This window comes from Arthrobacter sp. AG258, from assembly GCF_004364695.1.
Classification (GTDB): domain Bacteria; phylum Actinomycetota; class Actinomycetes; order Actinomycetales; family Micrococcaceae; genus Arthrobacter.
On the sequence record NZ_SOBI01000002.1, the window covers coordinates 166,282 to 223,952 of the forward strand.

50 protein-coding genes and 1 pseudogene (2 of these 51 only partly in view) are annotated in these 57,671 nt (G+C 61.3%); 15 read left to right on the forward strand and 36 right to left on the reverse strand.

From position 1 onward, the window contains the following. Positions 1 to 344: the 5' end (the start) of a UvrD-helicase domain-containing protein gene (locus DFO47_RS04070; protein WP_133830804.1), read on the reverse strand. The gene continues 2,320 nt to the left of window position 1, outside the view; the window shows 344 of its 2,664 coding nt (coding positions 1-344); it begins with the start codon at positions 342 to 344; the stop codon falls past the left edge of the window. Between the two features lie 220 nt (positions 345 to 564). Here DFO47_RS04070 and DFO47_RS04075 point away from each other — a divergent pair, with 220 nt between their 5' ends. Continuing rightward, positions 565 to 1,380, forward strand: a complete 816-nt coding sequence (locus DFO47_RS04075; protein WP_243835338.1) for a hypothetical protein — start codon at positions 565 to 567, stop codon at positions 1,378 to 1,380. Positions 1,381 to 1,470: 90 nt separating this feature from the next. Here DFO47_RS04075 and DFO47_RS04080 read toward each other — a convergent pair whose 3' ends face one another. Together DFO47_RS04080 and DFO47_RS04085 are read right to left on the reverse strand one after the other, a co-directional pair. Beyond that, positions 1,471 to 2,172: a DUF6308 family protein gene (locus DFO47_RS04080; protein ID WP_133830805.1), complete on the reverse strand. Its 702-nt coding sequence runs from the start codon at positions 2,170 to 2,172 to the stop codon at positions 1,471 to 1,473. Positions 2,173 to 2,237: 65 nt separating this feature from the next. Continuing rightward, complete coding sequence (locus tag DFO47_RS04085; protein ID WP_243835340.1) at positions 2,238 to 3,029, reverse strand: hypothetical protein; 792 nt, start codon at positions 3,027 to 3,029, stop codon at positions 2,238 to 2,240. 258 nt (positions 3,030 to 3,287) lie between these two features. Between DFO47_RS04085 and DFO47_RS04090 the strand changes: the two genes are divergently transcribed. Next, a complete protein-coding gene (locus DFO47_RS04090; protein ID WP_133830806.1) occupies positions 3,288 to 3,587 on the forward strand; it encodes a DUF4193 domain-containing protein in 300 nt (99 codons plus the stop codon). Then, entirely contained in the window at positions 3,559 to 3,975 is a 417-nt protein-coding gene (locus DFO47_RS04095; RefSeq protein ID WP_133830807.1) for a hypothetical protein, read from the forward strand. Before DFO47_RS04090 ends, DFO47_RS04095 begins: the two co-directional genes overlap by 29 nt. Before the next feature lie 75 nt (positions 3,976 to 4,050). On the opposite strand, the gene DFO47_RS04100 is transcribed toward DFO47_RS04095, so the two are convergent. Both DFO47_RS04100 and DFO47_RS04110 read right to left on the reverse strand, forming a co-directional pair. Continuing rightward, positions 4,051 to 4,707 carry a uracil-DNA glycosylase gene (locus DFO47_RS04100; RefSeq protein ID WP_133830808.1) on the reverse strand — a complete coding sequence of 219 codons (657 nt, stop codon included), beginning with the start codon at positions 4,705 to 4,707 and terminating at the stop codon, positions 4,051 to 4,053. An 836-nt stretch (positions 4,708 to 5,543) separates the two neighbouring features. After that, complete coding sequence (locus DFO47_RS04110) at positions 5,544 to 6,029, reverse strand: hypothetical protein (protein ID WP_133830809.1); 486 nt, start codon at positions 6,027 to 6,029, stop codon at positions 5,544 to 5,546. Between the two features lie 161 nt (positions 6,030 to 6,190). Here DFO47_RS04110 and DFO47_RS04115 point away from each other — a divergent pair, with 161 nt between their 5' ends. After that, a complete protein-coding gene (locus tag DFO47_RS04115; protein ID WP_133830810.1) occupies positions 6,191 to 9,463 on the forward strand; it encodes a hypothetical protein in 3,273 nt (1,090 codons plus the stop codon). 53 nt (positions 9,464 to 9,516) lie between these two features. Here the strand turns inward: DFO47_RS04115 and DFO47_RS04120 are convergent, their stop codons facing one another. From DFO47_RS04120 to DFO47_RS04145, 5 genes are all read right to left on the reverse strand, one after another. After that, a complete protein-coding gene (locus tag DFO47_RS04120; protein ID WP_133830811.1) occupies positions 9,517 to 12,591 on the reverse strand; it encodes a hypothetical protein in 3,075 nt (1,024 codons plus the stop codon). An 88-nt stretch (positions 12,592 to 12,679) separates the two neighbouring features. Next, positions 12,680 to 13,222: a hypothetical protein gene (locus tag DFO47_RS04125; RefSeq protein ID WP_208294369.1), complete on the reverse strand. Its 543-nt coding sequence runs from the start codon at positions 13,220 to 13,222 to the stop codon at positions 12,680 to 12,682. Between the two features lie 292 nt (positions 13,223 to 13,514). Next, on the reverse strand, positions 13,515 to 14,333 hold the full coding sequence (locus tag DFO47_RS04130) for a nuclease-related domain-containing protein (protein WP_243835341.1): 819 nt from the start codon (positions 14,331 to 14,333) through the stop codon (positions 13,515 to 13,517). Between the two features lie 875 nt (positions 14,334 to 15,208). Next, the gene (locus DFO47_RS21475; RefSeq protein ID WP_347876396.1) at positions 15,209 to 15,610 is read right to left on the reverse strand and encodes an SHOCT domain-containing protein; all 402 of its coding nucleotides are present in this window, start codon (positions 15,608 to 15,610) and stop codon (positions 15,209 to 15,211) included. A 172-nt stretch (positions 15,611 to 15,782) separates the two neighbouring features. Then, on the reverse strand, positions 15,783 to 16,694 hold the full coding sequence (locus DFO47_RS04145; RefSeq protein WP_133830813.1) for a hypothetical protein: 912 nt from the start codon (positions 16,692 to 16,694) through the stop codon (positions 15,783 to 15,785). Positions 16,695 to 16,876: 182 nt separating this feature from the next. Here DFO47_RS04145 and DFO47_RS04150 point away from each other — a divergent pair, with 182 nt between their 5' ends. Beyond that, complete coding sequence (locus DFO47_RS04150; RefSeq protein ID WP_133830814.1) at positions 16,877 to 17,824, forward strand: hypothetical protein; 948 nt, start codon at positions 16,877 to 16,879, stop codon at positions 17,822 to 17,824. 320 nt (positions 17,825 to 18,144) lie between these two features. Here DFO47_RS04150 and DFO47_RS21285 read toward each other — a convergent pair whose 3' ends face one another. From DFO47_RS21285 to DFO47_RS21435, 3 genes are all read right to left on the reverse strand, one after another. Then, on the reverse strand, positions 18,145 to 19,104 hold the full coding sequence (locus DFO47_RS21285) for a hypothetical protein (protein ID WP_243835343.1): 960 nt from the start codon (positions 19,102 to 19,104) through the stop codon (positions 18,145 to 18,147). After that, positions 19,101 to 20,084 (reverse strand): ATP-binding protein, encoded by a 984-nt coding sequence (locus tag DFO47_RS21290; RefSeq protein WP_243835345.1) that lies wholly within the window; start codon positions 20,082 to 20,084, stop codon positions 19,101 to 19,103. The genes DFO47_RS21285 and DFO47_RS21290 overlap by 4 nt, the downstream gene beginning before the upstream one ends. A 216-nt stretch (positions 20,085 to 20,300) precedes the next feature. Continuing rightward, the gene (locus tag DFO47_RS21435; protein WP_133831054.1) at positions 20,301 to 20,558 is read right to left on the reverse strand and encodes a zinc finger domain-containing protein; all 258 of its coding nucleotides are present in this window, start codon (positions 20,556 to 20,558) and stop codon (positions 20,301 to 20,303) included. Positions 20,559 to 20,939: 381 nt separating this feature from the next. Here DFO47_RS21435 and DFO47_RS04165 point away from each other — a divergent pair, with 381 nt between their 5' ends. The 3 genes from DFO47_RS04165 to DFO47_RS04175 all read left to right on the forward strand — a co-directional run bounded on the left by DFO47_RS04165 (position 20,940) and on the right by DFO47_RS04175 (position 23,019). Further along, positions 20,940 to 21,656, forward strand: coding sequence for an adenylate/guanylate cyclase domain-containing protein (locus DFO47_RS04165; protein WP_133830815.1), 717 nt, complete (start codon positions 20,940 to 20,942; stop codon positions 21,654 to 21,656). Between the two features lie 89 nt (positions 21,657 to 21,745). Further along, entirely contained in the window at positions 21,746 to 22,468 is a 723-nt protein-coding gene (locus DFO47_RS04170) for an adenylate/guanylate cyclase domain-containing protein (RefSeq protein WP_133830816.1), read from the forward strand. Continuing rightward, entirely contained in the window at positions 22,468 to 23,019 is a 552-nt protein-coding gene (locus DFO47_RS04175; protein ID WP_133830817.1) for a Pycsar system effector family protein, read from the forward strand. Before DFO47_RS04170 ends, DFO47_RS04175 begins: the two co-directional genes overlap by 1 nt. A gap of 668 nt (positions 23,020 to 23,687) precedes the next feature. On the opposite strand, the gene DFO47_RS04180 is transcribed toward DFO47_RS04175, so the two are convergent. From DFO47_RS04180 to DFO47_RS21295, 7 genes and pseudogenes are all read right to left on the reverse strand, one after another. Next, positions 23,688 to 24,563, reverse strand: a complete 876-nt coding sequence (locus DFO47_RS04180) for a DUF5677 domain-containing protein (RefSeq protein ID WP_133830818.1) — start codon at positions 24,561 to 24,563, stop codon at positions 23,688 to 23,690. 127 nt (positions 24,564 to 24,690) lie between these two features. Continuing rightward, a complete protein-coding gene (locus tag DFO47_RS04185) occupies positions 24,691 to 26,478 on the reverse strand; it encodes a S1 RNA-binding domain-containing protein (RefSeq protein WP_133830819.1) in 1,788 nt (595 codons plus the stop codon). Beyond that, complete coding sequence (locus tag DFO47_RS04190; protein ID WP_166651675.1) at positions 26,475 to 29,858, reverse strand: serine/threonine-protein kinase; 3,384 nt, start codon at positions 29,856 to 29,858, stop codon at positions 26,475 to 26,477. Before DFO47_RS04190 ends, DFO47_RS04185 begins: the two co-directional genes overlap by 4 nt. Positions 29,859 to 30,431: 573 nt before the next feature. After that, the gene (locus tag DFO47_RS04195; protein ID WP_133830821.1) at positions 30,432 to 30,749 is read right to left on the reverse strand and encodes a hypothetical protein; all 318 of its coding nucleotides are present in this window, start codon (positions 30,747 to 30,749) and stop codon (positions 30,432 to 30,434) included. A gap of 656 nt (positions 30,750 to 31,405) precedes the next feature. Then, entirely contained in the window at positions 31,406 to 32,386 is a 981-nt protein-coding gene (locus DFO47_RS04200; protein WP_279586691.1) for an MFS transporter, read from the reverse strand. Beyond that, positions 32,359 to 32,838, reverse strand: a complete 480-nt coding sequence (locus DFO47_RS21440) for an MFS transporter (RefSeq protein ID WP_279586692.1) — start codon at positions 32,836 to 32,838, stop codon at positions 32,359 to 32,361. Before DFO47_RS21440 ends, DFO47_RS04200 begins: the two co-directional genes overlap by 28 nt. A 368-nt stretch (positions 32,839 to 33,206) precedes the next feature. Further along, a pseudogene (locus DFO47_RS21295) lies at positions 33,207 to 33,446 on the reverse strand (hypothetical protein); the annotation flags it as partial. Positions 33,447 to 33,647: 201 nt separating this feature from the next. Here DFO47_RS21295 and DFO47_RS04210 point away from each other — a divergent pair. Then, a complete protein-coding gene (locus tag DFO47_RS04210) occupies positions 33,648 to 34,043 on the forward strand; it encodes a hypothetical protein (protein WP_133830823.1) in 396 nt (131 codons plus the stop codon). A gap of 198 nt (positions 34,044 to 34,241) precedes the next feature. On the opposite strand, the gene DFO47_RS04215 is transcribed toward DFO47_RS04210, so the two are convergent. The 5 genes from DFO47_RS04215 to DFO47_RS04235 form a co-directional block, all read right to left on the reverse strand. Next, on the reverse strand, positions 34,242 to 36,398 hold the full coding sequence (locus tag DFO47_RS04215; RefSeq protein ID WP_133830824.1) for a glycogen debranching N-terminal domain-containing protein: 2,157 nt from the start codon (positions 36,396 to 36,398) through the stop codon (positions 34,242 to 34,244). Between the two features lie 232 nt (positions 36,399 to 36,630). Then, positions 36,631 to 37,356, reverse strand: coding sequence for a helix-turn-helix domain-containing protein (locus DFO47_RS04220; RefSeq protein ID WP_133830825.1), 726 nt, complete (start codon positions 37,354 to 37,356; stop codon positions 36,631 to 36,633). A gap of 191 nt (positions 37,357 to 37,547) precedes the next feature. Then, entirely contained in the window at positions 37,548 to 38,327 is a 780-nt protein-coding gene (locus DFO47_RS04225) for an MBL fold metallo-hydrolase (protein ID WP_133830826.1), read from the reverse strand. Between the two features lie 37 nt (positions 38,328 to 38,364). Further along, a complete protein-coding gene (locus DFO47_RS04230; RefSeq protein ID WP_205679365.1) occupies positions 38,365 to 38,787 on the reverse strand; it encodes a PAS domain S-box protein in 423 nt (140 codons plus the stop codon). Positions 38,788 to 38,988: 201 nt separating this feature from the next. Continuing rightward, positions 38,989 to 39,471, reverse strand: coding sequence for an Lrp/AsnC family transcriptional regulator (locus DFO47_RS04235; RefSeq protein ID WP_056387789.1), 483 nt, complete (start codon positions 39,469 to 39,471; stop codon positions 38,989 to 38,991). Positions 39,472 to 39,608: 137 nt separating this feature from the next. Between DFO47_RS04235 and ald the strand changes: the two genes are divergently transcribed. From ald to DFO47_RS04250, 3 genes are all read left to right on the forward strand, one after another. After that, complete coding sequence (gene ald, locus DFO47_RS04240; RefSeq protein ID WP_133830828.1) at positions 39,609 to 40,724, forward strand: alanine dehydrogenase; 1,116 nt, start codon at positions 39,609 to 39,611, stop codon at positions 40,722 to 40,724. A 66-nt stretch (positions 40,725 to 40,790) separates the two neighbouring features. Continuing rightward, entirely contained in the window at positions 40,791 to 41,048 is a 258-nt protein-coding gene (locus DFO47_RS04245; protein WP_133830829.1) for a hypothetical protein, read from the forward strand. 488 nt (positions 41,049 to 41,536) lie between these two features. Further along, positions 41,537 to 42,031: an HtaA domain-containing protein gene (locus DFO47_RS04250; protein WP_243835347.1), complete on the forward strand. Its 495-nt coding sequence runs from the start codon at positions 41,537 to 41,539 to the stop codon at positions 42,029 to 42,031. Between the two features lie 132 nt (positions 42,032 to 42,163). On the opposite strand, the gene DFO47_RS04255 is transcribed toward DFO47_RS04250, so the two are convergent. After that, positions 42,164 to 43,177, reverse strand: coding sequence for an ISL3 family transposase (locus DFO47_RS04255; RefSeq protein ID WP_347876397.1), 1,014 nt, complete (start codon positions 43,175 to 43,177; stop codon positions 42,164 to 42,166). Positions 43,178 to 43,283: 106 nt separating this feature from the next. Here DFO47_RS04255 and DFO47_RS21300 point away from each other — a divergent pair, with 106 nt between their 5' ends. After that, the gene (locus tag DFO47_RS21300) at positions 43,284 to 43,478 is read left to right on the forward strand and encodes a hypothetical protein (protein WP_242703273.1); all 195 of its coding nucleotides are present in this window, start codon (positions 43,284 to 43,286) and stop codon (positions 43,476 to 43,478) included. Positions 43,479 to 43,781: 303 nt separating this feature from the next. Here the strand turns inward: DFO47_RS21300 and DFO47_RS04260 are convergent, their stop codons facing one another. The 10 genes from DFO47_RS04260 to DFO47_RS04305 all read right to left on the reverse strand — a co-directional run bounded on the left by DFO47_RS04260 (position 43,782) and on the right by DFO47_RS04305 (position 55,449). Continuing rightward, positions 43,782 to 44,546: a type 1 glutamine amidotransferase gene (locus DFO47_RS04260; RefSeq protein WP_133830830.1), complete on the reverse strand. Its 765-nt coding sequence runs from the start codon at positions 44,544 to 44,546 to the stop codon at positions 43,782 to 43,784. A gap of 207 nt (positions 44,547 to 44,753) precedes the next feature. Continuing rightward, the gene (locus DFO47_RS04265) at positions 44,754 to 46,538 is read right to left on the reverse strand and encodes a GAF domain-containing protein (RefSeq protein ID WP_133830831.1); all 1,785 of its coding nucleotides are present in this window, start codon (positions 46,536 to 46,538) and stop codon (positions 44,754 to 44,756) included. Positions 46,539 to 46,542: 4 nt separating this feature from the next. Then, entirely contained in the window at positions 46,543 to 47,703 is a 1,161-nt protein-coding gene (locus DFO47_RS04270) for an FAD-dependent oxidoreductase (RefSeq protein WP_242703047.1), read from the reverse strand. Continuing rightward, on the reverse strand, positions 47,700 to 47,936 hold the full coding sequence (locus DFO47_RS04275) for a ferredoxin (RefSeq protein WP_133830832.1): 237 nt from the start codon (positions 47,934 to 47,936) through the stop codon (positions 47,700 to 47,702). The genes DFO47_RS04270 and DFO47_RS04275 overlap by 4 nt, the downstream gene beginning before the upstream one ends. A 5-nt stretch (positions 47,937 to 47,941) precedes the next feature. Continuing rightward, on the reverse strand, positions 47,942 to 49,135 hold the full coding sequence (locus DFO47_RS04280; RefSeq protein WP_133830833.1) for a cytochrome P450: 1,194 nt from the start codon (positions 49,133 to 49,135) through the stop codon (positions 47,942 to 47,944). Further along, entirely contained in the window at positions 49,132 to 49,872 is a 741-nt protein-coding gene (locus DFO47_RS04285) for a gamma-glutamyl-gamma-aminobutyrate hydrolase family protein (RefSeq protein WP_133830834.1), read from the reverse strand. Before DFO47_RS04285 ends, DFO47_RS04280 begins: the two co-directional genes overlap by 4 nt. Position 49,873: 1 nt before the next feature. Continuing rightward, positions 49,874 to 50,647, reverse strand: coding sequence for an SDR family oxidoreductase (locus tag DFO47_RS04290; protein ID WP_133830835.1), 774 nt, complete (start codon positions 50,645 to 50,647; stop codon positions 49,874 to 49,876). Positions 50,648 to 50,713: 66 nt separating this feature from the next. Beyond that, positions 50,714 to 52,159, reverse strand: coding sequence for a glutamine synthetase family protein (locus tag DFO47_RS04295; protein WP_243835349.1), 1,446 nt, complete (start codon positions 52,157 to 52,159; stop codon positions 50,714 to 50,716). A gap of 220 nt (positions 52,160 to 52,379) precedes the next feature. After that, positions 52,380 to 54,086: a sulfite reductase flavoprotein subunit alpha gene (locus tag DFO47_RS04300; protein WP_133830836.1), complete on the reverse strand. Its 1,707-nt coding sequence runs from the start codon at positions 54,084 to 54,086 to the stop codon at positions 52,380 to 52,382. Next, positions 54,076 to 55,449 (reverse strand): aldehyde dehydrogenase family protein, encoded by a 1,374-nt coding sequence (locus tag DFO47_RS04305; protein WP_133830837.1) that lies wholly within the window; start codon positions 55,447 to 55,449, stop codon positions 54,076 to 54,078. The genes DFO47_RS04300 and DFO47_RS04305 overlap by 11 nt, the downstream gene beginning before the upstream one ends. 379 nt (positions 55,450 to 55,828) lie before the next feature. Between DFO47_RS04305 and DFO47_RS04310 the strand changes: the two genes are divergently transcribed. Together DFO47_RS04310 and DFO47_RS04315 are read left to right on the forward strand one after the other, a co-directional pair. Next, positions 55,829 to 57,352: an APC family permease gene (locus tag DFO47_RS04310; protein WP_133830838.1), complete on the forward strand. Its 1,524-nt coding sequence runs from the start codon at positions 55,829 to 55,831 to the stop codon at positions 57,350 to 57,352. A gap of 308 nt (positions 57,353 to 57,660) precedes the next feature. Next, on the forward strand, positions 57,661 to 57,671 hold the 5' end (the start) of the coding sequence (locus DFO47_RS04315) for an aminotransferase class III-fold pyridoxal phosphate-dependent enzyme (RefSeq protein WP_133831058.1). It continues 1,330 nt past the right edge of the window; 11 of the gene's 1,341 nt are visible here — the first part of the coding sequence; the start codon lies at positions 57,661 to 57,663; the stop codon falls past the right edge of the window.

The following is a 57,671-nucleotide window of genomic DNA, read 5'->3' on the forward strand; positions in this document are numbered from 1 at the left end:
CGGACCCGGGACCACCACAGGCCGGCCGCCTCGCCCTGCTCCTCAGCCTTTGAGAGCAGGGCGGCGAGATGCCGTCGCTCATCGAGCTCGGAGCGGTACGCAGCGGCAACCTCACGCACCGCGCGACGAGACAGCCCATTGAGCACCGTCTCCGTCCCGTGGACGAGAGTGACGATGAGCTGCCCTGAGCCTTCATCGACTGCGAGTCTGAGGACGTCGATGACATCAGCGTCCACCTCCCGGGGGATTCCGCAGACGCGCAGGCGGCCCTCACGGATCGACAGCACCCATGACCCGGCACCTCTGAACGCGCGTGCCCACCAACCCGGCTTCCACTCCGTCATGCTTCCCCCGACTCACACACGTCTTCAAAAGGAGACTATTTGCCCTCTTTCCACGGTATCAGCGAGGAATTGTGTGTCGTCGAGTGCGTTCACCGGGTTCGTGCTGATCCGCAGGTACTGGACTCGGCGGGCTTGCCCGTCAACCCTTCGATGGCATGGTGGAGGTGGACCTCCCCATCATGGAAGGATATGGCAGAGGTCTTGGGAGAAGGAACGGGTTGTGAGCACCACACACGAAGAAGTGAAAGCCGACCACGGGGCGAAAACGAAACGGCCGCTCGTCCGCGTTGAGCCGCAAAGCCACCGTGACGACGGGTCGCCCATCGCAGGTGAAGGTCAGGCGTATGTGACCCGGTCGGGCAAGCTGTTCCACACTCAATGGTGTGGGATCATGGACGGCCACTGGCGCGCCACCAATGGAGGCATCTACTTGACCATGCTTGCGGATGTGGGCCTGCGGGGACGTTGCCCGCAATGCGACCAGGACCCTGCAGAGAAGAAGCGCTCCAAATTGGAGCGTGCGGAGAAGCGGGCAGAGAGGCTGCGACTCAAAGAAGAAGCGAAAGCTGAGCACCGGGCAAAGGAACGGCCGCTCGTTCGCGTTGAGCCGCAAAGCCACCGTGACGACGGGTCACCTGTGGCAGGTTACGGACAGGTGTACGTCACACGAACCGGGAAACTGTTCCACACTCAGTGGTGCTCGATCATGGATGGTCAGTGGCGATCCGGCCAAAGAGGCATCTATGTGACCATGATGGCTGATGTGGGCCCGAGGGGACGCTGCACGCAATGCGACAGGCACCCTGAAGTGATGAAGCGCTCCAAATTCGAGCAGGCAGAATTGCGGCGACTCAACCAGGAACTGGATCAACTGGGCAGGACCATAGCGCGAACCCTCGTGGTGAAGGGACCGGAGGGGGTCAACACATTGGGCCCTCAAGTGATCCGGTTCAGGGAAACCGAGGCAGAGCTGACTGCATTGTCCGGTCGCGTCGGGGGCTCGTTTCCGTACTCATACGAAGCTCCGAACTCGTAGCTATTCCTTCATCGGACGACATCGGCCGGCTGCGAAGCTGGCGCGGGCGGTTTCGAGATTCGACCAAGTTTGTCGTGGCTTCGCTGTGCTTCAGCCGGCGATTCCGAGTTTGCCGGCTCGCCCGCCCTTGATGCCATGGTCCTTGCCGTAGCGCCACAGGATGGCGTCCATGATGCGCAGTTCGGAAATGGGTGTCTGGACCGTAGAAAGCTTGTGAATGCGCCCCAATCGTCCAGCAAGGTCGGGGTCTTTCATGAAGAGATTGTGCCAATTCAGCCATTGGCCTTCAGAGGTGTCTTTGCCCACGACTGCCCCAATTACTTTGTCCCAGATGGGGATGAGATGCGGTCGCTTCCTCGCCATGATCTTGCTGGCTGTGGTGGCCCCGACATCCCAGCGCGTTTTGGCTGTGCGTCTCAGCTCCTGCCAGAGCAGCCATGAGGGGCTGCCCTCCCCGAGAGTGGCTTCCGCTTCCGCGACCGTGAGGTCGCTCATCTTCACGTCGGTGGGTATATCAGCCAGGAGATCCTGTATTTTCCCCGCCAACAGCTCCTCCTGCAGTCCGATGATGGCCTGGGCCGGCACTTTGACGCTGAGCATGGACACGGCGACAGCGTCGCTGTCGGTGATCCTGTCCCTCACCTGCGGGTTGTCGCCGCGGTTCGCCCATTCATCAAAGTAACTGCCGGTACTGAGCAGCCCCGTCTTTCTGGACGGTTCAAGGTAGTAGCGCCGGAGCAGTTCGGCTGCGGCTTCGACGTTCTCTTCTTTCAGGATGGCTGGTAGTTCCATGAATCCCCCTATGGCTTCAATCCGCGGACTATGACCCTGACTGACCCTGCGACGTCGCTGGGTAGTCAGTCTGTATGGCGAACCTCAATCCCGGGGTGGTTCTCCATGACCCAAGCGGCCATCCGACGGTTCCGTGCCGCGATGAACTCCAGCGTGGCCTCCCGGTACGTTACGTACTCGTCTTTTGTGGCCGGCATCCCGGAACGCTTGAAGTTGTCGAAGGGAAGGTAGAACCGAACCTCTTCGTAGTCGGGCGTCACGAGGTCTTGAAAGTGGAAGAAGTCCACGAACTCCTTGAATCCGTCGAAGAACGCAAAGAAGTCCGCGTACGCGTTGATGACATTGGCCAGTGGGCTCTCCGGTTCTCCTGCGTAATGACGCCGGATGCACTCCAGGGTCAGATCCATCCGGTCGGCGACGAGCGACCTGAGCCCCCTCGCCTGGTTCATCGTGGGTCGGTCCTTCTTCCTGACGGGCCAGATCATCGCACTGCCGATGGTGTACGGCGGCTTCAGGTAGCGGGCCCGCTGCTCCTCATTCAGCGAGGCGATGGCGTTCGCCAGAGACGCCGTACGTGCCCGGCCGGTGTAGGAGTGGGTGATGGCGTCACTGCCGTACCAATGCATCGCTCTGGAGGGGTCGGTGAAGATGAGGTAGCCGTCCGTACGCTTCGGCGGCGCGGTCGGTTCGAACAGGACGCCGGAGTTCAGCGTCTTGGTCCACAGCAGCTCGTGGTCCGCCCGGAGATTCGGACTGCCACTGTCCGGGTCAGTCCCTGGAGGGGTGTCGGTCATGTAGTTGAACGAAGTATCGAAGACGCGCGGCTGTTGCTGCTGCGGGTATTCCGGATCACTCAAGGTTCCCCCAAAGACCAGAGTTATAAGACGAACGAACCGGTGGTTGGGTCCGCAAATGTCGCGGCCATCGGCTCTGTCCCAGACTAGGTGTCACTTCCTGATATTGAAACCCCACGTGTGCGACTGACTCTCGGCAATGCTCATGTTCCCTGGGGTTCTGATTGTGTGCCCATGCAGCCGCTTTTTTATGGAATTCTTCCCGTGTCCTGTACGTTGCAGGATCGGTAATCCCCATCAACAGAGAAGAGATGCACCTCCGTGGCAACCGATTACGATGAACTGCGCACCGACGTCAAGGAATCCCAGGAAAACTCCCTGGAGGCCCTGAAGTCCGCCAAAGCCCCGGATGCGAAATCCGTGGTTCAGGAGCTCGACGAGGCTGACGCCCTGGACGGCCTGACCCCTGGCGGGGAGTTCATTGCCGAAGAGCTGGTCGTCCAGGTCATCCCGCAGGCTGACGATGAGTTCACCTGCTGGTCCTGCTTCCTGGTCCGCCACCGTTCGCAGAAGGCCCGCGAGAAGGACGGCCATGCCTACTGCGTCGAATGCGAAGGCTGAGCGGTTTTGGCCGGCTGTTCCGGAGCATATCTGGAACAGCATCCGCGAAGAATTCACCCTGCCGACAGCGGCAGACCTGGAGACGCATTTCCAATCCCTCGGCGACCCGGAGGCCATGCGCCGGGCAGTTCGGGTATTCATCGGCGAGGGAACCTTCTGCCCGGGCTTCCAGCTCAAAGATGGGCTTTTCCACGAACCTGTGCTGCGTCTCTTTGATCAGGCGATGATCCTGAAGATTCCTCATAACGTGTTCGCCGCCTGGATGGTCAGCCCGCTGCCGGCAGAAACCCGTTCCCGGCCAGTGGACATACTGGGCAGCATGACGCTGCTCCAGAGCTCCTTGGTCGCCTTTGGTGACAGGTACCGGCCGGCCGAAAAGCGCAACTAGCGGCTTGGCTCTGCCGTATCCGAAGTCAGATGGCTTCGTGGAGGGCATGGATAAATGGCTGCACATGTACCCGACCTAGCGGGCATCCTGCCCGCGGTCCAGAATCTGACGAACCTCGCGAAAAGCTTCGAAACGGCGGTTGGCACGGGCTTCCCGAACTGTCGGATCAGGGTCTCTGAGTGCCGTCCTGCCGGGGTGGTAGGTTTCCACTGCTGCATATCGGGCAGCGACACGGGGGTGTTTGCGGGCGAACCGCTTCCACAGGGTCTGCGCTTCGCCGCCTTGGAGGAGTACAACTTCGAGCTTTGGCATCAAGTCGATCAACCGGGCCAAAGGGTTCAGCCCTTCCGTGATCTGCGGGCTCCTCAGACCGCTGGACTGATCGTGGCGGTACCACGGGTAGGCGTTCCAAGGGGTCAGGTCAGCAGGCGTCAGGTCCACCGAGGCGAGCAGTTGGCATTGGAGGGCTGCGGAATCGTCGTCGTTCTCCACGCACAGCATTCCGGAGCCCATGGTCTCGTGGGTCATCGGCCCGGGATCACGCAAAATGCTCAGGATCCGGGCCTCCGAGCCCCCATGAAGAGGCGCGACGTACGGCACCCACCCCCGGCCGGTCGAAGGCTCAGGCTCCCGGAGGGACTCGACCAGCTGGTTCACTGCAGTGACGTGTGGAAGGTGCACACCGGCGAACTGCTCAGCTTTGAAGGCCGCGTCCCTCATCTGTTTGACCATCCTTGGATACTAGCCGCCGTCCAGCCCCATCCCGGTCCGTGGCATTGTCGTGTTTCCGCCCTCACGGGACCGCTAGGACAAGCCACCCGGAACGGACGCTGCACCAGTGAGATACTTAGGGGCATCCAGGAAGCCGCCTACGAAGCGACAAGATCTTAGTGTTCCGGCTAGCCGCCAAATGTAGAAAGTCAGGCCTGCAAGGGTTCGTCGCAGGCTTTGCAGGCCTTCCGGCCGCCAACACCGGTCTCCTCGACGACCAGAAGCCGTTTCGGGTTTTCGTCCCAGACATTGCCCACTGAGTTACACCAGGCCGGGTGATAGACCTTTCCCGAGCTCACCGCGTAAACCTGGCCCGGGCCTACCCTGGGTGAACCATCGCTACGGCGCGACGCTGGTTCAACCGCGTGCAGCTCCCCCAATTCCTTGGACTCCTGCTTGGCTTTTGCTGCCGCCCGCCAGGCACGGCGTGGACGTGGTGTCATCTATTGATCAGTTTCTGTCGGGGCCGAATTGTCGTGTCATCAGCGCGTCCTTGTAGTGCGACTCCGCTGAATCCACTTTCGTGGAAGGTGTGCTGGGTCCGAAAACGCTCAAAGGTTGAAGACAAAGTGCCGGGCGTGGTCTGTCTTTGTAGTCTCTCCGGCTGCATTGTCGTAGGCAAGTTCGCGGAGAGCGACGTTTCCGCCGTGACCATCGCCAGCGTAGCTCGTCCACCGACCGAGGACACGCTCAGCCCCGTCCGCCTTCCCGATGTATTGCTTACCGTTGGTGGAGTCGGTGATGAGAGAGCAGCATCGGCCTGGTGCGGAGCAATCATGGAAGATCAACGGCACACCTCAACCCTTCATGCCAGCCAGTGCCTCGTAAGCCGACCGAAACTTCGCCGTCACGTCGATCCCACTGCGGCGCGCCCGAACCATCGGAAGTCTCGGACCACGGGCGTGAGGGCTGACGAGATTCCGGAGCTCTTCGCCCGTAAACTCCAGCGCCCAATCCAACGCGTTCGTTTCCCGGTCGAATCTAATGCACAGAGCCAGATCGATGTCGAGCGAGTCGAACTGGAACATGCGGTCCACTCCCCTCGGCAACGTACGCGTCTTCACCTGGATCTTGCGATCCAGCGCGTCAGTTAGGTCGTATCCCTTCGTCCCAGGGGGCGCAAGGACGCCACCGTAGACCGCCAGCGCCAGAGCTTCGCCGACCTCACCTTGAATACTGCCGGATGTGCGGGAGACACCGCGGCGAATAATCTCCTGTCCGATGCGCGATTGCAGTTGGAGCAGCTCAGAAAGAGTAAGTGCGCTCAAGTCAGGAATCGTCACGGGATCATCATAGATTCATGGGTAGATCAGCATCGCGGTGAATCGGCGAAGTCGGTGCTCGGACGACGCAAGACTTCGGCAGCCTGATCTTCTCGTGTCGTAGGGCCCACGTACGCTAAGGGCATGAACCAACGGCCAAGTTTCTTAGAGCGTGACCAGAGTTGAGCCTCACTGACTGTTTGAAGGATTCCGGCTCACCGGTGCGGGCCTACCTTGAGCGGGTCTCACCGCGCCTTGAAGCTTCGGCCGGCAACACCGCGGGCGCGCGGATTGCTGCCGGCGAACTCGGACTCACCGCGCTCGTTGACGCTGAAGTCGTTATCCCGCGGGCGGCCGGGGTTGATGGCACACTTTCAGGCACGGCTTTCGATTTCCGTGCACGGATCGAACTCGGTGGTTTCGATCCGCGGGCATCAGCCGCCGCGGCAGGCGTAGCCCGGGCAGCCGAATACACTGCCTGGGTCGAGAACGGTCACCATCGGGTGTCAGTTCTCGCTGAGTCATTCGACGTCGCGCAGGCATTGCTGCACCATCCGGCGAATGACACTGATCTTGATCGGGCCTCAGTCCTTCTTGCCCATTGCGAGCGTGTCCTGCGGTCCGGGGCACGGGCGCTGAGCGGCAGAACCGGGAAGCTGCTGGACAATGCCAGCGACGGACCCTCTTTCGCGGACCAGATCAGCCCGATGATGGTGGCCGACATCGGCTCTCTCGTCGAGGCCGGCCGGATGCAGCTCGAGGAATGGTGCGGCGAGATCGCAGACGGAACAGATTTTGCGTCGAACCCCGGGTTCGCGGGGTCGGAGCTCGTGGGCGGCGCGGACGCTGATTGGATCATCGGCGACACTCTGATCGACTGCAAGGTGTACAACCGGCTCAGCGTGTCCGAGCTACGCGGCTTCCTGTTGCAGCTCCTCGGGTACGTCATGCTCGACCTCGACGACCGTCTCGGCATCCGCCAGGTCGGGATCTGGCTTCCGCGCCAGGGTCTGATGCCGACGTGGAGCCTCACGCGGCTGCTTTCCGGGGACCCGGAGATGCTCCTCCCCTCCTTGCGGGAAGGCTTTGTGCGCACCACCGGAAACCAGCAGATCGCGCTCAAGGAGCCAGTGCCCGAGCGCCACAAACACCAGATCCTCGCCGAGAATCGGCACACGCACTTTGAGAAGCTGGACAAACTGGCCCTGAGCGAGGACCCAAGCATCCGGAGCCGCGTCGGGCGCAACACTGTCACACCAGAGGCAACGGTGCGTGCGCTTGCCGCGGATCGCGCATGGAGTGTCCGCAAAGGCGTCGCGATGAACGAAGCGGCACCTGATGACATCCTGCTGACTCTTGCGCGCGACAAGAGCGTCGCGGTCCGCCGCGCTGTCGCCGCGAATCCACGTGCGAAGCATGAAGTCATCAAAGCCCTGGCGTCGGATCCGGACGCCAGCGTGCAGTGGACGGCGCGCTCGAACGACGGAGCGGTCGTCCTGTTGTCTCAGCCAGGAGCGCGCCCTTCTGGGATGCCCGCTCCGGCGGGCACCATCATGAGCATCGACAGGGCCCCTGTCAGCCCGACGTCGGACGCAACGTGGCTCTGCAACTTCATCATGATGATCAACGGCGCGTCAGCGATATGGGCAACTAGACTGCCGATTCCGGACGCGAGCTGGCGCTGGGGTATGCAGGCGAAACGCCGGCTTGAGGTGCCTGCATGGCTCCGGGCAGGACTGCCGAATGACATCGCATCGGATCTGATGAGCGCCGACCGTCCGGCGCAGCTGCGGAGAGCGGCAGCATGGCAACGACCTGTCGATCATCACGGAATACGTGACGCCCTGCTGCAGGATCCTGACCCCGCCATCCGCTGGCGCGCGCTCTGCCGGACGGTGCACAAGGTCGACGACCACCTCGCTTCCTTGCTTACTGAGCTCGGAACATCACGCGCTGCACGGCTGCAGTTCCGCACGCACGGATCCAGCGATTTCAATAACATGGATCGTCAGGATCGGGCACGATACAACGACGAGGTGCTGTCGGTTCTGGCCTCGCATCGTTCCACTCCCCCTGACGTGCTGGAGCAGCTGCTTGCCAGCACGTCGCCGACAATCCGTGCGCGACTGGTGGCGAACCCGTCCGTCGGCGCGGAGGACCGAGGCATACTCATCGAGAAGATGCTCAAGAGCCGGGATGCAGGTTCACGGGTGTTCCTTGCGGAGCTTGATGACCTCCCGCTCGGCGTGCTCATGCGGCTGGCCGCCGATGATGACTTCGATGTCCGTTGCGCAGTCGCACGGCATGAACGGCTCCCCCAGAGCGCTATGGTTGCTCTTGCTTCTGACCCGGAGTGGGAGGTGCGCCTTGAGGTTCTTCAGAACCCGAGCACGCCCACGGAGCTCATCGCTGATACGGCGACCTCGGTTTTGCACGACGCGCCGGACTGGCGTCTTCCTGGTGTGCTCGCCGCGGTTATCGATCTGGCGTCTTCGGAGGTACCGGGGGGCGTGATCGAGGAGGCTCTGGTCCGTCTGTCCAAGAGCCGTCATCGGGACCCCGATGTCCGCGACGTTGCAGCGAGTCACGAGCGAACACCGCCCGCTGTGCTGACCAGGCTCGCCCGCGTTGCGGACCGCTACATCCAGGCGGCCGTCGCGGCAAACCCACGCACGCCGGTCGACGCTCTGGAGAAGCTCTCGATGGACCCGGACGAGTACGTCCGAACACGGGTTTCAGGAAACGAATCGACTCTGCCAGCGACGATCATTGCACTATCGCATGATGCGTCGCCAAGGGTGCGTCAAGGCGTAGCGGACCGGGCCAATCTCCCTCTCGACGTGCTGGAGCGCCTGCTGAATGACGAATCACAAGAGGTGCGGGAAATTGCATTAGCGAATCCTGGAGCACGAGAGGTGTTCCACCGCCGGGGTGAATCGTTCGATGATGCCGTTGCCGAATTCAACCAGAAACAAGCCCCGACACCGACGAACCGCGCCATGCTCCTTGAAATGGCTGCGAACAGCCGGGCCCAAGTGCGGCTGCTGGTGGCCTTTGACCCGAACGCAGACGCGGACATCCTCTCCTTCCTCGGCGGAGAACGACGAAGCACACACGTGCGACGAGCCGTGGCTGCGAATCCTCACTCGCCGGCAAACCTGCTCGCTTCCCTCGCCGAAGACAGCGACGAGCTTGTTCTTCAGGCAGTCGCCTTCAACGGCGCTACGCCTGCCGGCGTACTTCTTGATCTGGCGGCACGCAGCGTCGACCTGGCATTGCTCGTTGCACTGAATCCTGACACGCCCGATGAGGTTCTGGACGTGCTGACGAACGATGCCGAGCCGCTGGTCCGGTTCGTGGCGAACGGCATGAGCACAAGGCGGCACGCGTCGATTTCTGCAGGCACATCACGAGCGTCGCTCCCAACAGTCGGCCACCCGCACAGCTGTCAGTAGCTGACGGGCTGAACAGGGTCTGGCCGGAACAGGAGACGCATGCGACAGGAAGATCAGCGCGGCGTCGTGAAGATTGGCTCATGTTCAACGTCGTCGTCCCAGTAGTTGAAGCGGTCGCCCAGGAGTCCGAGGAACGATCGTGGGTCCACACGGTTGAGGCGCACCTCCAGTCCCCACCGACGTACGGTCGTGAGCGCGGCGTTCGAGAGGTGAAACCACATCCTGTCTTCGGTGAAAATCTTCAGCGGCGGCTCCGGGTCCTCCTCCCGTTCCTCCTCCTGCGTGAGCAAACTGACTCGTTCGACGTCGGCCTTGGTAATCGAGGTTGTCATGTTCAGGCCGCGCTGCGCTGCGCGTCCATTGACCACAATGTTGACGACCGCGAGGAGAAGGTGCCAGTCCTTCCACCCTTCGGCACGCAGCGATGTCACAAGTTTGATGAAGTCCGTGTCCCCAGCAAGCCGCGGGAGCGTCAGCCGCACCGGTGGCAGCATTTTCTCGTATCGTGCGGCGATCGCATCAATGGACGCGGCACGGTCGTAGGCCGATGCATGTTCCGGAAGCTTCCTGCGCAGTCCGGTGGCGGGCTTTGGCGACCGCGGCCTGTCGGCTCCGATGAGACCCCCTGACAATCCGCTGATCCCGTCGTAGAACGAATCTTTGTGAACGTCGACGAGGTCGTCGTAGGGACGCACGCAGGTCAGCATGTGCGGAAGCCCGCGTTCGAAGGTCCGCTCCATCACGGCGATGAATGCCGGCTGCCCGAGGAGCGACTGGGTGACGATCGCCTGGAGCACAGCGGAGGTGACCTCGAGCTGGTCCGCTTCGGGTGCCAAGGCTCCCGAACGGGAGAGGATCACCCGATGCCCGACTGTGCCACGGTCGCGCTCCGACTCCGCGGTGAACACCGATCCGGGCTCCACGGGCCGGTCCGAGACTTCGACCTCGACGCGGATCTCACCTGGCACGAGAAGGAGGTCCTCGCCGGCGAGGTCAGCGAGGGTGATCTGCACAGCCGCCACGAATCTCTCGGCCGCGAGTACGTGGGCCCGCTCGTTCGGGGCGGTCACGACCCATACATTGCCGAGCGCGGCCCAGCTGTACTCGCGCACCGGGCCTGCATCGGAGAAGGGCCGCCCAAGGCCCCCGCGGTCCGCCGCGTCTGCGGTCTCATCCTCTCCGGGGGGCTCAATGTGCGCGACCGAGGCCAGCATCGGAGCGACGAGCTCATCGAGCTCGGTGGACTGGACCACGCGTTCGATGGCAGGCAACAGCCCGGGGCGAAGCGAAGACGCGGCCCGCAGGACGTGGCACTGGTCGATCAGCATGTCCATGAAATACGGATAGCGCTCGAAGCTCCACGGATCACCCGCCAGTTGCGCCTGCGCCCAGATCCCGATTTTGAACGTTTCGGTGGCGGTTAGCCACTGGCCGGCCTGGTGCTCGTACGTCGCAGTCAGGATGATGCCCCGGGCCACGAGGACGGCGAGATCGGGGCCGCCGCTCATTCTTGCGACCGATACCGCGCTCATCGCGTACTGCTTCGCGGCCAGCGGAAGTCCGAGGTCGCTGTATACGGCCGACGCGAGCAGCATCATGATGGCCGCGCCCTCGGCAGCGTCGCCGTTGAGCCAGCTGAACTTCGCGGAATGAATCTCACGAAGGGCGTCTAGGGCCCGGCCTCCTTGGAGCAGAGCCATGGCGCGGCTTTGTGCCCGATCTCCTGCCGAAGCCCGCCCCGAGCGCTCGATCGTTACATCGTCCAGCGCTTGGCGCACCTTGAGATAGTCAGGGTGGTCGATCAGGGCAGGCGATGTGAAATCGAAGATCGACATGAGTTCATCCAGGGGTACCATCGGAGCCTCCGGCAGGGTCTCCACGAGGTCGACCAAATGCCTCATGCCTGCTTCGAGGTCGCGCAGCTCCGCGTCGGACGGCACACCCGGAAGCCCGCGTCCTTCCCGCTTGGCGGCGCTCAGTTTCTGGTGGATCTCCGACATCAACGGACCAGGTCCGGAGACTTCGTCGAGCTCCTCCGGCGTGAAGCCCCGGGGACCGAGAGCGAGGATCGCACCGGCTGCCAGCAGGCCCGCCTTCGCATTCATCCCGGGCGCTGCACGCAGCTTGGCTTCAAGCACCCTCTCCAAGTCCTCGGTCCATGCCTCCGCTTCATCCGATGTGATGGTGGTCCCGCCTCGCGGCAACGTCGCCTGCACGAGGCGCAGCAGGGTGATGGCGTCGACCAGCACGCCGGAGTCGGATGCTTGGGAGGTTAGCCGCCCGAAGTAGCCGCGGAGGATCCCGTCGACCGGCTTCAGTGTGTTGAGCCCGAACCCGGTTGCGAGGACGATTTCGTAGTCGATGCGGTTGAGCACATCGTCTCTTCTATGTGCCTCATCTCTCAGTGCCCGCGCCGAAGCGAGCCAGTCGGGCAGGTCGGCACGCGCCTCCGGATTCAGGCTGGAGAACCGAAGGCCTTCCCGCAGGTCGACGAACTCCCCCATCGAGCCTGAGCGGTCTGAAGGTGTTCGCCAGCGATTGCGTTCCTCGATATACCAGTCAGGGAGCTCATCACGGGACTCTTCGCGCGCGGGCGCGAGGGAGGATGGCAGATGGAGGAAGTCGACGGCGAGGTAGAACAGGTCCGCACTGGCGATCTCGTTCGCGATCGCCTGCGCATCCCAGATCTGCAGTGCAATCGAATGCAGTTCGCGCGCGTGTGCCTGGAGCTCATGCCTCTTCGCCGTGTCGACAGGCGCGACGGTGAAATAGATGACACGGTCGACCGGCTCCCCCTTGCCGCAGATCTTCGCAAGATCAGACCGGATCTTGGACGGAACGTTCTCGCGCTGCGCAGTTACTGCGAGAACGACTGCATCCTCAGTGGCAAGAGCGGTGAAGAGTGACGTGTCCGGCAGCTCCTTGGCCACCATGCTCCAGAAGCTCTCGGCGTCACGTCCTCCGTCGCCGCCGGCTGAGACCGGGCCCGTCGCAGGCAAGACGTTACTGACGATGCGACGGCGGGTCAGACCGAGACACAGCTGCTCGAACGGGTGATGCGCGTTGGTCTCGCCAAGGGTCTCGAGGTAGAAGCGGATCATCGTGGCGAGCTGGGCTGGCGAGGTCATGGTGGAGGGCTTCCGGATAGGTGAGGACTTCATCGTGGCATCTCATGATGGGAATTGATCGCCACTCCAAGGGCAGTCGTCTGGCCGCTCATGCTCGTCGGCGGCCGACCCATGCCAGATGCCGGTCTGCCACCACACTCCCACACAGTCGACGGCCGCGCAGGATGCCCACACGGGTGCGCCCTTCGACAAGCTGAAGACTGAAATCTCCCGGGTTGACTAGGTCCCGGTCCAGCACGATCGGCCACCGCTTCCAGGTGCCGTGGACTTCCCAACAGAGCCCCACACCCATGTGTACGCCGTACCTGCGAACGGCGACCCAGTGGTCCGGATTCTCTGCGAAATCCTCTATGGCTCCTCGGTCGGACGGTCCTGTCGGCATCACCATGAAATCGTCGACGGGCAATACTTCGACCTGCCAATCGATCTGGGCGAGATCGACCTCCCCGTAGTCATTCAGGAACGAGACATTCTCGGCGTGGTCAAATACCCATTGCTCCAGAACATCATCCGGCCAACCAAGCTGGTGGACCCTCTCCAGCTGCCGGAACTCGGCGAATCCGTACCCGCTCTCACGGCATTGCCGGGCGAGCTGAGAGAAATCACCTAGGCGCATGCGGCGATCGTTCATATGGCTCCGTGCACATCAGGAGTCCAGCTGTGAACATCACCGCTCAGGGCATTCGCAGTGCCTCGGCTCATTTGGTGCAGCGCGGAGCGTTGTCCGTCGCCGACTATCGTCGTCATGTGGAGGTTCTCCTGGATCTTGAGTGCACGCTTCGAATGTGGTCAGCAATTGCTATAAAGATACTGTCCGGCACCGACACAGCATGCGAACCTTGGTGCTACCGACTCGGAGACCGCAACGCATGGCGTAGAAGGCGACAGCGGAAGATGCTCCGACGGCGAGGCGGCCACCTGACTCAAGCAGGCTTGAACCGGGAGGCAACCGTCTCACGCATCCTCGCCACGTCAACGTCGCCGGCGGGCTCTTCTACAAGCACTTTGGCCAGCCGTTTCGGCCAGAGTACATGAATGCCATGGGTCGAGAATGCGCCCCCGATCAAGGGCCAGTCGGCTTCAACAAAGCACAGCGCCCCGGTGACCGGAACATCCCCAATAAGGTCTCGCACGACGTCGATCTGTTTGAGCACCCCATCGACCAGCTTCGTGCAATCCCGTCGGCCGACGAGGAGTTTCTCGACGCGGGGGCGAAAGATGCCACCCTCGACCTTCAGTTCAGGCCGTCCCTTGTACCGTTTGGCGTCAATGACCCAGATTCCACTGGGAGTGATGGCTATGTGGTCGATGTTGGCCTTCGATCCGGGGATGCGTCGGTCGTGAAGGACGGCCAGGCCATCAGCGGCCAGGGCATCCAGCCGAGCGCCGAGGCGTTCCTCGCCAATCGCGCCTCGATCCCAGGACTTGGTGCTTTGGCGTTCGTCAGAGAGGGTGACTGCGATGCCGCCGAATGGACCCCACTTCTCGCGGAGCTTTTCCTCGTCTTTCGCTTTGCGACGCTCATACTCGCGTCGGGCTGACGAGCCAGCTACTCCGGATACAGCCGACAACGACACATCACCAAGTCGTTCCAGGTCGGGGGTTGTTTCCGGGGTCTCGGTGGCACACTCCAAGCATCGGACGGTCTTCGTCTCGCTCTCGTAGATCGCTTCCGTCCCGGCCGGAAGAGATGCACCGCACAGCCGACACGCTCCGGCGTACCGGAGCCTCATCTTCTTCATGAGGACACAGGGTGGAGCATCGACACGGACTCAATCTGCTTGTAGATCACGGCGGTTAAACCGCGGATACGTTTACCATGGCTCAATCCTCGCCCACCGCATGTCAATTCCCTGCAACCGTCCCAGGAGCTGAGTGAAAATGTCGACCGCCGGCCTTCCGGTGAGCTGTAGTGACCTACGATCGAACGCCCGTAGGTCACTATGTCGTCTGCTGGCTGTCTGTATCCGGGAATTCACGGAGTGTGGCCGCTATGGCCCTGACTGCCGCCGGGTCCTCGGTCCAGTGCCGGGCCGTACGTGTACAGGCGTGGAAGTTTGTCACTTTCGATGCCTTGGCGGCCTCAGTTAGTTCTGCCCACGCTTCCCGCAGTTCCGCTTGGAGCTCAGGTGACATGGGCGCGCCTGGGACAGGTCCTGCGGCCACGACTGGACCTATGGGTGCCGCGGTTGCGGCTTTTCGTTGAAAAAGACTTCTAAGACCCATTTCCGTGTTCCCCCTTTTCCCCTCTGCCCAGAGTATCAATGTCCCCTCAAAGCGTCCGGGACACTACGACCGAGCGCCCAGCCCCATGGCCGGGCAGATAGCAGCAGCCGAACAGACGCGTTATTCCCGTGCGGCGGGCGGCGTTTCCAACGCCGGAAACAACCCCGATCCATGCCCCGGACAAAGAGAAGAACGACAACTTGGAACTCGTTTGTTTCACCTCTTAGTCCAGTCGATGTTCCATGCGCGCTGCTGTAGCGTGGCGTGCTGAAGGCCTGCCGGTCCCCCATCGGTGGGCCTTCTTTTCCCTCACTGCGGGGCACGATGGGCGAATTCTTGGCCGAAGTTGCCCCTGAAGTGGCTAAGAGACTGACGAAGCAGCCGCTGGATGTCAGTCCGCAAGGGTACGGAGCTTGGCGGCGCTGAATTCCTCGTCAGAGAGTGCACCCTTCGCATGGAGTTCTGCAAGGAGAGCCAGTTCTGCCGCTAAGGACCTTCTGCCCCGCATTTTGCCAAACAACCTCCGATGCCCGCCCGTGCGGGCTCGGGCTGCCGCTGGTTCCTGCGCCTGCCGTCGTGATGAACCTTTGATGGCAAGTGCGATGAGTAGGGTTATCGCGAGGACGCCTAGCGCGATTCCCAAGGGGGCTCGGAACGGCTCTGTTGCGTTTGCCACGACGGCCATAACCACCGCAGCAACTGCACACGTCCCAGCTATCCGAAGCCACCCTCGGCTGAGGCTGAACGCAAATATGTATTGACCTGGTTCGGTCGGTACTGCATGTTGGTTCATCTGCCGAGGATAGCCCTACGAATACTCATAGAACATCCCCTGATGTGAACGCGATGAACTGCCGAACGCTGAACTCGTCATAGGCGTCCTTGGTCCGCTTCCCGTTCCCATCGGGGGTGTAGTTCTTGCGACCCTTCCCAAAATACGAAGTCAAGATCGTGTCGTTGTGAATTCAAGCGTTGCCTGGGTTGTCGAGTTGCTTGCGCAGCCGCTGGACTTCAGCCTCCGCCGCGGCGAGTCGAGCCTCGATCTTCTCCCGATCGAGGTTCGTCGACGGACGCGGTGCCGGCGTCGTCCTCGTAACGAGCCAGCCGATCCGCTGATAGCCAGTGATCCGCCGCACCTGCGTACACGTGAAGCAGTCCCTCTCGGGCTCGGGGCGCGGCCAGCGCAGATCGATCATCTTCCGGATGTGGTCTCGCTCGACACCCTTTTCAGGCCATCCAGGGTTATCCGCTGCCGCCCAGCTTTCCTCGAAATCACGGCGGATTTCCACGATGCGCTCCTCGGACACCAGCTTGGGCCCGTCCTCGGGCTTCCAATCCACATCAGTGCAGACTTGCTCATAGTGCCCGCAGGAGAGCCTGACCCGCCAGAACGCCGACGTGTGTGGCTTGGGTTTCCGGATCTTCGCCCAGTCCTCGGCGTCCATCCAGTCGTATTCCGGCTCCACAGGGTCCGCCGGGAACTCCGTGACCTTGCGATCGACCCACTCGACGATGTCCCGATACGGCTTCTGAGCAGGTCCGTGGTCAGTCGTACACCAGAACTCCCCGGAGGGAAGCCTGCACTGACTGATGAGGTCGGGGAAGCGGCGATCGTCCGGATACTTGTCCTCTCCGTGCGTGTTGACCTCGTGCTTACATCCGCACTCCAACTCGACGCGCCAGCGAAACATGTTCTTGGCTTCCGGGACGAAGAGCGGCCAGAATACCGGGTCGTAATGCTGACGCAACTGGGCGACACCCTCCTCGAACTCCCGGAGGGCCTCCTTCTGAGGCCGCGCCCGCCCAGGTACTCGCTTCAGCAGTCTTGCGGATTCACGTGTCTGGTCATCGACCGGGGCAGTGTCGGCGGCGCTCACTATTCAATGCTCGTCCACAGCGTCACCCAAGTCTAGGAACAAGCCGGACATCATCCCGAAAACGTAGCTTTGAACAAAAGCCCGGTCCTGCGCAGTTCCAGCTGATGGTTTCTCGTTCGGCTAATTGTTGGCACCAATCTGCTAGGAGACAGCAGCCTGGTGTGGACGGATAATGAGCGGCTATGGAACCAAATGCTGAGGTTTCCCGTAGTCCCTGCCCGGGGGAAGAGTGGGCCTACAGGCAGCGTGACAATGCGCCGTCCGAGCGGGTGCACATCGTGGCGGTGCATCAGGAGGGTCGAAGATTCCGGGTCGACATCCGTCACATGCACGGCCATCCACCGGGCAGGGAGGAGAACGTCCCTCGCTCGCGGCTCAAGGTACCGTGGGAAGACGTAGTCCCGTACGATGCCGCAATGGATGGCTGGAGGCGGCTCAAGGCCGAGGCCATCGACGAACATGAGGCGTCGGCCCTTTGGGCGGCCCTTGAGCTGGTTGTACCTTCGGAGGTCGCCGAGCTGTCTGTCGCTTCAAGCGACGATTCGTTGACGGTCCACGATCACGTCGCCTTCGAAGCGCTCACCGGACAGACCGTGGCTGCCTTCCAAGCCCGATTTTCCTGGCTGGTTCACGACGGCGAGGTGTTCCTATCGCCGCGTGCGGCGCTGGCTGTCGTGGAGCTGGCCTGTCGCAGGAACCCGGCCCCGGTCCTGGACCTCGTCATGGCCCAGGAAGCGGTGGCTCGAGAAAAATCCAAACGGGGCGGAACAATTGAAAACTGGGAAACCCGGGAACCGTTAACGACTTCTGCCGAGTTTGAATACGACTATTACCTGCGCCGCCAAAAGCCCGTTCATGAGATCCTCCGCCAATGGTGCGGTTACGGCTCGGTGACGGCCCATGAACGGCTCTTGGCTGCAGAAGCGGAAGTCAATCGCCTCGACGTCCTCCTGACATGGGCTGTGGACCACATCCGCAGGACTGACAAGGGCACCGCAGAAATGATCGAGAGGGAGCACGAGGAGGACCGCATCACCCCTTACACCATCCGCCCGGTTCCCCAACGTCCGCTGAAACCGCACGAAATCCCGCGGATAGAAGTACCCACCCGCCGCGGCTGGTACCGCTGACACCTACCCACCGGCTCAAGACCTCAGGTCCAACGCCTCCGCGACATAAGCCACCTCTCGCACACTTTCACGCATACTCGGTTAAAGACATACCCCCGGCACTGGAGCGTTGTCTGGGAGAGCTTCTCCAGTTTCGCCGGATTGCGGAGCAGGATCTCCGCCGGACGCCAGGGGTCGAACTTGCCGTCCAACGCCTCCAGCCTGACGATCAGCCGATCGGGACCTCCATCACTTGACTAGCTCTGGCACACCTCCCCGAAGGTCCCACAACATCGGACATGCAGCCGTGCTACGCGGAGGAGCATGTCGCTGATCGTCGCCTAGCTCGACGGCAGGCCGAGCCTATCGAAGAACGCCCTGTTCCGCTCTGTGGCCGCATTGACGAGACCGTCGAAGCTGATGACTTCGACGTAGGCCTTGTAGGGCTCGATGTAGCCGAAGTACCCGAGCCCGTCATGTGTTTTGGTCAGGGTCGACAGCTTGCACATGCGCTCCATCGTCGGCGTCAGGTCGGCGATGACATAGCAGAAAGCCGGCGGCTCCTGCGCGCTCGACGGGATCGGTCGCCCAGTTGCAGTCGCCGCCTTGCCCTCACGGACGCGCGCGACGTAGTCGAGGCACTGTGCGATGGGGTTCTTATCCTCCGCCGTCGCATCATTGCGCATGGGACGCTTGAGCTCGACGACGACGATCGACTGCAGCGGCAGCTTCTGTCCTTCGGACGCGAGCACGGGCAAGTCCGGCTCGAGCACGCGGGTTGCCAGAATGTCTGGTCTGTTCGTCGAGGCATCGTCCGTGACGGGCATATTCTTGAACGTCTTGTCGGACGCGAGGTAGTCGTGGAAGACGAGCCGCTCGTCGAGGATCCACAAGTTTGACGCGTCGACCCCGACCTCGTTCGAGTCCTGCCGCATCGGGAAGAGCAGCTCATGGATACGGTCCTCGCGGGCGTACTTGCCGTTGCCGTCCGACTCGATGAGTTTCGCGAGGATGTCGAGGGTCGTTCGTCGTCGGGCGACGTAGTTCGCCAGGTCGGACTGGTTGAAATCCTTCACTGTCACGAGGTACTTGGCGAGGCGCTCGTCGTAATCTTCGGGCTTGTCTCCGCTCGAATCCGCGAATACGGCCTGGCCCTCTGCCAGTAAATCGGTTTCGATCCTCTGGGCATGCTTGTGCAGCTCCATTTCGAGGTCGGAGTCCTTCATCGACGGGTCCACGACGATCCCGGCTGATTCGATGCGCTTGATGAGCGGGCGGTACTTCGGCCCCTTGGTGCTCACGTATTGGTAGCGTCGCCCGCCATGCGCTCCGGCAGGTCGAAGTCCGTGCGGTCGGCCCTGACGTGGTCGTTGAGGTAGGTCGAGGACAGGTAGCAGACGTAGGTGAACTCGGTTGAGGTGCCGTCTTTCATGCGCGCGTAGAGGCCCGGCAGCTTCCCCGCGATGCTCTCGTCTTTGACGACCCGGTTCGCGGCGCACCAGTGCAGGCGCGGCGTCGCGTTGCGGGCCGAGGTCTTGAGGCGCAGGTTGAGCATCTCGAACGTCTGGCCCTTGACCTCGAACGACGCTGCAGTCTCGGAGTGCCCGAGCTCTTCGACAAAGTCCTTGAGCGAGAACGTCTCATCGTCGTCAGACACGAACACGTCGGGAGCGCCGCCGTCGCGGAGGAAGTACCAGATACAGTGCTCGAAGATTTCGCGCGCGATGGCCTCAACCGTCTTCGCCGCGCTCTGCTGGTACGGCTTCTTGAAGCCCTCCAGACACACAGAGCTGCCGGCATCGGTCAGTCCGTCGGGCGCGTCGTCGCGCACGACGTCCTGACTGACCGAGAACCTGAACTGACGTCCCGCAAGGGTCCCACCCTCGTAATAGGCGCTGCGCACCTCGACGCGATCGAACGCCACCAGCCAGAGCAGCCGGCCCACGCCGCGGCAACCCATACCGGCCTTGTAGTCGCTGTCGAGCGTCTCGAAGGACGTCATGTTGTCGGGCGTGAACCCGATGCCGTTGTCCTCGACGCTGAAACCGGTGATGATCTTGAGCGGTGCGCGGCCGGGAGAGCCCGCGCTAAGGTCGAACGCGCCCTGCCGCTCCCGGTGAATCCGGACGGTGAGACGCCCTCGGCCAGCGGCATCGTCTGGGAACCGCGCGTCGATCGCCTGGATGCCGTTGACGACCGCCTCGTGCAGCGGGAGCAGCGCATGGGTTTTCGGCAGTGTCGTGTTCCGCACCCGCCCTGCCAGCGACGTCTTCAGCGCCATGGTACCTCCTCCATTCGTTCGATGTTATGGACATTAGCCGCGACCACTGACGTTGAAACTGATCATGCCTCGTTCCAGTCTGACTCAACCACTCGGCCGGCAAAACATGAATGTCAATGGGAAGAGCAGTCGAGCACGGCCACGTCCGGATCCCCAACGTGACGGTCGCGCGCCCTTGGATCACCATATGCTCATCGGCCTCCGCTGACGCTCAAGCTAGCGATTTCGCTGGCAAACCGGGCAAAAGTGGCTGGAGCGATTCATGAACTTTTCGCGTACGATCGGCGTTTCGCATCGCTTGCAGGCGTGCCCAGCGAGCCAATAGACACTTAGACTTCCGGAAAACCAAACCCAACTTCCCACGTTAAGTGGGCAGCGCTGGAGCGATGAGCACCACGTGCGAGTGGAGGAAATTCCTGTCGTTACAGTGAACACATCACGCGAATACTTAAGGACATGTCCCCGGGGGTCCATGTGAAGGGTAGGTTTTACGCTCACTTAGCGAGGAGAAAAGATCCCTGCGAAATCAGCACAAACAGGCCCATCCCAGTGCGATCACCACATACATACTGGTTGGCGAGCTCGGTTCCCGCGATTGGAAAACTGAGGCGATGTCAGATATCTCGTCCCCTCCCCTGTCACGCACAGCAGGCTCGGCGGATATGGCCGGGCCTTTGGCTCGAGCTGTCCGTGGGAAGCCCGGCCATGTTCGAGCGCGCTGTGGCTTTCATCGAGGGCATGGGCTGGTCGCTGGTCGCTGGAAGCCCTCGGCCCCGGCGGCTGGACACAAGGCCCAAAGAACATGACAGTTAGTAGGCTGTTAAAGCTTTCGCTCGCTACGTTGAAATGGGGATCATGACTCGCAAGGATGACTACAGCACAGCGGTAGACTCCCTCCTCAAGACCAAGCTGGACACAAGGCGGGGCCAAGTGGTGCCGACCTCAGATTCAATAAATCTGAACAACGGGGGTGTCTGGCTGAAAGCGGTTTATCTTTACACAGACATGGAAGACTCTTCCGGTTTGGCCAAGAATCACTCCGCTACGACGGCCGCTCAGATCGTGCGTGCTTTCTTGGCTGCTGTCACGCGAGTAATTCGTGACAACAAAGGTGAGATCCGAAGCTACGACGGAGACCGCGTAATGGCCATTTTCATCGGAGACAACGCCCCGACTGTGGCTGCAAGGACGGCCCTGGAAATCAAATGGGCAGTGGACGAGATAGTCAGGCCCAGCCTGGCATACCGCCTCAGCGAGTACCTCAAATCAAGTTGGGTGCTAAGCAGCAGGACCGGAATCGATCTTGGAGATGCGCTCGTTGTGCGTGCTGGCGTTCGCAACAGTAACGACCTGGTTTCCATCGGGGACGCTCCGAACATAGCCGCGAAGCTAAGTGACCTGCACGGAGCACGCACGACCATCACTGACCGGATGTGGAAAGAGATGGCCTATTCAACGTGTTATAGCAGCGGGGAGGGGAATGCTATGTGGAGTCTGGCGTACCCGAAAGATATCGGTGGTGGCCGCGTAGAAGAGATCAGAACGTCTAACTACGGCCTCAAGATTCTCTGACCGCCTGGGAATGAATCAAAGTCGCCGGTTAGTGTCAGCCCCTCCCCATAGGCTTGGATCCATTACTAGATAGCGAAGCAAGGAGAAGCATGACGCTGAGATCAGCCGTCGAGGATGACATCGTGAAGACGGTCAACACGAGTCTCACGACGACAGTGAGGAATGACGGTGTTATTGAATCCGTTCCTGATCCAGCCAAGATGGGGTACTCACAGGGTGTGTATCTGCCATCAACTTACCTCTACGCTGACATGGCGGATTCATCCGGGCTCGTCGCCATCGCTCCCCCCGACACAGTAGCCAGGGTCATGAAAGCCTACTTATCTGTGAGTACGCGGATCATCCGCGCCAACAACGGCCACATCCGCAGCTTTGATGGAGATCGGGTCATGGGGATCTTTGCTGGCACGGACAGGAACACAAGAGCGGCCAAGTCAGCTCTGCAGATCAAGTGGGCTATGAACAATCTGGTGCAGCCCGCTATAGCGAGCCAGTTTGGATCTATCAAGAAGAATGGTTGGCAGCTCAAGCACGCATGCGGAATAGCAAGCGGCAAGTCTCTCCTCGTCCGAGCAGGGTTCAGGGGCAGTGACGACATGATTTCCGTGGGGACAGCCCCAAACCTTGCGGCGAAACTGAGCGACATACGGCAGGACCACTTCACCACATTCATCGGCAAGGGCGCATATGACGGCCTGAATGACTCCGCCAAACTGAGCAAAGGAGTCAATATGTGGCACGGCCCGTTCAGCTACGCGATGGGTGGCAAGACCTACTCCTATTACAAATCCTCGTATCGCTGGTCGGTCTGATGCGTCGGGGCAAAAATGCAGAAGCCGGATCAGGCAAAAGCGACAAGGATGCGCTGGATACTGCCTGGCGTATCCACGGCGCTCTCGTCGACTGGACTGGAAAGGTTGACGCGAAGGCCTCCTTCGCGTTTGCACTCGAATCAGCCGGCCTAGCGATGTTAGTTACCCTCTCGGGTAAGGACCGTCTGTTCAACCGCCTCGAAGGCCCGGTCCAAGAGATCACATACTACGGAGCTGGAATTGCCCTGATACTGGCGGCCGGTTGCGCAATGTGGGTGGTTATCCCCCGGTTGCGTATGTGGCACGTTAAGAAGGAGTGGAGAGACAACTTTATCTACTTCGGACACCTGAAGTTCTGGCCTCTGGAACAACTGCCGGCCAAGATCAAAGACGCCGATATGCTGCCAATCCTATCCAATCAGATGGTCCGCATGAGCAAGATTGCCTGGACGAAGCACCTCCTCGTGAAGTCATCCCTGATACTCGCCTCTGTCGCAGGGGGAGGGCTGATCACGTGCGCGGCCTTGGTGAGGCTCGGTCTCACACCATAGTGGAGCTCCGGATGTCGTACCGGGCTTTCATGCTTGAGCAGTGAAAAAATTTGATGAAGGCTGCCGCCGATCATCTTCCGGATGTGGTCGCGCTCGGGGCCCTCGTGTGGCCAGCCAGTGTTCCCCTGGGTCGCCCAACTCTCCTCGAAATCACGGCGGATCTCCGCGACGCGCTCCTCGGACAACAACTTGGGCTCATCTCAGGCTTCCAATCCACGTCAGTGCAGACTTGCTGATGGTGCCCGCAGTCGAGCTTGACCTTCCAGAAAGCAGACGAGTGTGGCCGGGGTTTTCGGATCTTCGCCCAGGTCTCTGCGTCCATCCAGTCGTAGTCAGGTTCCTCAGCATCGGGCTGGGAACTCCGTGATTTTCCTGTCAACCCACTCGACGATGTCGCGGTAGGGCATCTGGGTAGGTCGGACGGGCACCAATACTCGCCGGCGGGAAGTCGGCATCGGGTGATGGGGTCGAGGTGGCTGCGATCGTCCGGGAACTCGTCCTCCCCGTGCGTGAAGACCTCGTGAGTGCAGCCGCACTCCAGCCGGACGCGCCAGCGGAGCATGTTCTTGGCCTCGGGGACGAAGAGCGGCCAGAACACACGCTCGTACTGCTGACATATCCCCCACGCTCCTTAACGATGCGCACTTGGGGGATTTTTTACCTCGAATCTAGTCTCCGCTCTCGGATACGGATACCTGGTCGAGACCGCTGGCGTTTATGTTTACCTGGGCGACTGGACCCCATACGGATGCACCATGCTCACCACCCCGAAGCTCGGAGGGAAGAACCCGATGGAACCAGCCATTGGCCATCTCGGGAACAATCGGTTCGATGCAAGGCAAGTACATTCGCAGCTCAACAAACAGTGCGACACCCATCCGAACGCACTCTTGGATATTGGCCTCATCGTCGGCCATGACCTCTTCCACCCAACCAGGTCCGGAGCTCCGCAGGATCGCATCGACCAGGGCTCCCGGAGTCGCATGCGCGTGCTCGGTCCATGCGCTATAGAGAAGCTTGTACTGGTGCTGGCGCATCTTCAACGGCGACTTATCGCACATTTCCCAGATTTTCCGCGATGCCCAGCTGGTGATGAAATCACCCTTCTTATTCCGGAACTCATCGAATTCAGAAGTCTCTAGGTACTTCTCCAAGGCATCAAGCTTCGCAAGGTTAACTGGGTGTCCGGCTTGTGCGTCGTATCTCATCTCGTCGCGACGGGCTTCGAGCTTCTCCAGGACACCGAACTTCACATACCGCCGCATGGCCTCGCCGCGGTCCTCCTGATGGTGGAGGTATTCGATGTTCACGACCAGCTCGAACAGCTGGCGCAGCACGCCTTGTGCCAGCTCCCAATGCCCGTTCTCAACCAAGATACGGATGCCCTTAAGCGCGTTGATGCCGCGAGTGAGGATCGCTGCGTCGAAGTCGTACTCGCGGGACGGGTGATCCGGCCAGCTGTGCCGTGCGGCAGTGTGTGCTTCGTCATCGATGTCGCCAAGAACGGCAACTATCCTTTTCGTCTCAGGTGAACTGGCGACCACCTTTACGTCGGATTGGATCCCATTGGCAGGGCGCGTTGAATTGCGCTTCTACTTGCGGCTCATGGGTCGATCAAATCAGATCTGGAGCCATGCACCTAGATCCGCCAATACAGAAACGGGCCGTGTTTTAGCCCTGCAGTGCGAGCGAGACGCGTTTGCGTTCGGGTTGGACCTCAAGAATCCGGACATTGACGCGTCCTCCGATAGCGAGGCCGTTCCCCTCCGGCCTTCGCATGGTGGACGGCAGTCGCGAATTGTGGATGAGGCCCACGATGCCGTTTTCGAGGGTGACGAACACTCCAAAGACGGCGAAGCCTTGGATCCGGCCAGGAATCGTCTCTCCGGTGCGAAGCCGTGCCCATGCCTCATCTGGAGGCGTCTTCCTCGGCTTTCGGTGCCGTGGTGGCCGGCTGCTGTGGCCCTCACTGTTGTCATCTTGGGCATCGGATGCAGCGTTTGGCGACGTGCTCGAGGTGCTGGCATCGGGAAGAGCGGCCCCGGACGGGTTGGGAAGGTTGCCGACCACCTCCAATGCCTGCTCTCTGACCTGGTCCAGATACCGCTCATAGGCAAGGTCGGCAAGCCTGCGTTCACGGACGAGCGTTCCTTCCTCCATTCGGTACCGTCGGCTCCTGTCCCCTCTGAACGATAGCCAGTTGAAACTTGTCGTGACATAAAAGTCGTCGCCGACGAGCACCTTGGCGTGGGTGTTCTTCAATCGCACTACGGCAAGCTGTTTTGACCGTCGCGCTGCCGAATGAAGCTCGGTGAGGGACTCGTCGATCTTAGGCTGGTCTTCATATCCCCAGGCGATGATGACAGGGCACTTCGCAGCCAATTTCTCGATTTGCCTGATCCAGGTCTTTGTGACCACGGCACTTGTGATCCACGGGCTGATGATGAGGAGTCTCCGCCGGGCCTTTGTCACTGCTTCATCGAGAATCCAGGGATGCTCATAGGTGCCGAGCCACCGTATCGCGGCCGAATCGACAGTCTGGCCGGCTTCTGCGCCGGTATCCGGATGGGGTCCCACTGTCCCGGTTTCGGGACCGTCTGCCATCGCTTGGAGCGTGAGAACCTCTTCTCGCGCCATCGTCGGGGTAACGCCGGGCTCCGGTGAGTCGGTCCGTGTTTGGCCGTCGGCGGGCGACTGCGGTCCTTCAATTCTGATGCCGAGTCGATCGACGGTCTGAAGGCGCTCGAGTTGCACCTCGTGGGCCGGACTCCACGTACCGTCAATGTCTAGGCCCAGACGAACCGAGTCGGAGTCGATTCCTTTATAGATCAGCAGGATGGCTTCTTTGAAGTACTTCCGGTTCTCGGTGACACCGAGAGTGCCGAGTATCCGGTTGACCTGGTTCCTGCCCCCGAGAATTGCGGTGAGGTCGGCGGCGGACAGTTCGTCTACGGCTGCAGGTTCGCCTGACGCTGGCGGCAGGACCAATATTCCTACACGGTTCCCTACCTCGGCTGCGCGTGTGAGGGATCGTTTAGTCCAGGCGACTGGTTTGCGAACGATCCTGTCAAACATGACCGAGAGGGTGACGACTTTCGGAGCCTCTGCCACAGTATCCTCGAGTGCCTCTTGCCCAGGGGGCAGGAGTTGTATGTGGCGGTGGTCGGTGTCGAGCGCCCTGTAGTCGATCATCTCCCTCTGCAGCAGGGCCCCGATCACATTCGCGGTATCGTCTTGATCGAGTCCGAGGAACCAGGAGATTTCCTCGATCCGCTTCAAACCTAATTTGATGGCCCGGAGGGTGTATCGCTCGGCGACGCCGAGCTCGCTGGCTCTTTCGGCCAGCAGGTCGACGGTGAGCACTGAGGCTGGGATGGCGCAGGGCTCTGCGGACACCAAGAGGTGGCCAGGGATGACGTGGGCGTGGCGTCGGGCAGCGAGGGCGAGGGGGTCGGTCACACGAACTCCATTCGGCAATCGTCGGTGTGTTCTATGTGGTGGAGCACTCTTTTCAGCGGTCCGTCTTTCGCAGTGCAGAATTCCGAGTCTCCGACAATCCAGAGGAGTTCGCGTGCGCGTGAAAGAGCCACATTGATGCGGCCTTCCCCGAAGGACTCGGAGAGGAAACCCATTTCGAGTCGGGCGTTGCTCCGGGTGACGGAGAATATTACGACGTCCGCTTCTCTGCCCTGTACGGCGTCGATCGTTTTGACGCTGGTGTCGAGGTGGGGAAGATTAAGGGCCCGGACTGCGCGGTCCAGCATGTGGAGCTGTCGTTGGTATCCGGTGAGGACAAGGACTTCGATCCGGTTGCCGTCCAGACGGTGGAGCTCGCCTCTTTCGGCCATTTCTTCCAGTCGGGAAAGTCGTCGGCAGACGATGTCGACCTCGGTCGAGTTCGAGGAGCTTTTCGCCTTGGCCGAGTCTTCATGTCGGGTTTCGCGACGACTTGTCGAGAACCACGCCACGCGAGGTTGCCCGCTGAGGGCTTCTCCGTCGAGTGAAGGATGCGGATCGTGCACCAGTTGCTTGTCATAGAAGGTGTTGGAGATCAGTTGTCCGATGGGGCGAGCCATCCGATGCTGCGTGACGAGGCTCTCTCTGCAGTCATTTGGTGACTCTGCAACCAGGATGCTGAACAGCGAGTCGGAGCCGAGCAGTTCGTCGAGATTGTAGGTATCGACAAGCTCACTGTGGTCCATGACCTCTTCGCGCATCGGCGGGAGCTGTTTCGTGTCGCCCACGAGCACCCACCGGCGCGAACGCACCATGGGGACGAAGAGTTCGGTGGAAGTTGCCCGTGACGCCTCGTCGACGATGCAGAGGTCGAAGTCGATATCGCGGACGCTCTGGTTTCCCAAGAATCCCATGCACGTCCCGGCGATGACGGACTGTTTCGGAAGGAACAGCAGCTCGGCCGCGCGGGGATCCTGAAGGCTTGCCAGCCAGTCGGCTTGGGCGCGCATGATGTCCCGGAGGCGGGCAGCGTCGGGCCTACTATCCAGGCACGCTGCGGAAAGCTGGGTGAGTGTTTCGATGGTTTCCTGTTCGGCGACATTGGCATCAACGGCACCGGCCTGCTGTCGAACCGTGTCCAAGGCGAGGGCTGCCGCCTTCTCAGCCCTGTCCAGCCGATCCGTCAGTTCGTTTTCGACGTCGTCGTCGCTGTCCTGTGGGTCGAATGATTCGAGTTCTGCCTTACGCTGGTCCCGGAGCCGCAGCGCGGCTGCGGCCTCCTCTGCGGCGAAGGCCAATCGGAGGCTCAGGGCGGAGACGTCGGCGGCAGCGGCCAGCTGCTCGAGCCCTTGGCCAGCCCTGTGCCTCACTTCCTCCGTCCAGGCTTTGATCTTGTTCGGCAGGAGGAGATGGACCGCCTCCTGGGCTACCTGGTCTTCTCGCGTCGAGAGTCGGACAAGGCCGTCCACTCCTGCCCTGTCGAGACGGCTTACGGCGTTGTCAAGAGCAACGTGCATCTGGCTGACGAGGAGGATCCTGTCATTTGGACGGGCCCTCAGGTGCTGGGCGACGAGCTCGCAGATGAAGGACGTCTTTCCGGTGCCCGGTGGGCCTTGGACGAGGAAGAGGTCAGAGGCTCCGAGTGCCTTTGCCACTGCGACCTTCTTGTCGTCGTCGAGGTCCGCGTTGATGGGCGCGAACTCCACTGGCTGGGCAGGAGAGCTCGACGCGGGGTCCAGTACCAGGTCGCGAAGGTCCGGGCGCAGGCTTCTTTGGTCGCGGAGCGAGCCGAGTGCTTCCCGTTGTCGCCGCACTGCGGTGTTCGAGGCTGTCCGGTTCCTGACCAGGACTCCGTCTTCAGGAAAATCGGCAGGGTTTCCTGAGATTCGGACGGTCGCCTCGTCTCCGTCGATCTCCTCCACGACGCATGAAACAGCGGTTCCGGACGTAGGCCGGGCTGTTTCGCGGGCCAAGAGGTCCTGGTCGAGGATTTCCTCACGCGGTTCGTGGTCCAGTTGGAGGTTTGCGGTGTTCCAGTGACGGGAGTTGAGCCTGTATCCGACAGGGTCTTCGAGTTTCCTGTCGAGTTCCTCCTTGGCCTCGATGAGTCGTGACCAGCCGTCAAGTCGGCTTTGGCGGAATCGTTCGCTGTCGCGGTCCTCGGCATCCTGGATGGCCTGCCGAAGGAGTTCGTGAAGCTCGTTGGTCGCGCGGTATGCAGCCAGCGGGCTCGCCGGTTGCCGGGCGGTCCAGATGTACTGATCTGACGGCAGGAGGACTGCTGCTGGCGAGCGACGGCGTGCCTCAAGTTCGTAGAAATCGCGGACGTCGGCTCGCGTGCAGACCATGCCTCCCTGCGTGAACTTGACGACGAGGCAGAGCTCGTCGCCGACGAGCTCGAACTCGTCCGGGTTGAGGATGACCGCTGAACCCTTCTGGACTCTGCGGGGGACGGCGTACGTGGCTGTTCCCATGAGGGTTTCGATCGAGCGTTCAGGGATCGAGTCAGCACGTGCTTTCAGCAACTGCGTGCGGGCCTGCGTGGTGAGGTTGACTGCCATCTCGGTTTGGGCGCGCCATTTCCGGCTGCGGTTGGAGTGGAGCTTACGGAGCTCGAGGTCCAGGACCTGGCCATCTTTGGGCCTGTTGCTCGGGTCATTGCTCAGACAGCGCTTCAACAGGTCCATAACCTGTTCAGGGACATCTATGCCGTCTACGTCGTCTGACAAGGCTCGTGAGATGTCTGCATAGTTGCGCAGCTCGTAGGGGACGAGACAGCGGACTAACGTGGCTGCGAGCCCGTGGACGTCCCGGTTCGCTGCCGCCTTCGTAACCTTTTCCGGCGGTGCATAAGGCGTGGAGGCGTGGTCCACGACTGTGGCATCTCCCGGTGCAGCCACTTGGTTCTTAATTTTGCTAATGCCGAAGTCGGCAAGCAGCGGTCCATGGCCGTCCCACAAGACGTTGGTGGGTTTGATATCCCTATGCAACACACCGTTGGCGTGGGCGTGGGCTAGCGCGCTCGAAAGGGGGAGCCCAATAGTCTCGCACAGATCATCCCACCCTGGGGGCTCGCCCAGGGCTGCGAGCCATTCCGTCAGGGAGTCTGGAATCCACTCGAGGACGATGTAGTAGTCACCACGTTGGGCGTCGAAGCCTTTGTCGAGGAGCCGGGCGACGTTGGGATGGTCGAGTCGGGCAAGTGCATCCGTCTCCCTCGTGAAAAAGATGGCGTTGACCGCATCCTTTGTGCCTGGAATGACCTTAACCGCGACTTCTTTACCACTGTCCAGATCGACGGCCTTGAAGACATCGCCTTGTCCACCTTGCCTGTGGCTACCCCTGATCGCCGCATACCGATCCGCGATGAACTCTTGCGCCATTCCCCCACCTGACCTGAGAACTATTACCGTCATCCTAGCCGGGACCTGCAGCAAAGGTCGGCGGGAGTGACACCAGACAACGATTTTCGGGTCCTCCAACCTCTCCCTGAAACGGGACCACGGCGTTGATCTCCCGGAGGATCGCGAGATGTCGCGCGCATGGTTGACGGCAAATCGGCCACTGCTCGTACGCCTCCACGCATACATGCTTAAGGGGATAGACCCGGAGGAAAGCGAATAACGGTGTGAGCGAGGGTGCTGCGATTCTTGCATTATCAGGCAGAACGGTGCGAACACCACATGAACACCAGGGTCGGACTTCTTCCTGCTTAGGCGCATGGACGCGCCGGGAGACAGGAGCCGCGGCATGGACGGATAATGAGCGGCTATGGAACCAAATGCTGAGGTTCCCGCGGTCCCTGTCCAGGGGAAGAGTGGGCCTCGCCTGGTTCAGTTGATGTCCGCGCGACGCATGCCGGGCCTCGGCATATCCAAGGGTTCTTGCCAGTCCGGTCTGCATGACGAAAGAAAGAACCCCGACAGCCGGGGCTGTCGGGGTTCCGTCGAGGCCTGTCAGGAGCCGCTGATCTTCCCTGCCGCGATGAGCTGCTGGGCGCGATGCTGCTGCTCATCGTCGCCAAAGCGCGTCACCGCCGTCATCAGATCCATGCCATCCTCAAGTCCGCCATAGATCTCCTCCAGCCGCTCGCGCGAGCCGCCGAGCAAGTTGATGCCGCCCAGCGCGTTGATCTGCTCGAGCTGCAGGTAGGCGCGGTACACGAGGTCGACGTGTACACCGTCATCGGCGGTGAAGGGGTTCGGGACGTAGTCGGCGTCCGGCGTAAGGCCATCCGTGTCGAGGCCCAACTGGGCCAGCTCGTTCTTGTTCATGGATGCTTCTCCTTGGTTTTGGGACTGTCACTCGGCTGTGACGACTCTCGATCTGAGACGGTCAGGATGCCCCCGGCCGGGCTCCGCCTGGCTGGAACGCCTGCGGGCCGACCATGATGATCACATTGATTTGGACGTCACTTACCTGGCGTACCAGGACGTCATCGACGCCTTTCAGCATACCGATGGGTGGACCAGCAAGCGTGGCAGGAAAGCGTAAAGACCATGTGTGCGCGCCCTGCTGACATCGAAATTCTGGCTGATTGGTGGACGGTAACCAGGATCGGTCCGACCAGCTCTGGGGTTCTCGTGGGTACCGCAGACCTACAAATTCCGTTGCATGTCCTCCAGAATGGGGATACACCAGGGCTAGGCTGGCGGAACACAAAGTCGGAGGAGGATCCCCTGAAGCGCAGCACCGGGTTGTTAGCGGCCAGGAATACTGCCCACAGGGGCGGGGAAGCCCGGGTCAACCGCCGCTTCGAAGCGTTTCGCGAGGTCCGCCGGCTATTGAACGGTGACCCGGTGGTATCTAGGCGAGGCTCTAGCTGCGCTTTTCGAGCGGACGATACCTGTCGCCGAGCATGCGCGCCCAGGCACAGGGGCGCGCATGCTGTACCTTCTCGTCACTGGAGACAGTCCCTGTCCGGGTCCGCCTAATGAATTCCGGCCGCAGCGGGGGCGTTGGCCTGTGCCGCGGTTCGGGAAGGCAAGGTAGCTGCAGCCAGTATTCCTGCAGCCACCAGCAGCCCAGCCGCGACGGCAAGTGCGCTGCCGTATCCGGCGACCAGTTGGCCTGCCTCGGTGACGGCCGAATGCTGGCTGCTGTTGCTGACCGTTGCAGCAACGCCTGCCAAAACGGCCAGTCCGAGGGCAACGCCGATTTGCTGGGCCGAGTTCAGCAGCGCAGAGGCAATTCCGGCCTCGGTTTCCTTCGTGTGATATACGGCGGCCTGGGTCAGGGCGATAATGCCGAGACCGAACCCAAGGGCGAGGATGAACATGGCCGGTGCCAGGTGCAGCCAGTAGTTCGTGTTTACCTGGATGAAGGAGAACCAGAAGGCAGCCCCGGCACTGAGCAGTGCCCCCGCTGCTGCGATGAGGCGCGTGGCCATCTTCAGCAGCAGCTTAGGCGCGGCCCCTGCCCCGAGCACCAGCCCTGCCGCGAACGGCAGCCAGCTGGCACCGGTCCGCAGAGGGCCGTAATGCTGAACCTGCTGGAGATAGAGGGTGATCACGTAGAAGCTGCCCATGGGACCAATGGCTAGCAGCAGCATGGAGGCGTATGCGCCAGCGCGGCCACGGTCCCGGAACAGCCCCAGTGGGACCAGCGGCGTGCTGCTGCGGGATTGCAGGGCGATGAAGGCAGCCAGCAGCAGGGCTGCAGCGGCTACCAGACCAAGGCCCAGAGGGTCAGCGAAACCCTCCTCGCCAAAGCGGGTAATTGCGTACACCAGGGCGACCATGCCGCTGGTTCCCAATACGGCGCCCCTGACATCGAGACTCCCGGCGTGCCGTCCTGCGCTCACCAAGGTCCGGCTGCCCAGGAGCACGAGGATGCCGATGGGTACGTTGATGAAAAAGACCCACCGCCAGCCGAGGGTGTCGGTCAGGCCGCCACCAAGAAGCAATCCCACCACAATTCCGGAGCGGACATCGCGCCGTACAGCGACAGGGCTGCATCACGGGTCTTGCGTTCGGAGAAGGTTGTCGCAATGAGGGCCAGGGCGTTGGGCGCAACCAGTGCTGCTCCCAGCCCCTGAACCGCTCGGGCGGCGATGAGGGTCTCGCTGTTGGGGCCAAGACCCCCGGCCAGCGATGCGATGACGAAGAGGGCGAGACCGGCCTGCAATGCATGCCGCCGTCCGTAGAGATCGCCAAGCCGACCGCCCAGGAGCAGCAGAGCCCCGAACGTGAGGTTATAAGCATTCACAATCCAGGGCAGATGCACGGCGTTCACCCCGAGTTCCTGCTGGATGCTAGGCAACGCGATGTTCACGATGGAGTCGTCGAGCACCAGCATCAGCTGTGCGGTCGCGATCACCAGCAACGGCACCAATCCGCGCCGCTGTCCTGTTTTTCCGGTCATAGCATGTCCTCTACAAATTGGCGGGCAGCAGAGCCCGCAGAAAGTTCAGGGGGTACCCGAGTCGGGTGTTTTTTGGGGTTGCGCGGCCTGCTGGGGTTCGGGTGGACCCCGCTGGCCAGTTGTGGAGGGATTCATTCGCCCGCGGGCGCGCTTCGATGCCTCCTGTTTCGGGAGGGGGCGCCAACTTCTGGGCCGTTTTTGCGGCGTGAAGTTCCAGGGAATTACTAGCCGCTAACCACGTAACCGGCGGCAATGACGGCTTGGCGTACAGCAGCCGCGGCGGCTTTGCCGCCCATCAGGAGGCGGGAAAGGCCACCAGGAACGAGCTCAATAGCCACAGAATCCACTCCCTCAAGGACCAGGACGGCCTTCTCGACTGTCTGGGCACAATGCCGGCAGGTTAGGCCCTCGAGAGTGAGCTCAGCAGCGGAGGAGGTGGGCTGCGAAAAGACGTTGGCTGTGCAGCAACTGCATCCCGCACTCGAGGCGAGGGGAAGCTCAGTGCGGTTTCCAGATTCAAACATGTCAGTTTCCATTCCTTGATGGAGCATCAATGGGCGCTGGGGTTGACGGGCCGTGAAAGCGGGTGTTGGCACCGGCCGGGACATGCCTTGTCACTGACAACGCATCCACTATACCCCCCGGGGGTATAGTGCGCAACGTGGGTAGATTTGAGCGCCGTTTATGCGTGCCTGCGGTATGGGGGTCAGTACAGCTTTCGTACTTGTCCGGTAGAGAGAGCAGGTCGCTGAATTGAAACAAGGCGTCACTGCGGACGCTTTACACGACGAAGGAGCAGAGGAAGAACTATGGCTGTAGACCTCACACGTATGCAGAAGGCCAATTTTGTCGACGAGGACAAGTACGAACTCATTACTATCGGGCGGATCACGAAAAGGATGGTGACCCTTGACGGGGCCAGCGCCCTTCTCGTCCGTTTCCCGGTGGGAGCATCAGTGACGGAGGATGCGGTCAAGACCGGAATTCTCGACACGGATATGTGTCCCATGCCGCATGTCGCCTACATCCTGGAAGGCAGTTTGGGGGTGCGCCAGCGTACCGGATCCGAGGAGGAATTCTCAGCCGGAGATCTTATGATGCTGCCGCCGGAGCATGAAGCATGGACCGTCGGGGACAGGGACTGCGTCTTTATCGAATTCATGCGTGGGACCAGTGACGTCTACGACTACTGGCCGGAGCACTGAGCGGGCGCGTAGGCGCCATGTGAAGTGCGGGCACGATGAGCGCTGAAGATAGCGCTCATCATGCCACGTCTCCCGTTGGGCAAGTCGCCGCGCCTAACGGGAGGCGTGCCAGAAGTCATCATCTAACTGTTCGCCGGCTTCGTCCCAGAGGGGATGGCGGCGCTGTAACATCGAGGGTGTCGACGACAGTCAGGCTGCCTACTTCCGTCGTCGGCGGTCTGCCTGTTCGACCAGTTCCGTAATCCATGGCCGATGTCCGCGTCGAAATTCCATCCACTCAGGCAGGCCCTGAATAGAGGGGCCGGACCTATCGATGTCGATGGTGATCCGGCCGCCACCCACAGGTGCGTTGGTGATGTGCAGATCACCATAGGCTTCCGGAAGCACAGGATCCATCCACAGTCCCCGACGGGAGACATGAACGTCGTACCGCATCAGGTTCGTCACCAGGAGGATCGGGGCCGTTGCTGCCCAAGCCTGGGGCGAACACGCCGTTGGATAGGGTACGGGTTCGGCGAACTGATCACGGCTGAAGCCGCAGAAGAGCTCGGGCAAGCGCCCGCCCGAGAATTCGGCGGCTTCCAATATCGCAGTGGTAATGCGCTGTGCTTCCGCCACGAAGCCGTATCGCAACAGACCGGCAGCGATGATTGCATTGTCGTGGGGCCATACCGAGCCGTTGTGATAGCTGGCCGGGTTATATGCGCCCATGTTGCTGGCCAAGGTCCGTATACCCCAGCCGCTGAACATCTCCGGAGACATAAGCCGCTCGGCAACCTGCGGAGCCTTGTCCTCGTCTACGAGTCCGTAGACCAGACAGTGGCCCATGTTGGAAGCACACGCGTCCACCTGTCGCTTCCTGCCGTCGAGTGCGATTGCATAGTACCCCCGGTCCGGCATCCAGAACTGCTCGTTAAATCTCCGCTTCAGTTCCGCCGCCCGATCGGCGAGATCATCTCCCCGTGCCGTGTCGCCCGCGTCGTATGCCATCCAGGCACGCGCGGTATACGCAGCATAGACATAGGCCTGGACTTCACAGAGCGCGATCGGGGGCTCCGCAAGTGTTCCATCGGCAAAATTGATGCCGTCCCAGGAGTCTTTCCAGCCTTGGTTTATCAGGCCCTGGTCGTTGAGCCGTTCATATTCGACGAAACCGTCGCCGTCCTTGTCCCCGTAGTGACGTATCCATTCCAGGGCGCGGTCCGCGTGGGGCAGCAAACCGGCGATAATATCTGCTCCGAATCCCCACCGGCTGACGGCTCCGAGCACATCCACAAATAACGGAGTCGCGTCGACGCTCCCGTAGTAGGCTGAGTTGCCTCCAAGGGCCAAACCGGCATTGAGGCTAAGCCTTACTTCGTGCAGGATCTTGCCGGGCTCCTCCTCGGTCAGCGGGTCCACGATGGTTCCTTGCCGGTCCGCCAGCGTCTGCAGCGTCCCCAAAGCCAGTGAGGGATCCACCGGTAACGCCATTTCCGAGGCCCACAGGGAATCCCGGCCAAAGAGCGTCATGAACCACGGCGCACCTGCCGCCACCACAACGCGTTCGGGATGATCCGGATCCTCGATCCGGAGGGCACCCAAGTCGTCGTAGCTCCGCCGTAACGTACGCTCAATGGATCGGTTACCCATGCGAACGACGGGAATCCTGGCAACCCATTCCTTGCGGCGCCGGTCACTGGGGGACAACTCCTCCCCCTCAGGGTGGACAAGGGTGGCGCTCCGGCCAGAGCCTTCAACCTCAACCCGGGCACTGACGACAGCGCTCCAGTCCCCTTGCGGTGGGACAGATACCAGAAAGGTGACCCCCTCCGGCTTCACCTCTGCTCCCGGAGCCTGAATGACGACCCGTTTTCGCATGCCTTGCCAGACACCGGAAATGGTCAGCTGGTCCCCATCCACGTACCGGGTTGCGTCCCACGCACGCTGGATCCGGGCTTCCTTCACTTCAAAAAGGTCCGCGAAGTCAGCTTCAACCTCGAGGGAAATCGCGCATTCGACGGGTTTGGTTGAATAATTGCGGACGGTAAGTCGCTCCTGAATACCCGCGCCGACTTCCCGCAGGCGCTCCACGATCAGCGGGCTGTCGGCATATCCGTCGGAACGGGGAACGCGACCTGCAAACAGGGCCCGGAACGGCTCGCGCGTCTCGGCAGCGAGGGACTCAAGCGGATGACTGTTGACTGTCAGGTTCCAGCGGGACAGGAATCGGGTGTCCTGCACGAACAGGCCATGCGGGTGCTCGGGATGAATGTCGCCATTGGGCAAAGAAATGCAGAACGAGGTTTCCTCGACCAGGGTGACGGTCCCTGCCCCTACTGGGCCGGCAGCCGTGTCAGCATTCCATCCAGCCATCCTGGTTCCTCCAAGAAAGCAGCGCCGGCACAACGTGGTCTCTTAGACACGCTTGGGCGACGGCACCTCTGTTTACTTGACCCTACTCTCCCCCGGCTAAGGGGTGTAGACCCTGTTTCATATCCCTGCATGGCATCCAGAAACAGGACCCAGTGCAACGTACCTGTATAGCAGGAAGCCGGGAAACGGCGGGCCTGTCAACCGCGGGGCACCGTATGGTGGGCGCTGACCGTTAGGAAGCTGCCCGAGGGGCGAACCAGCCGGAGAAGTCCGCAGCCCACTCTTGCGGGCCAACAAACCCGATGGAGCCCAGCTGCCGCGCCTCCTCACAGCGGCGCAGACCCCACCAGAGGTCGTAGAGCACCCGCGGGGCGACATGAACCTGAAGATCCGGGACACGTTCTGCGCGGCCGATGCTCGCGGTTGTCTTGCTGTTCTCTGTGCAGATCCAGCCATGAAGGGGAGCTCCCCTGACGTTGTCGAACTCGAACCCCAGGACAATCGACTTCCTGGGCAGGGAATCTGTCACAAGGCTGCGGCCCATGTGTTCGAGCAGCGTGCCAAGCCCTGTCCGCAGGTCATTCTCAAAGGGCGCATGCCAATGACTCGCCCAGAGGCCCAGCGACTCCAAGGTCTGCCGCAGCGCGTAGCCGACCGGCGTCAGTCTGTAGCGTCGTGAGCCGCGGGGGCCGGTTTCATCGTTGCGAACGACAAGCTCCAGCTGGACCAGGCGCTTGAGCCGCTGGGAAAGCAGTGTCCGCGAAAGGTCAGGCAGGGCCCGGGACATATCGTTGAACCCCATTTCACCGCAGAGGAGTTCGCGCACGATCAATAGGGACCAGCGGTCACCCAGCAGCCGCAGCCCTTGTGATATCGACCAATAATCGGCACTCGGGCGCCCTGCTGTTTTCGCCAGGTCGTCTTGTTCCCGGGTGAACTGCTCCGCAATGGTCGTCATCGTCCCTGAGCTCCAAGCGATCCGTGAGTTGTGCTGCCACCATTCTTCCCGACCCTTCGAGGTGCTGTGTGTGCGCCACGCACATAAGTTGATGCCCGCCTGTCCGTCGCAGGCCTTCACCGGTTCTGCCTTTAAGCAAGAATCGAAGGTTGGCCGATAACCGTCCAACCTTCGATTCTGCGGTCCGTTTGCTAGAGCCGGATGTCTGCAGACTCCCCCGGTTTCAAGGCGATGAGGAGTTCGCTGAGCCCGGCATCGGCGAAAAGCTTGCTGATCTGGTCCGCATTCTGGCTGAAATGTTCCCACGAATCCTCGTGCACTGGAACGACCTTCTTGACACCCATGATCTTGGCCGCCTCCAGGGCCCGGTCATTGCTGAGGGTGATGTACGCGCCATCTGCGATCACATCGAATTTTGCGCCGCCGACGAAGAGCACAGCGATATCAATGGCTGGAAAACGATCCGCAATTTCGCGCACGATATCCAGCTCGGAGTTATCACCGCTGATGTAAATCGTCGGCATGCCCTCTGCTTCGAGGACAAAGCCAATAACGGGCCCGAGTGCGTCCCACACGCCCTCCGGGCCATGATGCGCCGGCACTGCCGTGATTTTCATCTGCCTGCCATCGGGAAGCGTAACGGTATGAGTCTCGTAGTCGCTGGTCCCGCGGACGTTGGGGCCGAAGTTCTTCGCAGCCTCCGTCGTGGTGAGGGCAAGCGGCACCATCGTCAGAAAACCCCGGCCGGCCACGTCCAGGTTGTCGATGTGCTCGTGGGAGGCGAGTGCCAGGTCAACGTGGCCAAGCTCCTCGGGGGTGGCGCTGGGGGCGAGCTTCTTGATGACGGGTCCGGCGATTGGGTGGTGGTAGACCTGGGGGGAATCGAAGGTGGGGTCAGTGATCATCCGGTAGCCGGCGATCTCGAGGAGCAGGGTCGGTCCTCCAATGAGGGTTGCTTTGACGTCGTCCATAATTTCAGTCCTTTATCGGGTCGGTGGCGGCCGGGGTTCAGCTCTTGCTCGTCATTTGAGCCGTGATGTCTTCCGCCCCGTGCAGGACATAGACGAGCTTGCCGTCATCGTCGAAAGCCGGAGCGTTCAGGGGCTGGAACCACCGGGGCTCGAAAATCCCGTCTGAGTTCTCGATGTCATAGCGAACAGGCGGAAGAATATCGATCTTGCCGGTTTCGACAACACGCTCGATGGAGCTGCGCAGAATCTCTGTTCCCTTGGCGTCAGGGTTGTCCGGGTTGTCCGGAAAAGCCTCGAGGATGTCCATGCCGACGATTCCCTCGCGGCTCTTTCCCGTAGATGCAAGGAACGAGTCAGTGGCAGCGACGATCGTTCTGTCGGGGGTGACGATGATGTATTGGTTCGGCAGACTTTCGAAGATTTTCTGAAAGTCGGGGTTATGTGCATCTGAGGATGACACTTCGACTCCTTTCCCTGATGAGCGACTCTTTCGCGTCTCGTATTGCCATTGCAGCAGGTGGGGCCGCCCCCCACTAGTGCAATACATGGACTGGAAGGAGTCAGCGTCCCTGCTGTTTCGCCGACCAGGGCCTGCCGCAGATGTCGGGAAAAACGGGGATGCCCTTTGGCTTGGGCCATCGGCGGCATTTGTCCCAGATCCCTAGAGTCCGAAGGCGGTTCCGTGGCCATGCTCGAACACGAGGTTGGTCTGGGTGCCTGCGACGGCAGGATTCGATGACAGATGGTCCAGTACGAATTGACGGATGTGCTCGGTATTCCTGGCCGTGATGTGGATCAGGAAATCATCTGCACCGCCAAGAACGAAGAATTGCTTGATCTCGGGCAGGTCCCGCAACTCATTTCCGAAGGCATTCATCAGGTGCCGGGCCCCAGGCCTAAGCCGCACGCTGACCAGGGCCTGGAGGGGCAGGCCCATTGCTTCGGGTGCGACTTCGACGGTGAAGCGCTTGATTACCCCCGACTCTTTGAGCGCCTTGAGGCGGGCAAGACAGGTTGACGGCGCAAGTCCGAGGGCCTCCGACAACGACTGATTGGTACGCCTTGAATTATTGGACAGCAGGCCAAGAAGCTTGTGGTCCACTTCGTCCAATGGCACCTGTTGCAGTTTCTGCGAGTCCGACACCCTGTAACGCTCCTCACAATGCAGGAATTAATGAGCTGCTTCCATTCTGCCGCAGATCCTGCGAGCAGGGCTCACGTTTCCGCATTTTCTGTCATTCTTTTGCCCACAAGCATCAATCCCCTCAGAAAGCATGAGTCATGATCATCTCCGTCCCCAAGGAAATCAAGAACAACGAGTTCCGCGCCGCGATCACTGCCGCCGGCGTCCACGAATTCAAAGCAAACGGCCACGACGTGCTCGTGGAAACCGGCGCCGGCGCCGGTTCCGGCATCAGCGATCAGGAGTACGCCCTTGCCGGAGCCGAGATCGTCGAGACCGCAGAGGAGGCCTGGGCGCGGGCCGACATGGTGATGAAGGTCAAGGAACCCGTGGCATCCGAATACCGGCACTTCCGTGAGGGCCTGCTACTTTTCACCTACCTGCACCTTGCAGCGGAACCCGCACTGACCCAGGCGCTTGTCGAATCCGGTGTCACCGCCATCGCGTACGAGACCGTTCAGGAAGGCCGGGCACTGCCGCTGCTCGCCCCGATGTCCGAAGTGGCCGGCCGGCTCTCCGTCCAGGTCGGTGCGACCTCGCTCATGGCGCCGGCAGGGGGCAAGGGTGTGCTGCTCGGCGGCGTTCCGGGCGTCCGTCCCGCCAAGGTTGTCGTCCTCGGTGCAGGCGTCGCCGGCACCAACGCCGCGGCCATGGCGCTCGGCCTCGGCGCCGACGTCACCATCCTGGACATCAACATCAACCGGCTGCGCGAGCTGGACGCCCAGTACCAGGGCCGCCTGAAGACCGTAGCGTCCAACTCATACGAGATCGAAAAGTCCGTTATCGATGCTGATCTCGTCATCGGCTCCGTCCTGATCCCGGGCGCCAAGGCACCCAAGCTCGTCACCAACGACCTCGTGGCCCGGATGAAGCCCGGCTCGGTGCTCGTTGACATCGCCGTGGACCAGGGCGGCTGCTTTGAAGATACCCACCCCACCACGCACCAGGAACCCACGTACAAGGTCCACGAGACGATCTTCTACTGCGTGGCCAACATGCCCGGCGCTGTCCCGAACACCTCCACCTACGCCCTGACCAACGTCACGCTCCGCTACGCGGTGGCTTTGGCCAACTACGGCGTCAAGGGTGCTTTCGACCGGCTCCCCGCTCTCGCCGGCGGTCTGAACGTGGCGGCAGGCAAGGTCACCCACAAGTCTGTCAGCGATGCCCACGGGCATGACCTCGCCGACTGGCAGGACCTGGTAACGGTTTAAGGCATCGGCCGTGTCTGCCCGATAGAAGGCAGACACGGCCCGCTTCACAGGAAGGGAAAGCATCGAATGGCATTTCACCTGCAACCCAAGTGGCAGCCGCTGATTGGCCAGCCGGTCATTGTTAAACTTCAGGATGAGGAGATCCGGCGCGGAGTTGTCGATGCAGTCACCGACGATGATCAAATCCTGTGGCTCGACAGTGACGGCGCTGAGCCCCGCCGGCTATTTCACCGGGCAGACGGTTTCAACGTGTGGGTCGACTACAAGTGGGAAACCGAGAGGTTCAGCCGTTGCCCTGACTTCCAGCGGGAGGCTGCATCATGAGGGGCGGGCAGTCCAAGGCGGCTGGATACGTACAGCATCGGGAACGGTTTCACAGTGATAATGAATTGTCAGCAGCAATCACCAGGCTGCGTTCCCAACGGGACAACAGTGAAGCGTCAGGTGTTCTTGTCACCTGGCACGGCCCCTGGTCCTACACCCTGGAGCTCTGCCACCGGATTCCTCCCGGGCTCGTCTACGAGTGCATCGCGTCTGAACGACTGAATATGGCACTCTAATTCAGACCCGGCCTGACGGGCCGCGCCCATCAGCGCTCCCCCAGCAGGCTCGTAACCTCAACGACCGTCCTTTCCGATGGGCGCCAGGCACACGGTCCGCGCGAATGATGTGCCCGCAGTACATGTCGATCACCTGAACCGCCACGAAAATGGTCGAAGATGAACAGCCGCAAGCCCCTCCCCTACCTGGTGTGTCAGAGAGCGGGGAGCGCCACCGGCCCTGTGCAACCTGGCAACGACAAAGGAACCCTGATGTCCGAACTCACTGTTGAAAGAGCAGATCTCGGCATGGCATGGGCGGTCAAAGACAGCTTTGTCCGCTACGTGCAGTCCATGTATGACGGACGCATACTCTTGCGTGACGGTGCTGCCGTGACCAATACCCGGCAGTTCTATTTCCCGTTCAAGAGCCTGGACCAGTCTGCCGGTGACCACTTTGTGCTCCAGTTCGGTGGGGAGGCGCGCTTCCTCGCCCACCATGGGCTTATGTCGGTCGCAATTTGCAACCCAAAAATAGAAGTCGGGCCGGACGGGGCATGCCTGTCCATCGAGCAAGGAAACGAGACGGTGCAGCTCGCCGATCTCCGTTTGCCGGCGGTGTCGGTGGAAGACGGCGTAACCATGTGGGCGAATGTCCAGGTAGCGTTGACCAGCGCAGGAGCGGCTGTCTTCGCAGACAGCTACTCAGCCGGAGAGACCCTGGCTCCGCTGACCATGAGAGCACCATCCTTCGTGAAAGTACCGTGACGTCGTCTTTGAGGGAACCTGTTCGACACCGCTTGGGGCCGGTGCTGGGAAACACCTGAAGACACGGGTGCGTTTGTTTGTTGCAAGGAGCTCAAGATACGTAGGCGCTTCAACATACCTGGCCCTTCGCGTTTAGGCATGGTTCGTTTGTTTGATCCGGTAGGGGCGGTGGCCGCCGGCGGCGAGTAGGCATCTAAGTCTGTAGTTAGTGAAGTTGCGGAAGCCACGGGCGATTCTGCGGGTGGTTTCGATGACGCCATTTATCGCTTCGGTGGGTCCATTGGAGGCGCCGTTGGTGTCGAAGTAGGCCAGGATCGCTGCCTTCCATTGTTTGAGCGTCCGGCCCAGTCGTGAGATTTCCGGGATCGGGCAGGACGGGAACGAAGCGATCACTTCGTTGATTAGTTCCCTGCCTCGCTCGGGTCTGGCGTGGTAGATGTTGCGGAGCTTCTGGTAGCACTGCCAGGCCAGGGTGACCTCGTGGTGCGGGTCCCCGAGGGTGAGCTTCGCGTCGAGCCGGGCGGTTTGTTTGTCGGTGAGGTGTTCGGCGCCGACTTGCAGCGCCCGGCGGATGCCGTAGAGCGGATCGCCCTTGCGGCCGCGGTGTCCGAGGGTGTCCTGCTGGACGCGGCGGCGGACCTCATCGACCATGGCCGATCCGAGTTTTACGACGTGGAACGCGTCCAGGACGGTGATGGCTTCTGGCAATTCATCGCGGATTGCGTTCGCGTAGCCACGGAACGGATCCAGGGCCGCTGTCTTGATGCCGGTGGTGAAGGCGGCACCGCGCTCTTTGAGCCAGTCGGCGTAGGCCTTCCCGGACCGTCCTGGAACGAGGTTCAGCAACCGGGCGTGAACTATGCCGCGGGCGTCCCGTGTGTGGTCCACGATCCCGGTGACCATGCCGGATCCCGGCGGGCCCGTGTGTGACCAGACATGCTCGTCGACGCCGAGCGCGTTCACGCCGGCCAGCCGTTCCGTGATGCCGATGCGCCTGGTGGCCTCTGCCTTGATGGCGTCCCAGACGGTGTGCCAGGAAAAGCCGAGCTGATGGGCCAGGGCTGAAACGGAAGTGTCGAAACGCTGCAGCGCGTCGGTCGCCCATGCCACTGCCCGGGCGGTGAGTTTCGCCCGCGGCCCGGCCAACGGGTGTTCCTCGGTGAAGGTGTTCCCCCGGACAGTCCGGGTCGGGGCAGCGCCAGACGCGATTGGCCCACAGCAGCCGCACCGGACGACCGAAACACGGGGTGTCATGGAGACGAACCGGCCGGCGGCCGTGCCCGACCGCGACGACGCCGCAGCCCGGACAGCCACTGAGGGTTTCACCGGTTTCGACGTGCAGAACCAGGCCGTTGGCGGTTGCTGTGACGGAGTTGATGTGGAGGCCCTCGACACCGAGCAGCGCATCCGGCGCGCGTGCACCAGCGGCCACCGGAACAAGACATAGAGTTATTCATGTCAGGGTCTCTTTTGGGTGTTGGTTTGCTTGGCCGCAACCAATTCAAAGAGGCCCTGACCTTATTCCCACCGCACCACGCCGCACCGACAACATCCAATGCCCGGCGGGGACAGTCTCAGCCAGCACTAACCACGCTCATCTGCGAAGGGCCACATACCTGGCGCATCCGATCACGACGGATATGGCATGTTCCCGCCCCCTTGGAATGACTGGTGCCGGGGGCAGGAGGCGCGGCGCCGGATGTCCAGGACACGTCCAAGCCGCAACGGCAGCGCCGCCACACCACTTGGTCTACTGGGAAGCCACTGTTGCGGTCGTTCGGACCAGGTGGGCGAAGCGTCGTGCCATTGCCTCAGTATGCTCCCTCACAATCTGGTCTTGATTCTCGAACGCCTGCATACCATGCCCTGCCCGCTCCATGGCAACCGCGTCATTCTCGTCGACCAGGGATAGCCACTGGCGGTAGACCGCCGGCGACAGCTCAGGGTGAAACTGAACTCCCCACGACATTTCGCCTACCCGGAAAGCCTGATGCGGATATTGGGCGGTCATCCCGAGCCAGACCGCCGAAGGTGGCAGGTGGTCGATCATGTCCCCATGCATGGCCCCGGCGCAGAAAGGGCCCGGTAACCCGGCCATCAGGGGATCCCCGGCCGCCTCGGACCGTAATGCTACCTCTACGACTCCCGCCTCGAGGCCCTGGTCGCCCCTGGTCACCGTACCGCCGAAAGTCTGTGCCATCAGCTGAGCTCCGAGGCATATCCCAAGTGTGGGCTTCCTGTGGCTGGCAGCAGCTGCCATAAGGCTGCGGATGTGGGCAAGCCAGTGATAGACATGGTCGTCCAGCGAGCTCATGTCACCGCCCAGGACCACCAGGGCGTCCTCCCGAAGTATTTCCGGGATCACGTCGTCATTAAATGGCTGGACAATTCTGGTGGTTATACCCTCATCGTGCAGCCACAGGCCGAGACGGTCGATCGGGCAATAGGGATCCGGCTGTATGACGAGGGCCTGCAAAGTGCCGGCGCCTCGGGAAAGATCTGGCTGGTAGGTCATGCTCGAATTCCTTATCGGGCGATCGGAGTTTCCAATACTTCAAGGTAGCGAACGGCATCGCCGCGACCGCAGTGCCATTTGCACATGGAGATCCGAATGTGTGTGCTTGCAGAGCTGAGGCATTGGCGCTTCGGATGGCTGGGGTCGACACTATTCACACCATGGGACGGTCCTTGAACAGGAATTTAGTTTGGGCGGCCGTTGCCGTCACTGAAGAACCGCGCGCTGGCCTTCCCGCACCGCCAACCGTGCGGCAATGCCTGTGGGTAGCCAGTCTCCGGATTCTTCGAAGGAATGACCGATGAGCTGCTCTACGCGCTGGAGGCGTTGCCGGAGCGTGTTGCGGTGGATGTGCAACTTGGAGACCGTGTCCGCAATGGATCCCTTGTTGGATAGCAGCATGGCAACTGTTTCGGCCAACTGGGTTCCATTTTCTGCGTCGTAGCGCATGAGGGACCTGAGTTCAGCGAGCACGTCCTTGATCTCCGCAGACATCCCTTCCCCTACGAGCGGCACGTCCTGCAGATGTTCTATTTCGCTGAAAGAGGTGACCCGTCTCCCGGACGTCCTGGCAACCAGTTCTGTCCATGCCAGTGCGGTCTCGGCGTCGGAAAGCGCAGGCTGCAGGGAAGCGACATCGCGGGCCACCGGACCGAGGCCGGCGAAGGCTGAGACGCCGCGGTGTTCGTCGAGCTCAGAAAGAGTTGTCTCCAGCTTCGCCTTGATCTCCTCTCCCGTACCGGAGGGGGTATCAATAAAGAGCAGGCTGAGGGGTCCCTCCGTGAAGACGAGGGACCGTGGGCCGGCCAGTTCCTGCAGGTAGGGGGCAATGCGCCTGGACACCGCATCCGAGTCGAATTTCAGCCGTTTCACCCGTACCAGGACAGGCAGTGTGCGGCCCTTTGACCAGCCTGACTCCTCCAGAATGCGGGCGAATGTGCTCGTGCCGACGCTTCGAAGCAGGCGTGAAGCATGGGAGGAACCTACCGATTCCAGTTCTACTGCTTCAAACAGGGCGGCCAGTTGGGAGCAAATGGCGCTGAGTCGGTCAAGTTCCCTGGCGGAATAGCGGCGTGGACGGTAGCAGGTGACGATGCCCCGGGTGCTCGTCAGGCCGAAGGAAACAGATATCCGCTCATGTCCGGCGAAGTTGGATTCGATAAATTCGGAGGTTGCTGTTCGTGAGTGAGTGGTTCGAACCACTGTTCCGCTTCGCTCGCCCTTGTCCATTGCGATGGCAGTGGGCGGGGATGTGGCTGGACCACGACCGAAATATTCGATGACGCAACCGTCGGAGCTCATGTGCTTGAGGATCGACTGGGCGGCCACTTGAGCGCATTGCAGAACCGAAGTGGCGGAGTTGATCGGGAAATCTACAAGGAAATGTGCTGCTGCAGACTGACGCCGCAAGTCATCAACAGTCTCAGCCTGCAGCAGGCCGCTGGCAAGCAGCATGCCCACCTCGTCGGCAATCAGCTTTGACTCCCACGTGAAGGTTTCCTCGACATACGACCAGAGGCTGAATACACCCAGGAGCGTCCCGGTCGGAGCCACGATCGGGACTACCAGCATCGAGTTGAAATCTTCTTCCTGCAGTTCGCTGATGCTGACGAACCGCGGATCCTGCTGAATGTTTTTGTTAAGGACAACTGACTGCCGGGTAAGCCCCACCCAGCCGGTTACCCCCTCGCCGAGGCGAAGGGTGACCCTTCCAACTTGCTGGCTCTGCACTCCAGCGGTACCTGCACGCATAACAAGAACTTGTTCCTGTTCATCCCACAGGTAGACGAAAACCCCTGCTGAGTTTGTTGCCCTGGCAACCAGGTCCACTGCCCTTTGAGCAAGCGCGAGCGGATCGGGTCCTTCCATCATGAGCTGCGTGAGCTCAGACAGGGTATCTGCCCGGAGCTCTGCTATTTGGAGTTTTTGGCGATAGTCAGCCGGCAGGACCTCGTTCGGTTGCGGCGCCGCGGGCTCAGCAGGGGTATTCATCTTTTCAGCTTAGGAGGCTCATGCCCATGGAGGCCCGACTGAACTGCCTTGGCGCGTTGACGCCAATCCAGGCCGCCTCCTCCTCCGCGGATCCGATCCGGTACAAGGCGGCGTTGCGTTCCTCGGCAGCGTAGACCTGCACAAGTTCGCCTTCCGGCGGAAGCATCCCGTGTACCTGGACCTTTCGACCAAACTGCTCCGTCCATCCGTACGGAGCCTGTTCCAGTTCCATGGATTCGAAGCCGGCGAAGTATTCAGCCAGGGCTGCACCGTGCCGTTGCGCCTGAGTCCAACTCTCGAACCGCCGAAACGTTCCGTCCTCGGCCTGCCGTGCCGAAACGTCTCCGATAGCGAAGATCCCGTCAGCGATTTCACCGCTGGTCAGCAGCGCCTTCCCGTCGGCAGTGCAACGGACTCCGTTGGAAATGTCGAGGTCGCTGTAGGTCAGCCATTCAGTATTGGGCCGGGCGCCGACAGCGCTGATAACAAGGTCGGCGTGCAGGTCCAGGCCGCTGACCTGGACTGTCCATGCGGCATCGGTTTTCTGAATGGACTCCACAGCAACTCCAAAGTGGGTTACAACACCGGCCGAGTGCATCCATGCCTTTGCTTCTTCCCCCAGATGTCCTGAAAAGAAGCGCTGCATTGGTTGCGGAGCCAGATCCACTACGGTGACCGCAAGCCCACGCTGGGCCAGTGTGGAGGCGAGCTCCGCACCAATGGTTCCGGCGCCGATGATGATCGCACTGGCAGCCCCTGCATCCACGGCATTGCGCAGGGCGAGGGCATCCTCGGCGGTTCTCAGGCTGAGAACGCCTGCCGGCTCTTTTGGCAGTCTGATGGAACCGGCTCCGGATGCGATGACGACCGCGTCAGCCGCCACTTCTCCGAGCTTGTCCAGCAGAACAGTCCGCTTGTCAGGGAGCAGCCCGATCGCCTTTGCGTTGAGGATCGGCGTAGCCTCCGGCCACCACTCGGCCGGTTCGACGGAACCAGTGCCTAAAAGAAACTGCTTGGACAGCGGGGGCCGGTCGTAAGGCGCATTCGGGTCGGAATCTATGACGATAAATTCGCCTGCAAACCCAAGCTCACGGCTGCGTTCAATCAGCATCGCCGATGCAACCGAAGCGCCAATAATCGCGACCCGGTCTGGCAGATGTGTCACGACGCCGAAACCTCTGCGGCTTTTTCGCCGGCCTCGGTCGATTCCCGTTCAAGGATTGCCCGTTCAGGGCAGTTCCGGATGGCCTTGCGGACGTTCGGCTCGTCGCCGCTGTTTTCGCGGCCAGGAATGACGTGCGCATAGCCTTCCTCGTCGATCTCGAAGGTTTCGGGTGCCAGCGCCCAGCACCGGGCGTGGCCCTGGCAACGCCCTCCATCGACCCAAAGTTCTCCCATAGTGATCAAGCTCCAATCTTGAGGGTAAGCGGGCCGACGCCGTGCCACGGCTCGTCGTCATTCGCCCGTTCAAAGTGAGGGACAGCCTTCAGGAATTCCTCCATGGCAATAACCATCTCGGCGCGGCCAAGGTTCGATCCAAGGCACCGGTGGATACCGCCGCCGAAGGCCAGATGGCGGTTGTCTTCACGGTCAATCTTGATTTCATTGGGTTCTTCGTAGACCTCCGGGTCCCGGTTGCCCGCGCCGAAGACGAGCACGACGCGTTCCCCGGCCTTGATCTCCTGGCCACGGACAACTGTGTCTGCTTTTGCTGTGCGGGCCATGGCCTGGACCGGAGAAAGCGTCCGCAGGAACTCCTCGGCAGCTGTGGGGATCAGGTCCGGGTCTTCACGCAACTGCTGCTGGGCGTGCGGGTTGCCGGCAAGGTACCAAAGGGCGGACCGGATTGCCCAGGCGGTCGTATCCAGCCCGGCCAGGAAGAGCAGGTAGCAGTACGACAGCAGTTCTTCACGCGTGAGCTTCCGTCCCTTCACCTCCGCTTTCAGAAGCTGGGTGATCAGATCGTTGCTGGCCTCTGCTTCCGGTCCGGCCTTTTCCCGTTCGTCGAGAAGGCGGTCGAAGTAATCGTTGAGCTCGCGTCCGGCCGCGTAGGCCGTTTCAGGATGGGCCGTGCGCTCATAGATGATCTCATCGATCCACCGGTCGAAAATCGGCCAGTCCTGCTCCGGATATCCGGCCAGGCGGCTAAAGATGATTGTCGGCATCGGGCGGGCAAGCTTCGCCGAGACATCAACGACGTCGCCCGCCGCGAGGACCTCCTGGCAGAGCTGCCGGGCGGTCTCCCGCATTCCCGGGCCCAGCTTGGAAACATTCATGGGAGTGAACATCGGCAGCAGGATCTTGCGGAAGTCAGCGTGGGTCGGCGGATCGATGTCAATCGGGATAAGGGGGACATCGGTGCCGAAGGCAGGGAGGAGCATGGAGGGACCGACAGCGAAAGTGTCAGGATCCTGCTCTGCATTGAAGATGTCTTCGCTCTTGGTGATGTACCAAAAGCCCCCATACTTGTCGCTGTGACCGACAGGACCGTTGGCGAGCATGTCCTGGTAGTCGTCGAAAATGTTGTCGAGTGCCCGTCCGTGGAAGTCAAAGTCTGACTTGTTGTGGCTGAGCCCGCGCTCGGTTTCTGTGCTCATGAGAATTGCTCCTGAAGTAGTTGCTCTGACTGTGCGTGTGCCGCGGCCTTCTCCACGAGATCCACGAAGAGAGCCTTCTGGGCTTCGTCATAATCGACCATGTGTTCGGGATGCCACTGCACCCCGATCAGGCTGGCATCATCGGCTTCGATTGCCTCAATAACATCGCCTTCCCGTCCCACAATGCGAAGGGCTTTCCCGAGCCTTCCCAGGCCCTGGTGGTGGTAGCTGTTCACCGGGATGCTCAGGCCTTTAGCGATCCGGGCAAGTTCGGAATCAGGTTCCAGCTGCACCCTGTGCCACGGTTGGTGCGAAGGGTTGTCCTGCCAGTGCCCTCGGTCCGGGCTTACTTCCTGGACCAGGGTTCCGCCGCGAATGACGTTGACAAGCTGCATTCCCCGGCAGGTCGCCAGGACCGGTATGCCACGAAGCATGGCCTCGTTGTAAAGCTCGATCTCGAAATCGTCCCGGATATCGCAGACGTCATAGACCGTGTCGATCGGGTCCTCGCCATACAGTCGGGGGCTGATGTCGCCGCCGCCGGTGAGGATGAGCCCGTCGAACCCTTCAAGGGCCGCATCGGGGATTGTTGCCGTTGACGGAAGAATGGCAGGACGGCCGCCCGCGGCAAGGACGCCGTTGGCGTAGGCCATGTTCTGGACTGTTGAAGGCATCGGGCCGAAGGCGGTATCGACGGTTTGCCGAGCCGCTGAAATGGCAATAAGGGGCGCCCTCATGTCAGTAAACCAGCCAGCCACCGTCGACGTGGATGGTGGTACCGGTCACCCAGCTGGCCTCGTCGCTGGCCAGGAACGCGACGGCGTTGGCAACGTCGGACGGGCGGCCGATACGTCCGAGCGGCGTACGGTCAAGGAGGAACTTCACGGCCTCTTGGTTCTCCAGCACGGACTTGGTGAACGGGGTCTCGATGAAGCCCGGGGCAACAGCATTGACGCGGATCTTGGAAGCCGCGGTTTCGATGGCCAAAGCCTTCGTGAACATCAGGAGTGCACCCTTGGAAGCGTTGTAATGCACCTGGGGGTGCCCGCTGCTGGCGATGACGATATGGGCCTCGACTGATGTGATGTTGACGATGGCGCTGGTTGAATCGTCGCCTCGGGCGGCGGCGCCCTTCTCCAGCAGCGGACGTGCAGCCTGGCTGACCAGGAACGGGCCTGTGGAGTTCACGGCGAAGACCTGGTCCCATTCGGCAACGCCGAGGTCATCGAAGTTGCTGCCCTTGACGATGCCTGCGTTGTTGACGAGGGTGTCGAGCCGGCCGAACTTGGCATCGATCTCGGCCATGCCGCTGCCGACCGAAGCCTCGTCGGCGACGTCCATAACAACAGGAACCATTTCCGGGTGCTGGCCAACCAGGCGCTCGAGCGCGGCCTCGTCACGGTCGAGGGCTACGACGGTAGCGCCCTCCTTGAGCAGCTTTTCTGCGATGGCAAGGCCGTTTCCGGACGCGGCTCCGGTGACTGCGGCGATCTTTCCGGGGTGAGTAGTCATTGGGTGTTTCTTCTTTCTTGGTAAGGAAAATGGTGGATTGAACGCTTCTCAGCGCTGCACTGGGCGCTAGATTCGTTCCAGGTAACGTGCGATTTCGAAGTCGGTGACACTGGTCTGAAGCTTGCGGAGCTCCCAGCGCCTCGTCTGGACGTAGTGCGTGACGAAGGTTTCACCGAAGTACTCCTTGGCGACCTCGCTCTTCTCGAACTGTTCGATGGCCTGGCCGAGTGTTGCGGGGAGCTCCTTTACCTGGTGTCCCTCCTCCAGGGCGTATGCGTTGCCTACCACCCGCTTGGGAGCGGTCATCTTTGTGTCCACGCCGTGCAGGCCGGCGGCGATGCTGGCAGCGATGACCAGGTAAGGATTGGCGTCAGCGCCAGGTACCCGGTTTTCGATGCGCGCAGCACTGCCCGTTGACGGGATGGACCTGATGGCAACCGTACGGTTGTCCAGGCCCCAGGTGGCGCTGGATCCGGCCCATTGCCCGCCTTCGGTCCGCTTATAGGAGTTGATGGTGGGCAGGTAGAGGGCGGTAAGCTCCGGCGCCGTCTCGACGACGCCCGCCAGGTAGTTGTACCCGACGGCGCTCAGCTCGCCGGGCTCCTCGGCATTGGCGAAAGCTGACTTGCCGGATTCCGGATCCCAGAGACTCTGGTGCATGTGCCCGGAGGAGCCGGCCCACTCCGGGTTGATCTTGGCCATGAACGATGCCGTGTAGCCGGCTTCAGCTGCGACCTCCTTGACGGTGGCCTTAAGCCGGAGGGCGTTGTCCGCGGCTGCGAGAGCATCCGAGTAGTGGATGTTCATCTCGAACTGGCCCGGGCCGTTTTCGCTGTTGCTGGCCTCGATGAAAATACCCTGCTCAGACAGGCGGCGGCGGATCTCGCCGATGAGGAACTCGGTGCCTGTGTCCCTGACGAGGCTGTAGGTGTGGCTGCCAGCCGTGATGGGAGTCAGGTCACGCCAGCCGTTGGCGGCAAGCTCGGTTGGAGTCCCCTTGAACAGGTAAAACTCGAACTCGTAGGCGCAGACCGGCGAGTAACCGAGGTCTTCGGCTTTCTTCACAACCCGCTTAAGAATGCTCCGGGGACAGATCGCCGCCGGCTCGCCGGACATTTCGTAGGCATCGCAAATGACGGATGCGACCCCAGGTTCCCCCGGAACAACCTTCAGGGTGTTGAGATCCGGCAGCAGGGTCACGTCAGGGTAGCCCGAGTCCCACCCCGTGTAGCTGAGATCAGAAATGATCTCATCCTGAATGTCCCAGCCGAAGATGATGTTGCAGATGTTTGTGCCGCGCTCAGCGACACTTTCCAGGAAGTACCGGGCGGGGATGCGCTTGCCGCGCCACACACCGTCCAGGTCCACGACGCCCACTTTGAAGGTTTTGATGTCGTTTTCGGAGACGAACTTTTGCAGTTCGTCGTGGGCTGACCCTGCGGCGGTTTTATCCTGCATGTCGATTGCCTCGAGTTCTTGGAGGTCCTCCGGGACCTGTGTGATCGGATTCACTGTGTACCTCTTTATCCTCATTGATATCGGTTACTAAAGACACTAAATGCGGGGTCTCGCGGGCGTATGTGCAAAGTGCACATCATGATTGCCGGCTACATGCATTCGGTAAGCCACGTCACATTTGAGACCGCGTCCCTGCACTCAGGCCAAGGCTTTGTTGTGTTCCTGCCCGGTTCCAGGGGTGCGAAAATCCCCGGAACCGAGCGGGCAGGCAGGCTTAGTAGACGTCCTTGACGTAACGTCCTTCGCCTTTCATGGACTGCAGGTAGTCGTGCGCCAATTCGGGCGTCATTCCACCGTGGCTGATGAGCACGGCCAGCAAGGCTTCGTCAACGTCAGGTGCTATCTGTTTGCCGCCGCACACGTAGACCGAAGCACCGCCCGACAGCCAGGCAAAAACGTCTTCACCTTCCTCGCGGATCCTGTCCTGGACGTAGACCTTGCCCTGTTGATCCCGGGAAAACGCCAGGCTGAGCCGGTCCAGCACTCCATTGGTCTGCAGTTCTTCCATTTCATCCTGATAGAGCCAGGACGGCTTCTCGTGACGGTCCCCGAAGAGCAGCCAGTTCCGTCCCCGGGCCTGTGAGACTTCGCGCTCACGAAGGAAGCCGCGGAACGGGGCAATTCCGACGCCTGGGCCGATCATGATCACATCAGTTGAGCTGTCGTCGGGCAGGTGGAACTCGTGGGCCGGCAGCGGGAACACTTTCATGGCCGTCTTGGTTTCCGCGGCGGACTGGAGGAAACCGCTGCAAGCGCCCGAATGCCGGCGCCCGGCAGCCTCGTACCGCACGGAAGAGACCGTCAGGTGGACACGGTCACCGTCAGCAAGTGGACTGGATGCGATGGAGTAAGACCGGTGCTGCAAAGGCCGCAGCATTGGGATGAACTCGTGCGGATCAACATCTGTTGATCTCGTTTCCTGCAGGACGTCCAGCATGTCCCGTCCCCACAGCCAATTCTCCAACGCCAGGCGATCACCGGACTCGACGAGGTTCCGCACGGGATGATCGGGCGCGAGATCTTCAACCAGCCAGGCCACGATGCCCAGATGAGGCAGCCGAAGCTCATAGTCGTTTTGGAGGGACTCGCGTACTGTCTTGCCGTCGTTACCGAACACCTCGCTTCCCTCGAGGCCCAGAAAGGCGAGGAGGTCATCGACGAGCTCGCCGGAGTTGGCCGGGATTACGGCGAGTGAGTCACCCGGCCGGTAGTTGCGGCCGTCGCCGCTGACCTCCAGCTCATAGTGCCAGACCTCTTTTTCAGACTCCGGAGCGCTCAGGAGGCGGGCCTCGACGACAGTGGCCGTATCAGGTTCCCGGCGGGTGGTTTTGGGCTGCTCAGCGGGCGTTGTTCCCGGGGCGGAGGAGGCTTGCGGGGTTTTGCCTGGCTTCTTGGGAACAACTGTCTTGAAGGTCTCAAGCATGCCCTTGATCCACTTGCCCGACGTCAGGTCATAGTCGACATCGCAGTCAAGGCGGTCAAGGATCCGCTTGCCGCCGAGTTCGCCAAGACGTGTGTCAAGGTCGATGCCGGCCTTGCAGAAGTCTTCGTACATCGAGTCGCCAATGGCAAGGACCGCGAAGGGCACATCCTCAAAGAGGTCTGCGCCAGCGCTCTGAAGTTGATCCCAAAACGGTTGCGCGTTATCGGGCATGTGGCCGTTGTCGTGTGTGGCGGTAACGATCAGCAGCCGGTCCTTGCGCGCCGCATCTTCGGGGGTGAGCATGTCCAGGCTCATCAGCTCGGCTGCATAGCCCTGGGCGTTTGCCTTGTCCACGATCTTGGATGCCAGGAATTCTGCGTTCCCGGTCTGGCTGCCGTAAAGCACGCTCAGGGTCTGCACAGCACTGTCTGTTGCACCGGAAACTTCGGAAGAGATGCCTTGGTCGGTGCGGACCAGTTCCCCTGTCTCAGTTGTCACGATCAGTCCTTACAAAGACGGTTTTGAGTTCGGTGTAGGCCTCGATGGCTGCCTGGCCCAGTCCGCGGCCGATGCCGGACTGCTTGAAGCCGCCGAAGGGCGTTTGCATCCGGATCGAAGAGTTGGAGTTGACGGACAGAGCCCCGGATTCCACTCCCCGTGCTGTCCTGAGTGCCTGGCCTACATCGTTGGTCCAGATGGAGCCGCTGAGCCCGTAGATGGAGCTGTTTGCCAGGGCGATGGCTTCTTCCTCGGTGTCAAAGGGGATGACCGAGGCGATGGGGCCGAAGATCTCATCAGTTGCCACCCGGCTCTTGGGGTCCGGCGCAATAACGATCCGCGGTGCCATCCAGAAGCCGGGACCCTCCGGTGCCTCGCCTGCGGTGACAACGTTCAGTCCGTCACCGAGGAAGCTGGACACGGATTCGCGGTGGCTGGCCGATACCAGAGGGCCGAGATTTGTTGTGGCATCGAGCGGGTTACCGATCTTCAGGGCGCGGGTCGTTTCGATGAACCCTTCAACGAACTCGTCGAAGACTCCCCGCTGAACGAGAAAACGGCTGCGGGCGCAGCAGTCCTGACCAGTGTTGTCGAAGACAGACATAGGCGCCGCCTGGACGCACTTTGCAAGGTCTACGTCGTTGTAGACGATGCTGGCGGACTTGCCACCCAGTTCGAGGGTGACCCGTTTCATCGTCTTGGACGCTGCCTGGATAATCGACCGGCCGGTTTCGGTGGAACCGGTGAAACTGACCTTGTTAACGCCGGGGTGTTCGGCAAGGGCGTTACCGACGCGTGCCCCAGAGCCGGTGAGGACCTGCAGCGCGTCGCCGACGACGCCCAGTTCGTTCACGATTTGGCCAAGACGGACAGTGGACAGCGGGGTGAGGGCCGCAGGCTTAACGATTACGGCGTTGCCGCAGGCGAGGGCAGGTGCGATACCCCATGACGCGATCGGCAGAGGGAAGTTCCACGGGGAGATGACGGCTACGACGCCCATCGGCTCACGGAAGGTCATGCTGATGCCACCGTCGACGGGAATGGTGTCGCCGAGGATCTTGTCGATAATGCCCGCGTAGTACTTGAAGCATTCGGCTACTCCGAGCACTTCCTGCCGGGCGGCGGCCAGCGGTTTGCCCACGTCGGTTGATTCGAGCAAGGCCAGCTCGTCGGTGTGCGCGATGACAGCGTCCGCGATGGCCCAGAGGGCGTCACGGCGTTCGGCGATAGGCTTCCGCGCCCAAATGCTCTGCGCCTTCCGGGCACGCTCGACGGCCGCGTCAACCTCAGCCAAGTCGTACGAAGGGACTTCACCAATCAGTTCCTCTGTAGCGGGGTTGTAAACGGAAATAATGCTGCTCATACTCGGGTGCTCCTTCAGGAGAGTGGATTTCGTCAAAGATTCCTAGTCCCATGTGGAGTCTGGGAAGCTCCGTTGGTATCGAGCATGCCCGGGCTCCGGCCAGGGAGCGAGTGCGACGGGCACCACATCGATGTCAGGCATGTGCAACCTGCACACCGGGGTGACATGCGCCAAAACTGTGCATTGCGACCATGAGCGGTGGGGATAGTGTGCAGAGCTGACACAGCAGCGTGTAAGGAGCGACTTTAGGCTGTAACCCAGTTCACAGCAGCCGTGGCAAGGGGGCCACGACTGCAGTTGGATTTCAGCGGTGCTACTCATTTTCGCCCTGTCGAAAGCATCGTGAAATGACTAGGCTTCAAACGTCCGGGAGGGACGAATGGCAACTAATAATGTTCAATTTGAGCCGGTGGATGCCGGACCCAACGGACTCCTGACCCCCGACAAGTTACTCGGCCGCGGGCTAGGTGTCGGATCAATCGTGTTCATGGTTGTGGCTGGTGCCGCACCGATGACAGCTGTCGTGGCCGGCTGGCCTGTGGTGGTATCTGCCTCGGAAAGCACGGGCGGTCCACTGTTCTTCCTCATCGCCACGGCGATCCTGTTTCTGTTCGCGATTGGCTTCACGCGTATGACGCCGTTCGTGAAAAATGCGGGGGCCTTTTACTCCTACATACAGACTGGCCTCGGCCGGGGCATGGGGCTAGGGGCTTCCACCTTTGCACTGGGTACTTACCTGCTCCTGTTTCTTGCGCTGTGTTCATACTTGGGATCAGCGGCCCAGACCACTGTTCACGATCTGGGCGGCCCGGATCTGCCTTGGTGGCTGTGCAGTCTGGTGCTGATGGCGATCTGCGGTGCTCTTGCGTACCGGGACGTCGAGCTCTCCGCCAAGGTGCTGGGTGTGGTCCTGGTCATTGAAACGGTCGTTCTGTTGGCAGTAAACATCGGGGTGGTTGTCCACGGCGGTGCGGAAGGTTTGAGCGGTGACTCACTGTCCCCCGCCCGTCTGGGTGAAGGTGTCCCGCCGCTGGGCGTCATGTTTGCCTTCTTCTCATTCATTGGTTTTGAGGCCACCGCTGTTTTCCGCAACGAAGCGCGTGACCCCGACCGCACAATACCGCGCGCAACGTACATCGCCGTCCTCGCTGTCGGCATCTTCTACACGTTCACCGCATGGGCCATGCAGGCCGGTATCGGTGACAGCAACATCGTTGAAGTGGCTACGAATGATCCCACCAGCATCGTGGTCGGTTTGGCCGCGAAGTACGTCTCCCCTGTCCTGGCAACTCTCCTTCAAGTCTTCCTGATCAGCAGCCTCTTCGCCTGCATTCTCACGTTCCAGAACGTGCTGACGCGCTACCTGTTCACCCTCGGAACGCAGGGCGTGCTCCCCTCCGGGCTTGGCACGGTCCATCCCCGACACCGAGCTCCTTCCAGGGCCTCGTTGACTGTGTCGGTCGTGGCAATTGCCCTGCTTGGGGTCGAGGCGCTCCTCGGGCTAGACCCGGTGACGCAGGCGTACACCTGGTTTTCGGGATCAGCAACACTCGGCGTGGTGGTTCTGATGGCCCTCACGTCATTCTCGGTGCTCGTGTTCTTCCGGAGAAAGGCAACAGGAAAGCTGTGGGCCACGCTGTTTGCTCCCGCTCTTGCTGTGATCGGTCTCGGCGCGATTGTCTTCCTGGTCGTGCAGAACTTTGGGCTTCTTGTCGGCGGTGACCTGGCTGCAGGCATCCTGCTAACGGTCATGGGAGCCCTGTTTGTCGGCGGTTTGGTGACCGCACTGGTGATGCGCTCAAAACGGCCCGAAGCATACGCCGCGCTTCTGCCCCCGGTATCAAGCCAGGAGCACGAACCGGCCAAAAGCGAGAACTGCGCTACGGCGGAAAACAAGAGCTAACCCCCCGGGATTCCGGACTCGTGCCGGGCCCGAGGCACTGCTGTGGTGACCTCCAGAACGACGTCACCACAGCAGTGCCGAACCCGTTGATCTCTGATCACCCCACTTCTGGTCATACCTGACGGGGTCAACTCGATGGCCCGGCCTGCATCTTCTGAGGCCTGTGCAACACCGCCGGACCTCCACTGAGGCAAGCGACCATCTATCAGCCCTGGTACAAACGCCTCAGAAGGCTCGCCAGGACAGTAAAGGAGTATTCCATTTCTGAGAGCGCTCTGTTGAAGCAGACCATTGATAAGACATACCCGGTGGTCACCCA

Coding starts and splice junctions, on each gene's coding strand:
- DFO47_RS04080 (WP_133830805.1), bottom strand. CDS start 2,172: ATGGAACTACCAGCCATCCTGAAAGAAGAGAACGTCGAAGCCGCAGCC.
- DFO47_RS04095 (WP_133830807.1), top strand. CDS start 3,559: ATGCCTACTGCGTCGAATGCGAAGGCTGAGCGGTTTTGGCCGGCTGTT.
- DFO47_RS04100 (WP_133830808.1), bottom strand. CDS start 4,707: ATGGTCAAACAGATGAGGGACGCGGCCTTCAAAGCTGAGCAGTTCGCC.
- DFO47_RS04120 (WP_133830811.1), bottom strand. CDS start 12,591: ATGACCTCGCCAGCCCAGCTCGCCACGATGATCCGCTTCTACCTCGAG.
- DFO47_RS04125 (WP_208294369.1), bottom strand. CDS start 13,222: ATGAACGATCGCCGCATGCGCCTAGGTGATTTCTCTCAGCTCGCCCGG.
- DFO47_RS04130 (WP_243835341.1), bottom strand. CDS start 14,333: ATGAAGAAGATGAGGCTCCGGTACGCCGGAGCGTGTCGGCTGTGCGGT.
- DFO47_RS21475 (WP_347876396.1), bottom strand. CDS start 15,610: ATGAACCAACATGCAGTACCGACCGAACCAGGTCAATACATATTTGCG.
- DFO47_RS04150 (WP_133830814.1), top strand. CDS start 16,877: ATGGAACCAAATGCTGAGGTTTCCCGTAGTCCCTGCCCGGGGGAAGAG.
- DFO47_RS21290 (WP_243835345.1), bottom strand. CDS start 20,084: ATGGCGCTGAAGACGTCGCTGGCAGGGCGGGTGCGGAACACGACACTG.
- DFO47_RS21435 (WP_133831054.1), bottom strand. CDS start 20,558: ATGGACCCCCGGGGACATGTCCTTAAGTATTCGCGTGATGTGTTCACT.
- DFO47_RS04165 (WP_133830815.1), top strand. CDS start 20,940: ATGACTCGCAAGGATGACTACAGCACAGCGGTAGACTCCCTCCTCAAG.
- DFO47_RS04170 (WP_133830816.1), top strand. CDS start 21,746: ATGACGCTGAGATCAGCCGTCGAGGATGACATCGTGAAGACGGTCAAC.
- DFO47_RS04175 (WP_133830817.1), top strand. CDS start 22,468: ATGCGTCGGGGCAAAAATGCAGAAGCCGGATCAGGCAAAAGCGACAAG.
- DFO47_RS04190 (WP_166651675.1), bottom strand. CDS start 29,858: ATGGCGCAAGAGTTCATCGCGGATCGGTATGCGGCGATCAGGGGTAGC.
- DFO47_RS04195 (WP_133830821.1), bottom strand. CDS start 30,749: ATGAACAAGAACGAGCTGGCCCAGTTGGGCCTCGACACGGATGGCCTT.
- DFO47_RS21440 (WP_279586692.1), bottom strand. CDS start 32,838: ATGACCGGAAAAACAGGACAGCGGCGCGGATTGGTGCCGTTGCTGGTG.
- DFO47_RS04210 (WP_133830823.1), top strand. CDS start 33,648: ATGGCTGTAGACCTCACACGTATGCAGAAGGCCAATTTTGTCGACGAG.
- DFO47_RS04215 (WP_133830824.1), bottom strand. CDS start 36,398: ATGGCTGGATGGAATGCTGACACGGCTGCCGGCCCAGTAGGGGCAGGG.
- DFO47_RS04220 (WP_133830825.1), bottom strand. CDS start 37,356: ATGACGACCATTGCGGAGCAGTTCACCCGGGAACAAGACGACCTGGCG.
- DFO47_RS04225 (WP_133830826.1), bottom strand. CDS start 38,327: ATGGACGACGTCAAAGCAACCCTCATTGGAGGACCGACCCTGCTCCTC.
- ald (WP_133830828.1), top strand. CDS start 39,609: ATGATCATCTCCGTCCCCAAGGAAATCAAGAACAACGAGTTCCGCGCC.
- DFO47_RS04245 (WP_133830829.1), top strand. CDS start 40,791: ATGGCATTTCACCTGCAACCCAAGTGGCAGCCGCTGATTGGCCAGCCG.
- DFO47_RS04250 (WP_243835347.1), top strand. CDS start 41,537: ATGTCCGAACTCACTGTTGAAAGAGCAGATCTCGGCATGGCATGGGCG.
- DFO47_RS21300 (WP_242703273.1), top strand. CDS start 43,284: ATGGAGACGAACCGGCCGGCGGCCGTGCCCGACCGCGACGACGCCGCA.
- DFO47_RS04260 (WP_133830830.1), bottom strand. CDS start 44,546: ATGACCTACCAGCCAGATCTTTCCCGAGGCGCCGGCACTTTGCAGGCC.
- DFO47_RS04265 (WP_133830831.1), bottom strand. CDS start 46,538: ATGAATACCCCTGCTGAGCCCGCGGCGCCGCAACCGAACGAGGTCCTG.
- DFO47_RS04275 (WP_133830832.1), bottom strand. CDS start 47,936: ATGGGAGAACTTTGGGTCGATGGAGGGCGTTGCCAGGGCCACGCCCGG.
- DFO47_RS04280 (WP_133830833.1), bottom strand. CDS start 49,135: ATGAGCACAGAAACCGAGCGCGGGCTCAGCCACAACAAGTCAGACTTT.
- DFO47_RS04285 (WP_133830834.1), bottom strand. CDS start 49,872: ATGAGGGCGCCCCTTATTGCCATTTCAGCGGCTCGGCAAACCGTCGAT.
- DFO47_RS04290 (WP_133830835.1), bottom strand. CDS start 50,647: ATGACTACTCACCCCGGAAAGATCGCCGCAGTCACCGGAGCCGCGTCC.
- DFO47_RS04305 (WP_133830837.1), bottom strand. CDS start 55,449: ATGAGCAGCATTATTTCCGTTTACAACCCCGCTACAGAGGAACTGATT.
- DFO47_RS04310 (WP_133830838.1), top strand. CDS start 55,829: ATGGCAACTAATAATGTTCAATTTGAGCCGGTGGATGCCGGACCCAAC.